At 70.1% G+C, this 56282-nt stretch carries 55 protein-coding genes and 2 tRNA genes (3 of these 57 only partly in view); 18 read left to right on the plus strand and 39 right to left on the minus strand.

Annotated features, from left to right (window positions below; all coding sequences use genetic code 11):
- Window positions 1–6, minus strand: the 5' portion of a protein-coding gene (locus tag ACZ7OH_RS02985) for an NmrA family NAD(P)-binding protein (RefSeq protein ID WP_470279312.1). It extends 813 nt beyond the left edge of the window; the window shows 6 of its 819 coding nt (coding positions 1–6); its start codon is at window positions 4–6; the stop codon falls past the left edge of the window.
- On the minus strand, window positions 1–424 hold the 5' portion of the coding sequence (locus tag ACZ7OH_RS02990) for a nuclear transport factor 2 family protein (RefSeq protein WP_470279313.1). 2 nt of this gene lie to the left of the window's left edge; only the first 424 of its 426 coding nucleotides appear in the window; it begins with the start codon at window positions 422–424; only part of the stop codon is in view: it crosses the left edge, with 1 base visible at window position 1. Before ACZ7OH_RS02990 ends, ACZ7OH_RS02985 begins: the two co-directional genes overlap by 8 nt.
- A 94-nt stretch (window positions 425–518) precedes the next feature.
- On the opposite strand from ACZ7OH_RS02990, the gene ACZ7OH_RS02995 reads away from it, so the two are divergent.
- Complete coding sequence (locus tag ACZ7OH_RS02995) at window positions 519–1112, plus strand: TetR/AcrR family transcriptional regulator (protein ID WP_470279314.1); 594 nt, start codon at window positions 519–521, stop codon at window positions 1110–1112.
- 1 nt (window position 1113) lies between these two features.
- Here ACZ7OH_RS02995 and murA read toward each other — a convergent pair whose 3' ends face one another.
- A complete protein-coding gene (gene murA / locus ACZ7OH_RS03000; protein ID WP_470279315.1) occupies window positions 1114–2388 on the minus strand; it encodes a UDP-N-acetylglucosamine 1-carboxyvinyltransferase in 1275 nt (424 codons plus the stop codon).
- Between the two features lie 61 nt (window positions 2389–2449).
- Between murA and ACZ7OH_RS03005 the strand changes: the two genes are divergently transcribed.
- Complete coding sequence (locus ACZ7OH_RS03005; protein WP_400894207.1) at window positions 2450–3025, plus strand: cob(I)yrinic acid a,c-diamide adenosyltransferase; 576 nt, start codon at window positions 2450–2452, stop codon at window positions 3023–3025.
- On the opposite strand, the gene aroA is transcribed toward ACZ7OH_RS03005, so the two are convergent.
- The 14 genes from aroA to ACZ7OH_RS03075 all read right to left on the minus strand — a co-directional run bounded on the left by aroA (window position 3022) and on the right by ACZ7OH_RS03075 (window position 15105).
- Window positions 3022–4260: a 3-phosphoshikimate 1-carboxyvinyltransferase gene (gene aroA / locus ACZ7OH_RS03010; RefSeq protein WP_470279316.1), complete on the minus strand. Its 1239-nt coding sequence runs from the start codon at window positions 4258–4260 to the stop codon at window positions 3022–3024. The two genes, ACZ7OH_RS03005 and aroA, sit on opposite strands and share 4 nt — an antisense overlap.
- 10 nt (window positions 4261–4270) lie before the next feature.
- Window positions 4271–4591 carry a putative quinol monooxygenase gene (locus ACZ7OH_RS03015; RefSeq protein WP_470279317.1) on the minus strand — a complete coding sequence of 107 codons (321 nt, stop codon included), beginning with the start codon at window positions 4589–4591 and terminating at the stop codon, window positions 4271–4273.
- 63 nt (window positions 4592–4654) lie between these two features.
- Window positions 4655–5089: a DUF2550 domain-containing protein gene (locus ACZ7OH_RS03020; protein WP_285476232.1), complete on the minus strand. Its 435-nt coding sequence runs from the start codon at window positions 5087–5089 to the stop codon at window positions 4655–4657.
- 25 nt (window positions 5090–5114) lie between these two features.
- On the minus strand, window positions 5115–5480 hold the full coding sequence (locus tag ACZ7OH_RS03025; RefSeq protein ID WP_086672637.1) for a F0F1 ATP synthase subunit epsilon: 366 nt from the start codon (window positions 5478–5480) through the stop codon (window positions 5115–5117).
- A gap of 114 nt (window positions 5481–5594) precedes the next feature.
- Window positions 5595–7022, minus strand: coding sequence for a F0F1 ATP synthase subunit beta (gene atpD, locus ACZ7OH_RS03030; protein WP_364452811.1), 1428 nt, complete (start codon window positions 7020–7022; stop codon window positions 5595–5597).
- Entirely contained in the window at window positions 7022–7969 is a 948-nt protein-coding gene (locus tag ACZ7OH_RS03035; protein WP_400894213.1) for a F0F1 ATP synthase subunit gamma, read from the minus strand. Before ACZ7OH_RS03035 ends, atpD begins: the two co-directional genes overlap by 1 nt.
- A gap of 11 nt (window positions 7970–7980) precedes the next feature.
- Window positions 7981–9621 (minus strand): F0F1 ATP synthase subunit alpha, encoded by a 1641-nt coding sequence (gene atpA / locus ACZ7OH_RS03040; protein WP_470279318.1) that lies wholly within the window; start codon window positions 9619–9621, stop codon window positions 7981–7983.
- Window positions 9622–9678: 57 nt separating this feature from the next.
- Complete coding sequence (locus tag ACZ7OH_RS03045) at window positions 9679–10503, minus strand: F0F1 ATP synthase subunit delta (protein WP_470279319.1); 825 nt, start codon at window positions 10501–10503, stop codon at window positions 9679–9681.
- 6 nt (window positions 10504–10509) lie between these two features.
- Window positions 10510–11055 (minus strand): F0F1 ATP synthase subunit B, encoded by a 546-nt coding sequence (locus ACZ7OH_RS03050; protein ID WP_470279578.1) that lies wholly within the window; start codon window positions 11053–11055, stop codon window positions 10510–10512.
- Window positions 11056–11098: 43 nt separating this feature from the next.
- A complete protein-coding gene (locus ACZ7OH_RS03055; RefSeq protein WP_329055699.1) occupies window positions 11099–11356 on the minus strand; it encodes an ATP synthase subunit c family protein in 258 nt (85 codons plus the stop codon).
- 55 nt (window positions 11357–11411) lie between these two features.
- Window positions 11412–12197, minus strand: a complete 786-nt coding sequence (gene atpB / locus ACZ7OH_RS03060) for a F0F1 ATP synthase subunit A (RefSeq protein ID WP_470279320.1) — start codon at window positions 12195–12197, stop codon at window positions 11412–11414.
- A 532-nt stretch (window positions 12198–12729) separates the two neighbouring features.
- Complete coding sequence (locus ACZ7OH_RS03065; RefSeq protein ID WP_086672652.1) at window positions 12730–13173, minus strand: hypothetical protein; 444 nt, start codon at window positions 13171–13173, stop codon at window positions 12730–12732.
- Between the two features lie 49 nt (window positions 13174–13222).
- Window positions 13223–14380, minus strand: a complete 1158-nt coding sequence (locus ACZ7OH_RS03070) for a glycosyltransferase family 4 protein (protein WP_400894220.1) — start codon at window positions 14378–14380, stop codon at window positions 13223–13225.
- 74 nt (window positions 14381–14454) lie between these two features.
- Window positions 14455–15105, minus strand: a complete 651-nt coding sequence (locus tag ACZ7OH_RS03075) for an L-threonylcarbamoyladenylate synthase (RefSeq protein WP_400894222.1) — start codon at window positions 15103–15105, stop codon at window positions 14455–14457.
- Between the two features lie 287 nt (window positions 15106–15392).
- Here ACZ7OH_RS03075 and ACZ7OH_RS03080 point away from each other — a divergent pair, with 287 nt between their 5' ends.
- The gene (locus ACZ7OH_RS03080) at window positions 15393–17366 is read left to right on the plus strand and encodes a M6 family metalloprotease domain-containing protein (protein WP_470279321.1); all 1974 of its coding nucleotides are present in this window, start codon (window positions 15393–15395) and stop codon (window positions 17364–17366) included.
- 445 nt (window positions 17367–17811) lie between these two features.
- Here the strand turns inward: ACZ7OH_RS03080 and ACZ7OH_RS03085 are convergent, their stop codons facing one another.
- Together ACZ7OH_RS03085 and prmC are read right to left on the minus strand one after the other, a co-directional pair.
- The gene (locus tag ACZ7OH_RS03085; RefSeq protein ID WP_470279322.1) at window positions 17812–18156 is read right to left on the minus strand and encodes a hypothetical protein; all 345 of its coding nucleotides are present in this window, start codon (window positions 18154–18156) and stop codon (window positions 17812–17814) included.
- A 4-nt stretch (window positions 18157–18160) separates the two neighbouring features.
- Entirely contained in the window at window positions 18161–19027 is an 867-nt protein-coding gene (prmC, locus tag ACZ7OH_RS03090; protein ID WP_470279323.1) for a peptide chain release factor N(5)-glutamine methyltransferase, read from the minus strand.
- 246 nt (window positions 19028–19273) lie between these two features.
- On the opposite strand from prmC, the gene ACZ7OH_RS03095 reads away from it, so the two are divergent.
- The 4 genes from ACZ7OH_RS03095 to ACZ7OH_RS03110 all read left to right on the plus strand — a co-directional run bounded on the left by ACZ7OH_RS03095 (window position 19274) and on the right by ACZ7OH_RS03110 (window position 22713).
- Window positions 19274–20275 carry a glycosyltransferase family 2 protein gene (locus tag ACZ7OH_RS03095; RefSeq protein WP_470279324.1) on the plus strand — a complete coding sequence of 334 codons (1002 nt, stop codon included), beginning with the start codon at window positions 19274–19276 and terminating at the stop codon, window positions 20273–20275.
- Window positions 20272–20703: a GtrA family protein gene (locus ACZ7OH_RS03100; RefSeq protein WP_470279325.1), complete on the plus strand. Its 432-nt coding sequence runs from the start codon at window positions 20272–20274 to the stop codon at window positions 20701–20703. Before ACZ7OH_RS03095 ends, ACZ7OH_RS03100 begins: the two co-directional genes overlap by 4 nt.
- A gap of 18 nt (window positions 20704–20721) precedes the next feature.
- A complete protein-coding gene (wsfD, locus tag ACZ7OH_RS03105; protein ID WP_470279326.1) occupies window positions 20722–22185 on the plus strand; it encodes a glycan biosynthesis hexose transferase WsfD in 1464 nt (487 codons plus the stop codon).
- Between the two features lie 90 nt (window positions 22186–22275).
- Entirely contained in the window at window positions 22276–22713 is a 438-nt protein-coding gene (locus tag ACZ7OH_RS03110; RefSeq protein WP_470279327.1) for a hypothetical protein, read from the plus strand.
- A 31-nt stretch (window positions 22714–22744) separates the two neighbouring features.
- Here the strand turns inward: ACZ7OH_RS03110 and prfA are convergent, their stop codons facing one another.
- The 8 genes from prfA to argS form a co-directional block, all read right to left on the minus strand.
- On the minus strand, window positions 22745–23815 hold the full coding sequence (gene prfA / locus ACZ7OH_RS03115) for a peptide chain release factor 1 (protein ID WP_470279328.1): 1071 nt from the start codon (window positions 23813–23815) through the stop codon (window positions 22745–22747).
- Between the two features lie 76 nt (window positions 23816–23891).
- Window positions 23892–24122, minus strand: a complete 231-nt coding sequence (gene rpmE / locus ACZ7OH_RS03120; RefSeq protein WP_086863515.1) for a 50S ribosomal protein L31 — start codon at window positions 24120–24122, stop codon at window positions 23892–23894.
- Between the two features lie 182 nt (window positions 24123–24304).
- A complete protein-coding gene (gene rho, locus ACZ7OH_RS03125) occupies window positions 24305–26260 on the minus strand; it encodes a transcription termination factor Rho (protein ID WP_470279329.1) in 1956 nt (651 codons plus the stop codon).
- 389 nt (window positions 26261–26649) lie between these two features.
- Entirely contained in the window at window positions 26650–27537 is an 888-nt protein-coding gene (gene thrB, locus ACZ7OH_RS03130; protein WP_400894239.1) for a homoserine kinase, read from the minus strand.
- The gene (gene thrC / locus ACZ7OH_RS03135) at window positions 27534–28595 is read right to left on the minus strand and encodes a threonine synthase (protein ID WP_470279330.1); all 1062 of its coding nucleotides are present in this window, start codon (window positions 28593–28595) and stop codon (window positions 27534–27536) included. Before thrC ends, thrB begins: the two co-directional genes overlap by 4 nt.
- 76 nt (window positions 28596–28671) lie before the next feature.
- A complete protein-coding gene (locus tag ACZ7OH_RS03140; RefSeq protein WP_400879579.1) occupies window positions 28672–29985 on the minus strand; it encodes a homoserine dehydrogenase in 1314 nt (437 codons plus the stop codon).
- A gap of 5 nt (window positions 29986–29990) precedes the next feature.
- Window positions 29991–31421 carry a diaminopimelate decarboxylase gene (gene lysA, locus ACZ7OH_RS03145; RefSeq protein WP_470279331.1) on the minus strand — a complete coding sequence of 477 codons (1431 nt, stop codon included), beginning with the start codon at window positions 31419–31421 and terminating at the stop codon, window positions 29991–29993.
- A gap of 3 nt (window positions 31422–31424) precedes the next feature.
- Entirely contained in the window at window positions 31425–33080 is a 1656-nt protein-coding gene (argS, locus tag ACZ7OH_RS03150) for an arginine--tRNA ligase (protein ID WP_470279332.1), read from the minus strand.
- A 196-nt stretch (window positions 33081–33276) separates the two neighbouring features.
- On the opposite strand from argS, the gene ACZ7OH_RS03155 reads away from it, so the two are divergent.
- Both ACZ7OH_RS03155 and ACZ7OH_RS03160 read left to right on the plus strand, forming a co-directional pair.
- Window positions 33277–34095, plus strand: a complete 819-nt coding sequence (locus ACZ7OH_RS03155) for a DUF3105 domain-containing protein (RefSeq protein WP_470279333.1) — start codon at window positions 33277–33279, stop codon at window positions 34093–34095.
- Complete coding sequence (locus tag ACZ7OH_RS03160) at window positions 34092–34817, plus strand: DUF305 domain-containing protein (RefSeq protein ID WP_470279334.1); 726 nt, start codon at window positions 34092–34094, stop codon at window positions 34815–34817. Before ACZ7OH_RS03155 ends, ACZ7OH_RS03160 begins: the two co-directional genes overlap by 4 nt.
- 225 nt (window positions 34818–35042) lie before the next feature.
- Here ACZ7OH_RS03160 and ACZ7OH_RS03165 read toward each other — a convergent pair.
- The 3 genes from ACZ7OH_RS03165 to ACZ7OH_RS03175 all read right to left on the minus strand — a co-directional run bounded on the left by ACZ7OH_RS03165 (window position 35043) and on the right by ACZ7OH_RS03175 (window position 36602).
- Window positions 35043–35122 (minus strand) — tRNA-Arg (locus tag ACZ7OH_RS03165).
- Window positions 35113–36033, minus strand: a complete 921-nt coding sequence (locus tag ACZ7OH_RS03170; RefSeq protein ID WP_470279335.1) for a cation diffusion facilitator family transporter — start codon at window positions 36031–36033, stop codon at window positions 35113–35115. The genes ACZ7OH_RS03165 and ACZ7OH_RS03170 overlap by 10 nt, the downstream gene beginning before the upstream one ends.
- A gap of 149 nt (window positions 36034–36182) precedes the next feature.
- A complete protein-coding gene (locus ACZ7OH_RS03175; protein ID WP_470279336.1) occupies window positions 36183–36602 on the minus strand; it encodes a MarR family winged helix-turn-helix transcriptional regulator in 420 nt (139 codons plus the stop codon).
- A 107-nt stretch (window positions 36603–36709) separates the two neighbouring features.
- On the opposite strand from ACZ7OH_RS03175, the gene ACZ7OH_RS03180 reads away from it, so the two are divergent.
- Entirely contained in the window at window positions 36710–37534 is an 825-nt protein-coding gene (locus tag ACZ7OH_RS03180) for an SDR family oxidoreductase (RefSeq protein WP_470279337.1), read from the plus strand.
- Here ACZ7OH_RS03180 and ACZ7OH_RS03185 read toward each other — a convergent pair.
- Window positions 37531–38631, minus strand: coding sequence for an epoxide hydrolase family protein (locus tag ACZ7OH_RS03185; protein ID WP_470279338.1), 1101 nt, complete (start codon window positions 38629–38631; stop codon window positions 37531–37533). The genes ACZ7OH_RS03180 and ACZ7OH_RS03185 overlap by 4 nt on opposite strands.
- 149 nt (window positions 38632–38780) lie before the next feature.
- Between ACZ7OH_RS03185 and ACZ7OH_RS03190 the strand changes: the two genes are divergently transcribed.
- From ACZ7OH_RS03190 to ACZ7OH_RS03200, 3 genes are all read left to right on the plus strand, one after another.
- A tRNA-Arg gene (locus ACZ7OH_RS03190) sits at window positions 38781–38853 on the plus strand.
- Between the two features lie 294 nt (window positions 38854–39147).
- Window positions 39148–39324 (plus strand): hypothetical protein, encoded by a 177-nt coding sequence (locus tag ACZ7OH_RS03195; protein WP_470279339.1) that lies wholly within the window; start codon window positions 39148–39150, stop codon window positions 39322–39324.
- Window positions 39325–39465: 141 nt separating this feature from the next.
- Window positions 39466–41142: an HEXXH motif domain-containing protein gene (locus tag ACZ7OH_RS03200; RefSeq protein WP_470279340.1), complete on the plus strand. Its 1677-nt coding sequence runs from the start codon at window positions 39466–39468 to the stop codon at window positions 41140–41142.
- A gap of 23 nt (window positions 41143–41165) precedes the next feature.
- Here ACZ7OH_RS03200 and fxsT read toward each other — a convergent pair whose 3' ends face one another.
- The 4 genes from fxsT to ACZ7OH_RS03220 all read right to left on the minus strand — a co-directional run bounded on the left by fxsT (window position 41166) and on the right by ACZ7OH_RS03220 (window position 49145).
- Window positions 41166–45563 carry an FxSxx-COOH system tetratricopeptide repeat protein gene (fxsT, locus tag ACZ7OH_RS03205; protein ID WP_470279341.1) on the minus strand — a complete coding sequence of 1466 codons (4398 nt, stop codon included), beginning with the start codon at window positions 45561–45563 and terminating at the stop codon, window positions 41166–41168.
- On the minus strand, window positions 45560–46375 hold the full coding sequence (locus tag ACZ7OH_RS03210) for an AAA family ATPase (protein WP_470279342.1): 816 nt from the start codon (window positions 46373–46375) through the stop codon (window positions 45560–45562). The genes fxsT and ACZ7OH_RS03210 overlap by 4 nt, the downstream gene beginning before the upstream one ends.
- A 218-nt stretch (window positions 46376–46593) precedes the next feature.
- Window positions 46594–48090 carry a VMAP-C domain-containing protein gene (locus ACZ7OH_RS03215; protein ID WP_470279343.1) on the minus strand — a complete coding sequence of 499 codons (1497 nt, stop codon included), beginning with the start codon at window positions 48088–48090 and terminating at the stop codon, window positions 46594–46596.
- 155 nt (window positions 48091–48245) lie between these two features.
- Window positions 48246–49145 (minus strand): AraC family transcriptional regulator, encoded by a 900-nt coding sequence (locus ACZ7OH_RS03220; RefSeq protein ID WP_470279344.1) that lies wholly within the window; start codon window positions 49143–49145, stop codon window positions 48246–48248.
- An 87-nt stretch (window positions 49146–49232) separates the two neighbouring features.
- Here ACZ7OH_RS03220 and ACZ7OH_RS03225 point away from each other — a divergent pair, with 87 nt between their 5' ends.
- Both ACZ7OH_RS03225 and ACZ7OH_RS03230 read left to right on the plus strand, forming a co-directional pair.
- Entirely contained in the window at window positions 49233–50132 is a 900-nt protein-coding gene (locus tag ACZ7OH_RS03225; RefSeq protein ID WP_470279345.1) for an MBL fold metallo-hydrolase, read from the plus strand.
- A gap of 62 nt (window positions 50133–50194) precedes the next feature.
- Window positions 50195–50470 carry a YggT family protein gene (locus ACZ7OH_RS03230; RefSeq protein WP_470279346.1) on the plus strand — a complete coding sequence of 92 codons (276 nt, stop codon included), beginning with the start codon at window positions 50195–50197 and terminating at the stop codon, window positions 50468–50470.
- Here ACZ7OH_RS03230 and ACZ7OH_RS03235 read toward each other — a convergent pair.
- Window positions 50467–51129, minus strand: coding sequence for a TetR/AcrR family transcriptional regulator (locus ACZ7OH_RS03235; RefSeq protein WP_470279347.1), 663 nt, complete (start codon window positions 51127–51129; stop codon window positions 50467–50469). The two genes, ACZ7OH_RS03230 and ACZ7OH_RS03235, sit on opposite strands and share 4 nt — an antisense overlap.
- A 114-nt stretch (window positions 51130–51243) precedes the next feature.
- Here ACZ7OH_RS03235 and ACZ7OH_RS03240 point away from each other — a divergent pair, with 114 nt between their 5' ends.
- The 3 genes from ACZ7OH_RS03240 to ACZ7OH_RS03250 all read left to right on the plus strand — a co-directional run bounded on the left by ACZ7OH_RS03240 (window position 51244) and on the right by ACZ7OH_RS03250 (window position 53732).
- Entirely contained in the window at window positions 51244–52434 is a 1191-nt protein-coding gene (locus ACZ7OH_RS03240) for an FAD-dependent monooxygenase (protein WP_470279348.1), read from the plus strand.
- Window positions 52435–52504: 70 nt separating this feature from the next.
- Window positions 52505–53491, plus strand: coding sequence for an MCE family protein (locus ACZ7OH_RS03245; protein WP_470279349.1), 987 nt, complete (start codon window positions 52505–52507; stop codon window positions 53489–53491).
- A gap of 22 nt (window positions 53492–53513) precedes the next feature.
- Window positions 53514–53732 (plus strand): YciI family protein, encoded by a 219-nt coding sequence (locus tag ACZ7OH_RS03250; RefSeq protein ID WP_470279350.1) that lies wholly within the window; start codon window positions 53514–53516, stop codon window positions 53730–53732.
- 118 nt (window positions 53733–53850) lie between these two features.
- Here ACZ7OH_RS03250 and ACZ7OH_RS03255 read toward each other — a convergent pair whose 3' ends face one another.
- The 3 genes from ACZ7OH_RS03255 to ACZ7OH_RS03265 all read right to left on the minus strand — a co-directional run.
- The gene (locus tag ACZ7OH_RS03255) at window positions 53851–54672 is read right to left on the minus strand and encodes a class I SAM-dependent methyltransferase (RefSeq protein WP_470279351.1); all 822 of its coding nucleotides are present in this window, start codon (window positions 54670–54672) and stop codon (window positions 53851–53853) included.
- Window positions 54673–54735: 63 nt separating this feature from the next.
- Window positions 54736–55473, minus strand: a complete 738-nt coding sequence (locus ACZ7OH_RS03260; protein ID WP_470279352.1) for a class I SAM-dependent methyltransferase — start codon at window positions 55471–55473, stop codon at window positions 54736–54738.
- Window positions 55473–56282 carry the 3' portion of a proteasome assembly chaperone family protein gene (locus ACZ7OH_RS03265; protein WP_470279353.1) on the minus strand. Its footprint extends 108 nt past the window's final position, so the window shows 810 of its 918 coding nt (coding positions 109–918); its start codon lies beyond the right edge, outside the window — the gene reads right to left on this strand; it ends in the stop codon at window positions 55473–55475. Before ACZ7OH_RS03265 ends, ACZ7OH_RS03260 begins: the two co-directional genes overlap by 1 nt.

The raw sequence follows: 56282 nt of genomic DNA on the forward strand, positions 1-56282 counted from the left end.
AGCCACCGAAGGCCGCCGTCAGCTCGTCGACGCCGCCGAGGACCTCGGCCGCGGCGAGCGGGCTCCAGTAGTCGCGGTAGTGCCGGATCTCGCCGTCCTCGACGGTGATCACGGCGATGTACGACAGTTCGTACGGCCTCCCGGTGGCCACCACGACGCCGCCGACGGTGAACTCGGCGACGACCACGGCCGGGTCGGTCGTCTCGTGCACGGTCTTCGCGACGACCTCGCGGATGTCGAGCAGGTTCGGGTAGTCGCGCAGGTACTCGGTGATCGCGTCGCGTCCTTCGACGCCCTTCGGGTAGCCCGGGCCGGCGAACGGAAACTCGAGGACCCCGTCCTCGGCCCAGAGCCCGGCGAACCCGGCCATGTCGTGCTTCAGCAGCAAGTCGATCCCGTGGTCGACAAGCTCACGCAGCTCCATCGGAGCCTCCTTCGACGTTTGGACGAGACGGTACCGTCCCGACGTAAGGATAGACAGGACGGTACCGTCTCGTCCACCCGTTAGACTGCGCCGCATGGCACGCACCCCGACCGGCGCCGCGGTCCTCCAGCCCGAGGTCACGCAGGCGATCACCGACGCGGTCCTGCACGAGCTCGCCGAGCAGGGCTACGGCCGGCTGTCCATGGAGGCCGTCGCGAAACGCGCCGGCGTCGGCAAGAGCGCGCTCTACCGGCGCTGGAAGTCGAAGGACGAGATGATCGCCGCGGTCGTCACGGAGTTCAGCGTGACCCGCGCGGCCGCGGCGGACACCGGCTCACTGCGCGGTGACCTGCGGGAGACGATGCAGGCGCTGATCGACTGGCTGACGCACCCACTGTTCTCCCGGATCCTGCCGGACCTGGTCGCGGAGGACGCGCGGAACCCCGATCGAAGCCGCAGCACGCGCGAGAACATCGGCGGCCTCCGGCGCGAGGTCGGTGAGGTGATGCTGCGCCGGGCGATCGCGCGCGGCGAGCTGCCCGAGGACCTCGACCTGGAGATGGGGCTCGACGTCCTCGCGGCGCCGATCTACTGGCGCCTGGTGGTCCGCCGGGCCCCGGCGGAGCCGGACTACGTCGACCGGCTGGTCGAGTACGCCCTGCGCGCGCTGGGCGCGCAGGGGGCGTGACTCACGTCCGGGCCGGCTCGCCGGTGACTCGCTTGATGTTCGCGCCCAGCCGGTTCAGGTTCTCCACGAAGTGCGGGTAGCCGCGGTCGATGTGGAAGACGTCCCAGACCTCGGTGACGCCGTCCGCGCACAGGCCGGCGAGCACCAGGCCGGCGCCCGCGCGGATGTCCGACGCCCAGACCGGCGCGCTGGACAGCCGGGAGACCCCGCGGACCACGGCGTGGTGGCCGTCCGTGCGCGCGTCACCGGAGAGGCGGATCATCTCCTCGATGAACCGGAAGCGCGCCTCGTAGACGTTCTCCGTGATCATCGACGTGCCTTCGGACACCGCCGACAGCGCCACCGCGAACGGCTGCAGATCGGTCGCGAAGCCGGGGTACGGCAGCGTCACCCAGTCGACCGCCTTCGGGCGCTCGGGCTGGACCACGCGGAAACCCTTGTCCCCGAACGTCTCGACGTCCGCGCCGGCCAGCTGCAGCTTGTTCAGCACCAGGTCGAGGTGGTGCGGGTTGACACCGCGGACGGTGATGTCGCCGCGGGTCATCGACGCGGCGAACGCCCAGGTCGCGCCGACGATCCGGTCGCCGATCACGCTGTGCTCGGTCGGGTGCAGCTGCTCCACGCCGTGCACGGTCAGCGTCGACGTGCCGGCGCCCTCGATCTTCGCGCCCATCTCGGTGAGCATCGTGCAGATGTCGACGATCTCGGGCTCGCGCGCGCAGTTGTCGATGACCGTGGTGCCCTCGGCCAGCACAGCCGCCATCAGGATGTTCTCGGTCGCGCCGACGCTCGGGAAGTCCAGCCAGATCTGCGCGCCGACCAGCGTCTCGGCCTTCGCGACGACGCAGCCGTGTTCGATGGTGCTCGTCGCGCCCAGCTTGCGCAGGCCGTTCTGGTGCATGTCCAGCGGGCGCGAGCCGATCGCGTCGCCGCCCGGCAGCGCGACGACGGCCTGCTTCAGCCGCCCGACCAGCGGGCCCAGCACGCAGACGGACGCGCGCAGCTTGCCCATCGCGGCCGAGTCCGCGCGGTGCGACAGCTCGGCCGGCGTCGTGATGGTGGCCGTGTCGCCCTCGATGACGACCTCGCAGCCGACGCTGCGCAGCACGTCGCCCATCAGCGGGACGTCCAGGATCTGCGGGCAGTTCGTGATGGTCGTGGTGCCCTCGGCCAGCAGGGCCGCGGCCATCAGCTTCAGCACGCTGTTCTTGGCGCCGACCACGTCGACCTCGCCGACCAGCCGGGCTCCGCCATGCACGTCGAAGTGCTCGCTCATGGCCGCCAATCATGCCCTCTCACCCGGATTCGGCCCGGGCGGGGGCCGCTATGGTGGGTTCATGGTCGTTCGCATCAACCGCGTCTACACGAAGGTCGGCGACAACGGCACGACCGCGCTCGGCGACGGGTCCCGCGTGCCGAAGACGTCCCCGCGCCTGGGCGCGTACGCGGACACCGACGAGACGAACTCGGTGCTGGGCCTGGCGATCGCGATGGGTGGTCTGGCGGACGAAGTCGCGGACGTGCTGCGTGCGGTGCAGAACGATCTCTTCGACGTCGGCGCGGACCTCTGCCTGCCGATTTCCGACGACCCGCCGTACCCGCCGCTGCGGATCACGGAGAAGTACGTCGAACGGCTCGAAGGCTGGTGCGACGAGTTCAACGAACGGCTGCCGAAGCTGACGTCGTTCATCCTGCCGGGCGGCACGCCGGGCGCGGCGTTCCTGCACCAGGCGCGCACGGTGTCCCGCCGGGCCGAGCGGTCCGCGTGGGAGCTGTACGAGGCCGAGCCGGAGACGACGAACCCGGTGGCGCTCAAGTACCTGAACCGGCTGTCGGACCTGCTGTTCATCCTCGCCCGGCTGGCCAACCCCGAAGGTGACGTGCTCTGGCAGCCGGGTGGGCAGCCCTCCTAGATCCCCCAGCTCTGCCGCAGCGACCCCAGCGCCTGGTGGAAGCCGGGGAAGGTCTTCTTCACGCAGTCCGGGTCGTCCAGCGTGATGCCGGGCGTCCGCAGGCCGGTGATGCTGAACGCCATCGCGATCCGGTGGTCGCGTCGGCACTTGACCAGGGCACCCGTCGGCGTGCCCGGCTGGATCTCGATCCAGTCCCGGCCCGTCTCGACCTGGATGCCCAGCGCGCGCAGGTTCTCCTCGCACGCGTCGAGCCGGTCGCACTCCTTGATGCGCGTGTTGTAGACGTCCTCGATGCGCACCGGCCCGGACGCGAAGGGCGCGATCGCCGCCAGCGTCGGGACCGTGTCGGAGATGTCGCGCATGTTCACCGTGACGCCGCGCAGGCCGTCCGACGGACCGGCGACCGTCACCGAGTCCTCGGCGAGGTCCACGTGCGCGCCCATCTGCTCCAGCACATCGGCGAACTTCACGTCACCCTGCAGGGCCGACGAGCCGAGGCCCGGGATGGTCACCGTGCGGCCCGTGACGGCCGCCGCGGCGAGGAAGTAGCTGGCCGTCGACGCGTCGGGCTCCACCGGGTACTCGCACGCCTGGTACGGCTGCGGCGGCACCACGAACGTCTTGCCCTCGCGACGGACGTCGACGCCGAACCGGCGCATCATCTCGAGGGTGATCTCGACGTAAGGCACCGACACCAGGTCGGTCACCGTGATCCGCAGGCCCTCCGCGGTCAGCGGCCCGAGCAGCAGCAACGCCGTCAGGAACTGCGACGACAGCCCCGCGTCGAGGGTCAGGTCACCGCCTTTGACGCCGTTCGCGCGGACCGTCACCGGGTGGTGCCCCGGTTCGCCGTGGAAGGTCAGGTCGACGCCGAGCTCCCGCAGCGCGTCGGTCAGCGGGCCGAGCGGGCGCCGGCGCATCTGGTCGGAAGCGTCGAAGTGGAACGTCCCGGTGCCGGCCGCGGCCAGCGCGGGCAGGAACCGGGCCGTCGTGGCGCCGTCGCGGCAGAAGACGTCCGCTTCGGCGACGCCGGGGCCGGACGGGCGGCCCTCGATGGTCCACGCGCCCGGCTGCCGGTCGACGCGGTAGCCGAGCTTGACCAGGCCCTCGGCGAAGCCCTCGGTGTCGTCCGAGTGCAGCGGGCGGCCGAGGGTCGTGGTGCCGTGCGCGGCGGCGGCCAGGAACAGGCCGCGGGCGGTGACGGACTTGGAACCGGGGATCTCGACGAGGGTCACGAACCCCAGTTTAGTGGGGCTGGATCTCCGCCATCGGGCCCCAGTCGGAGGCGTCCTGGACGTTGATGATCTGCGGGTGGTCGCTGATGTAGGCACCCAGGTTTTCGACCGCCCACTTGAAGTGGTCGGACCCGACGTGCGCGACGGCCGCGTCCTGGCCCTCGAAGCCTTCGACCAGCACGTAGGTGTTCTTGTCGTCGAGGCTGCGCGACCACTCGAAGAACTTGTTGCCGTCTTCGGCGCGGGTGTTCCGGGTGTAGTCGGCGACGATGTCCGGCCACGCTTCGGCGTGCTCGGGCTTGACCGGGAACTTGACCACGATGAAGATCATGCGCCCGACCCTAAGCCCTGGAGCAGGGGTGCCGCTGTCCCAGTTTGAGACAGGGGGACAGCGTCACGAGGCGCGCGGGAGGCGCCGCCCGGGCGGGGCGGATTCGAGCCAGGAGAGGAACCCGGTGAGCGCGCCCGGCCCCATGGCGATCTCGATCGCCTCCTGGGTCTCGGACTCGCAGCGCAGCACCGTCGAGCCCTCGGGCACGGCGTAGGCCTCGGTCCCGGACGGGTCGCGCCGGTCGGCGATCTGCATGCTTTCGCGCTGGAAGACGCGGTCGGGGCCGGTCCGCAGGCTCCACACCCGGTACCAGACGAACTCGTCGCCCTCGTAGCGGCCAAGACCCAGGTGCCAGCTGGACCGCGCGGCGTCCGGACGCCACCGCAGCGCGACGCTCACGCCCCCGCCGCGGCGCATCCGAATCCACCGCTGGCCGTACCAGGCGACCAGCACGGCGAGCACGATCAGGAGCCCCACTACGACCACGGTGATCTTCACGGCCCGGCTCCTGCCCGTCTCCCGCTCAGACCGACTTGCCTGCCGCGCGGAGCTGGGCCGAGGCCCTCGTCCGCTCGGTCTCGTCGTCGGCACTCAGGGCCGCCTTGGCCGCGTCGACGTCGATTTCGTCGGAAAGCTCGGCGCTCTCGGCGAGGATGCTCACGCCGGTGCCGGTCACGGAGAGGAATCCGCCGTGCACGGCCGCGCAGACCGTCTCGCCGTCGGTGGTCGTCACCTTGACCACGCCACCTTCGACCAGCTGCCCGAGCACGGGTTCGTGGCCGGCCATGATGCCGATCTCGCCTTCGGTGGTCTGCGCCACCACGAAAGTGGCGGTACCCGACCAGAGACGGCGCTCGACGGCCACCAGCTCCACGGACATCTCGGCCACGTAGCACTCCTTAACTCGGGGTGTTGCCACCGAGTGTAATAGGTATGTCTCGGGTTACGAGAACGGCGGGGGCACGAGTCCACAATGGACACTGCCCCCGCCGCGCTCAGGACGTCACTTCTTGGTGATTTCCTTGTACTTCTTCTCGAGGTCTTCGAGGCCACCGATACCCAGGAACGCCTGCTCCGGGTAGTGGTCGAAGTCACCCTTGGTGATGCGGTCGAACGACTCGATGGTCTCCGACAGCGGCACCGTCGAGCCCGGGATCTGCGTGAACGCCTCGGCGACCAGCATGTTCTGCGACAGGAACCGCTCGATGCGGCGCGCGCGCTGAACGGTCAGCTTGTCCTCTTCCGACAGCTCGTCCATACCGAGGATCGCGATGATGTCCTGCAGCTCCTTGTACTTCTGCAGGATCCGGATGACCTCGGAGGCGACGCGGTAGTGGTCCTCACCGACGATGGCCGGGTCGAGGATCGTCGACGTCGACGCCAGCGGGTCCACCGCCGGGAAGATGCCCTTCTGGAACACCGACCGGGAGAGCTCGGTGGTGGCGTCCAGGTGGGCGAACGTCGCGGCCGGGGCCGGGTCGGTGTAGTCGTCCGCGGGGACGTAGATCGCCTGCATCGAGGTGATCGACCGACCCCGGGTCGAGGTGATCCGCTCCTGCAGCTGCCCCATCTCGTCGGCCAGCGTCGGCTGGTAACCCACGGCCGAAGGCATGCGGCCCAGCAGGGTCGACACCTCGGAACCGGCCTGGGTGAACCGGAAGATGTTGTCGATGAACAGCAGCACGTCCTGGTTCTGGACGTCGCGGAAGTACTCCGCCATGGTCAGCGCCGACAGCGCGACGCGCATGCGCGTGCCCGGCGGCTCGTCCATCTGGCCGAACACGAGGGCGGTGTCGTTGATGACGCCGTCCTCGGACATTTCCAGGAAGAGGTCGTTGCCCTCACGGGTGCGCTCGCCGACCCCGGCGAACACCGACGTACCACCGAAGTTCCGGGCGACACGGGTGATCATCTCCTTGATGAGCACCGTCTTGCCGACGCCGGCCCCGCCGAACAGGCCGATCTTGCCACCCTGGACGTACGGGGTGAGCAGGTCGACGACCTTCAGGCCGGTCTCCAGCATCTCCGTCTTGCCCTCGAGCTGGTCGAAGGACGGCGGGTTGCGGTGGATGCCCCAGCGCTCGAGGTCGTCGCCGTAGCCGGGCTCGTCGAGGCACTCGCCGAGCGCGTTGTAGACGTGGCCCTTGACCTTGTCGCCCACCGGCACGGTGATCGGCTTGCCGGTGTCGGTGACCTCGGCGCCCCGGACCAGGCCGTCCTGCGGCTGGAGCGAAATGGTGCGGACGAGGTTGTCACCCAGGTGGGAGGCGACCTCGAGCGTCACGGTCTTGCGCAGCTGCTCGAACTCGATTTCGACCTTGAGCGCGTTGAACTGGTCGGGAACGGAACCGCGCGGGAACTCGACGTCGACGACCGGCCCGGTCACCGAGACGATGCGCCCCTTGGCGCGCGGGGCTTCAGTACTGGTCATCAATCATCACTTCCTGCTGCGGTGAGCGCGTTCGCGCCACCGACGATTTCGGAGATCTCCTGGGTGATCTGCGCCTGGCGGGCCTGGTTCATCTCCCGCGTCAGGTTGCCCACCAGCTCGTTCGCGTTGTCCGACGCGGCCTTCATCGCCGTCCGGCGCGCGGCCAGTTCGGACGCCGCGGACTCGAGCAGCGCCGCGTACAGCCGAGTGTTGATGTACTTCGGCAGCAGAGCGTCCAGCAGCGTGTCGGCACTCGGCTCGAACTCGTAGCTGGGGAGCAGCTCGCCCGGCTTCGGCTGCTGCTCTTCCTCGCCGTCGGTGTACTCGACCTCGAGCGGCGCGACGCGCTTGGCGACCGGCCGCTGGGTCAGCATCGACACGAACTCGGTGTAGACGATGTGGATCTCGTCGACACCCGTGATGCCGTCGCCGTTGCCGTGCGCGTCGTCCACACCGAGCATGAACGACTCGACCAAGGCCTCGCCGGCGGCGACCGCGTCGGCGTAGGCCGGCTGGTCGGAGAAGCCCGTCCAGCTGTTCACGACCTCGCGGTCGCGGAACCGGTAGTAGTTCAAGCCCTTGTTGCCGGTGACGTAGACCTCGGGCTCCTTGCCCTCCGAACGAAGGAGGGCGAGCAGCTCTTCGGTCGCGCGCAGCACGTTGGAGTTGTAGCCACCGCACTGGCCCTTGTCACTGGTCACGACCAGGACGGCGGCCCGCGTCGGGTTCGGGCGCTCGACCAGCATGGGGTGGTCGAGGTTGGCCGCCGCACCGGCCAGCGCCGAGAGCACCTTGGTGATCTCGTCCGCGTACGGCCGGGAAGCGGCGACCTTCGCCCGCGCCTTGGTGATGCGCGCGGTGGCGATGAGCTCCATCGCCTTGGTGATCTTGCCGATCGACTTGGTCGCCTTGATGCGCGACCGGAGTTCCCGGAGTTGTGCGGCCATGAGCTATCAGCTCACTTCTTCGGGGCGGGCTTGTTGACCTTGACGGTCTCGTGCCCGACCTTGTCGGCGTCCATCGCGTCGGCGTCCGCCTCGACCAGGGGCTTGCCCTCGGAGGTGGTGAACTCCTTCTTGAACTCGTTCACCGCTTCGACGACCGCTTCACGCGTCTCCTGCGGGAACTTGCCCGTCTCGCGGATGCTCTTGATCAGGTCGGCGTGCTTGCGGCGGGCCGAGTCGATGAACTCGTGGTTGAAGCGGCGCACGTCCTCGACCGGGACCGAGTCGTAGTGGCCGTTCGTGCCCAGGTACACCGTGAGGACCTGCTCCTCGACCGGGATCGGCGAGTACTGCGGCTGCTTGAGCACCTCGTACAGCCGGGCACCGCGCTCGAGCTGCGCCTTGGAGGCGTCGTCGAGGTCGGAGGCGAAGGCCGCGAAGGCCTCCAGCTCGCGGTACTGCGACAGGTCGATCCGGAGCGAGCCCGCGACGTCCTTCATCGCCTTGACCTGCGCGGCACCACCCACGCGGGAGACCGAGATACCCACGTCGATGGCCGGGCGCTGACCGGCGTTGAACAGGTCCGACTGGAAGAAGCACTGGCCGTCGGTGATCGAGATGACGTTCGTCGGGATGTAGGCCGACACGTCGTTGGCCTTCGTCTCGATGATCGGCAGCCCGGTCAGCGAGCCGGCACCCAGCTCGTCCGAGAGCTTGGCGCACCGCTCCAGCAGGCGGGAGTGCAAGTAGAAGACGTCGCCCGGGAAGGCTTCACGGCCCGGCGGGCGGCGCAGCAGCAGTGAGATCGCGCGGTAGGCGTCGGCCTGCTTGGTCAGGTCGTCGAACACGATGAGGACGTGCTTGCCCTCGTACATCCAGTGCTGGCCGATGGCCGAGCCGGTGTACGGCGCGATCCACTTGAAGCCGGCGGAGTCCGACGCGGGGGCCGCGACGATGGTGGTGTACTCCATCGCGCCCGAGTCCTCGAGGGACTTCTTGACCGCGGCGATCGTGGAGCCCTTCTGGCCGACCGCGACGTAGATGCAGCGGACCTGCTTCTTCGGGTCGCCGGTCTCCCAGTTGGCCTTCTGGTTGATGATCGTGTCCACGGCGACGGCGGTCTTGCCCGTCTTGCGGTCACCGATGATCAGCTGGCGCTGGCCGCGCCCGATCGGCGTCATCGCGTCGATGGCGGTGATGCCGGTCTGCAGCGGCTCCGACACCGGCTGGCGCTCGACGACCGAAGCGGCCTTCAGCTCCAGCGCGCGGCGGTCGGTGGTCTCGATCTCGCCGAGGCCGTCGATCGCCTGGCCCAGCGGGTTCACGACGCGGCCGAGGTAGCCGTCGCCGACCGGCACCGACAGGACCTGGCCGGTGCGCTTGACCTGCTGGCCCTCTTCGATGCTTTCGAAGTCACCGAGGATCGCGGCACCGATGGAGCGCGCGTCCAGGTTCAGCGCGACACCCAGGATGCCGCCGGGGAACTCGAGCAGCTCGTTGGCCATGGCCGAGGGCAGGCCCTCGACGTGGGCGATGCCGTCACCGGCGTCGATCACGATGCCAACTTCTTCCCGGCTCACGTCCGGGGCGTAACTCGAGACGTAGTTCTCGATCGCGCTACGGATCTCATCCGAGGAGATCGTCAGCTCGGCCATGTCTTTCCCGCTCTCGCTTCGTTCTTGCCAGTATGCAAAGTCTTGTGTGACCGGGGCCTATGCCCGGGCCAGCCGCCTGCGCAACGCCGCCAGCTGGCCCGCCGCGCTCCCGTCGATGACCTCGTCGCCGACGCGGACGACGAGCCCGCCGCCGAGCCGGGGGTCGACCTCGACGTGCAGCGCGATCTGCCGCCCGTAGATGTCGTTGAGCTTCGCACCCAGCTGGGCGGTCTGCTCGTCCGACAGCGCGCTCGCGCTGGTCACGTACGCGACCGAGCGCTGGCGGCGTTCCGCGGCCAGCTTGACCAGCTTGTCGAGCCCGACGCCGACGCCGCGGCCCTTGGCCCGGCGCACGACCTGCTCGACGAGGGTCTCGGTGACGACGTCCACCTTGTCGGCGAACAGCCCGCGCACCAGGGTGCGCTTGGCCTCGGCGGGACCGGCCAGGTCGGAGAGCGCGGCCTCCAGTTCCGGAGCGCGGGCCACGATCCGCGCGACCTGGAACAGCTGGGACTCGACGGTGTCGACGTTCCCGGTCTTCTCGGCCGCGGTCAGCAGCGCCGAGCGGCCGAGCTCCTCGAGCCCGTCGGTCAGCTCGCGGGGGCTGGACCAGCGGCTGCCGGCCACGGCGTCGAGCACCTTCAGGGTCGGCTCGGACAGCTTGCCGTCGAACAGCCGGCGCACCAGCCCGCGGCGCGCCTCCGGCGACGTCGAAGCGTCACTGACCGCCCGGCGCAGGCCGATCTCGGCGTCCAGCAGGTCGACGACCGAGAGCAGCTCGTCGCCGACCGTGGCCGCGTCGGCTCCCGCGTCGGCCAGAACCTCGCCGAGGCGTTCCTCGGCGAGGCCGAGCGCTTCACGGCTCGCAGCATGCAGCGTCATTACGGTCTACTTCCCCGCTCCACCAGCGGCACCGGCGGTTTCCAGCTCCGCGAGGAACCGGTCGACGGTGCCACGACGGCGCGCCTCGTCTTCGAGCGACTCACCGACGATGCGGCTGGCCAGCTCCACGGCGTTGCGGCCCATGTCGGCCCGCAGCTCGGCGATGATCTGCGCCTTCTGGGCCTGCAGCTGGGCCTGCCCCTGGGCGACGATGCGCTGGGACTCGGCCTCCGCCTCGGCCCGCAGCTCCGCCTTGATCTGCTCGGCTTCGAGCCGGGCGTCGTCGCGGATCTTCGCGGCCTCGGCCCGGGCCTCCTGCAGCTGAGCCTTGTACTTGGCCAGCGCCTCTTCGGCTTCGGCCTGGGCCTTCTCGGCCTTCTCGATGCCGCCCTCGATCTTCTGCGCACGCTCTTCGTACGCGGCCTCGAAGCGAGGGACGACGTACTTCTTGAGGATGAACAGCAGGATGAGGAAGGCGACGATGCCGAGGATCAGCTCCGAGATGTCGGGGATGATCGGGTTGTGCGCTTTTTCCCCTGCGGCGAGGATCATGGCACTGTTCAGCACGGCGTCTCCTTAAGCGATGAGCCGAAACTCAGGCGGCGGAGGCGATGAAGTAGATGACGATGCCGATCAGGGCGAGCACCTCGGTCAGAACGAAGGTCGAGAAGCCGATGCCCTGCAGCTTGCCCTGCGCCTCCGGCTGACGCGCGGTGCCGTTGATGACGGCGGCGAAGATCAGACCCACACCGATACCGGGGCCGATCGCGCCGAGGCCGTAACCGATGGCGGCGAGGCCCGGGTTGATGTTGACAGCCTGCGCGGCGGCCTCGGCCAGAACGATGTTGCTCACGTGCGTTTCCCTTCACTTCGGTCCACGCGCTCGCGTGGATCGGGGGCTTGTGTTCTCAGTGCTCCGACGCCAGCGCAGCGCCGATGTACCCAGCCGACAGCAGGGCGAAGATGTAGGCCTGCAGCACCTGGATGAAGGCCTCGAGGAACGTCATGCCGATGGCGAAGAGCCACGCCACCAGCGACACCGGCTTCAGCGCCCAGCTCGACGTCTCGGTCAGCAGGAAGGTGCCGCCGAGGGTGAACACCGCCAGGATCAGGTGACCCGCGAACATGGCGGCGAAAACACGGATGGCGAGCGTCAGCGGGTTGAGGAAGAACTTCTCCGCGAACTCGATCAGCGAGAAGAGCGGCAGCACCGCCTTGGGAACGCCCGGCGGGGCGAGTTCCTTCTTGAAGTAGCCGGCGAAACCGTGCCGCTTGAACCCGACGAAGTGGTAGACCGGGTACACGACGAGGACCGACAGGGCGACCGGGAAGCCGAAGCGCGCCATGGTCGGGAACTGCAGGACGGGGATGATCCCGTAGAGGTTGTTCACCAGCACGAAGGTGAACAATGCGAAAACGAGGGGGACGAACGGCTTGAAATCCTTCGAACCGATCTGCTCGCGCGCGATGTTGTTGCGGCTGAAGTCGTAGATCGACTCGGCGACGAACTGCCCCTTGCTCGGAACGACCTTGAGCTTGCGGGTCGCCAGCAGGAAGTACGTCGCGATGATGACCACCGAAAGCACGACGAGCAGCATCGGCTTGGTGACCGAGCCGAACAACGGCGGCAACTCGAAGCTTTCGGCGCCGGGCGGCGCGAATACCGCACCCTCGGCCAAAACCAGCGCGCCCACTGGGCTCCTTCCGGTTCTCCCGGCCGGCGTTCACTCCGCCGGGGGAATCGTCACGATCTGGACTTAACGTACCCGATACGTATCGGGACGTCGGAGGCGGCTACCCCACGGTCCGCAGAACACACCTTCACGTTCTGCACACGGGGTTGTCTCGCGTGAACACTGCCCTGCGGTCTACTTCGGACCAGCGGCGAAGAGGCGGAACTACACGGTCGCCACACTGCTGATCGCGGTTCGTCTGAGGTAGCGCGCGGCCGAGGCCGCCACCCTTGACGCGGACCATACCAGCAGGTCAATCAGTGCCGTACACGCGTACTCCATACCCACCGATCAGCCCAGGACCTAAGTCCCGGGTGGATCCGGGACCGAGGTCCGGGACCGGGCGGGACCGGTCCGGCAACGGTGCAGGCGGCAGGTCCCGGCGGCATTTCCGGCCGCGCACGAAAGCGCACTTTTGTGACGCCGGTCACACTCAGGCGGCCGCACGGCGATTTACGGTGAGTAACAGCGGACCGCGGCAAAACGGACGGTTTCAGGAGGGGATGATCGTCGGGATCTTGGTCTTGCGGAAGGCGGCGAACTCGGCCGCGGCGGCGACCAGGATGGCGACGATCATGGTGATGCCGAGCGACATCGGGTGCAGCGCGGTGACGCCCTTCAGCAGGGTCAGCGCGCCGAACAGCAGGACGACCTTCACGACGTACCCGCCGAGCGCGATGACCATGACGAACATCGGGTCCTGGCCGGCGCTGAAGCGCATCAGGCCCAGCGTCGACAGCGACGCGAGCATCGCCAGCACCGCGCCGACGAGCGAGCCGAGGAAGCCGGGCAGGCCGTTGAGGATGCTGAAGAGCACGATGCAGACGAGCACCGCGGGCGGGGTGACGAGCAGCGAAGCCTTCGTCATGGCACGGGCGGCCTGCAGCACCACCTTGGCGTGCGGGTTCTCCTGCGCTTCGGTTTCGGTCTCGCTCACGGCTGGCTCCCTGCTCGGTTCAGCCACCGAGTGTAGAGAACCCGGCCGGTCAGGTTCCGGGCTGGTTGCGCGAGCGCAACCGCGGCACGATCGAGACGACCACCGCGAACACCAGCCCGACCCCGATGATCCAGAGCGCCGCCGCGTCGTCGAACAGCGTCACCGACACCGCGCCGAACGCCAGGATCCCCGCCCACAAGTAGATGAGCAGGACCGCGCGGCGCTGGGAGTGCCCGATCTCCAGCAGCCGGTGGTGCAGGTGCATCTTGTCGGCCGCGAACGGGCTTTCGCCCCGCCGGGTGCGGCGGACGACCGCCATGATCAGGTCCAGCAGCGGCACGAACAGCACCGCCGCCACGACGACCAGCGGCGAGAGCAGCGCGATCGCGTCCTTGCCGCTGAACTGCGGGTAGGGCACGCGCCCGGACGCCGACGTCGTCGCGCCGGCCAGCATCAGGCCGATCATCATCGACCCCGAGTCGCCCATGAAGATCTTGGCGGGCTGGAAGTTGTACGGCAGGAACCCCAGACACGCGCCGGCGAGCGTCGCCGCGATCAGCGCCGGCGGGTACGTGCCGACGTCGCCGCCGGAGCTGTCGAGCAGGCCGAGGGAGAACGCGCACGTGGCCGCCGCGGCGATGAAGCCGAGGCCGCCGGCCAGCCCGTCGAGGCCGTCGACGAAGTTCATCGCGTTGACCATCACCACGACCATCACCACGGTGAGCAGCGCGCCCTGGTTCTTGTCGAGCACCAGCACCGAGCCGAACGAGCCGTCGTTGCCGCCCCACGGCACCCAGAACGACACCCACTGCACGCCGAAGATCACCAGGATCCCGGCGCACATGACCTGGCCGGCCAGCTTCGTCCAGGCGTCGAGCTCGAACCGGTCGTCGAGCGCGCCGATGAGCGAGATGACCCCGGCGGCCAGCAGCACGCCGACCGAGTCGAACGACGCGTCGAAGCCGTGCGACAACGCGGGCAGCTGGTGGGCCAGGCCCATCGCGCCGGCGACGCCGAGGAAGATCCCGATCCCGCCCATCCGCGGGATGGGGGCGACGTGGACGTCGCGCGCCCGCGGGTTCGCGATCGCGCCGACGCGGATCGCGATCCGGCGCACGACGCCGGTGAGCAGGTACGTCACGGCCGTCGCGGTCAGCGCGACGAGGATGTATTCCCGGATGGGGAGAAGACCGGATGTGGGCGGCACGGGTGCGTCACGCTCGCGGGGTCGGGGTCACCCGCGACACGCTATCGTGCCGCGGGATTCCGCTCGATCCGGCTTCAGGCCAACGTTTCCGCGGGTACACCGAGCACCTCCGCGATGGCTTCCTTGCCCACGGCGCCCTCGCGCAGCACCACCGGTTCGGTGCCGGTCAGGTCCACGATGCTCGACGCGACGGGCTCGCCGCTCGACCCGCCGTCGAGGTACACCGCGACCGAGTCGCCCAGCTGTTCCTGCGCTTCCTGCGCGGTGCTGGCCGGCGGGCGGCCGGAGACGTTCGCGCTCGAGACGGCCATCGGGCCGACGTCGCGCAGCAGCTCCAGCGCCACCGGGTGCAGCGGCATCCGCAGCATCACGGTGCCGCGGGCGTCGCCGAGGTTCCACTGCAGACTCGGCGCGTGCGGGAGCACGATGGACAGGTCCCCCGGCCAGAACGCTTCGATGAGCGCCCGCGCCTGCGGCGGCACGCCGAGCACCAGGCCGTCCACAGTGGACCAGGACCCGACGAGCACGCCGACCGGCATGTCCGGGCCGCGGTTCTTCGCGCGCAGCAGCGCCTGCACGGCGCCCGAGTCGAAGGCGTCGGCGCCGATGCCGTAGACCGTGTCGGTCGGCAGGACGACCAGCCTGCTCGACCGCACCGCGCCCGCGGCCGCCGCCAGTCCGTCGGCCCGGGACTCCCGCTTGCTGCAGTCGTAGACCACGCTCATGGTGGCCAAGAGTAGTCCGGCCGCCTCCGCGGCCGTTCGCCGCGTCACACCGGCCCGCGGGGGCGCCCCCGTCTTCCACGCTACCGGCGGGCACCGACAGTTCCGGGCGCTCGCGGCGCGTGCCGGCGGACTTGTCCACAGCGCCCGGCGCGGGCCGACAACCGGCCAGACTTTCGTCGTGGAGCAAGCGGGTAAACCTCGCCCCTAGGCAGAACCACGACACCGGGGCTCAATACGGTCGATCTTCGGGAACCACCACCCCGTGAGTCCCAGTGAAGGAGCCGCAGATGCGCCCCAGAACCCCGAAAGCGCTCGCTCTGCTCGCCGCGGTCACCGTCCTCACCGGGCTCGGCACCGGCACCGCCGCCGCCGAGCCGCTCACCCGTGGCTGGCCCGCCCCGATCGACGCCGCGCACTGGGAGAACCAGGACCACATGACCTGGTCCGACTACAAGAAGGTGCCCGGGACGAACTGGGCCGACCCGTCCCTGAAGCCGACCCAGCGCACGTTCAAGGGCGCCGTCGTCCTCGCCGACTACCCGGACCAGGACTTCGTCGTCACGAAGCCGGCGAACTCGACGATCTTCGGCAACCCCGGCCCCGCCGCCGCGAACATCTCGCGGACCGGCGTCGCGCGGTACTACCAGGACTTCCTCAACAAGCCCGAAGCGCTCAACAACGGGCACACGATCAACGAGTACTGGATGGAGGACTCCGGCGGCCGCTTCGGCGTGCAGCTGACCGCGTTCGGGCCGTACCGGATGCCCGGGAAGTCCTACGAGTACGGCATGGAGTTCCAGCCGGGCGCCTGCCCGCCCGGCGCGAACTGCAACCGCGACATCCGCAAGGACGCCGGTGACGCGTGGCGCGCCGACGTCGGCGACACCGCGAACCAGTTCGACTTCGTCTTCTACCTCTCCGCCGGCCAGGACGAGAGCTCGACCTGGCAGGAGTTCGGCGAGATGAAGTTCGGCACCAAGGAGAACGTGCCCGACGCGTTCGGCCCGCCGAACCACGACCTGCCCAACTACGCGGCGACGCGGTACGTGCCGTGGACGTCGTGGGCGTCCGCCGCCAGCATCTGGCCGAACGCCCAGGACGGCAGCTCGGTGCAGGCCGAGAGCTCGGGCCAGTCGACCTACGCCCACGAGTTCAGCCACATCCTGGGCATCGGCGACAACTACAACAACCCGTTCGGCGTGCCGCCGTCCCGCAGCTACAGCGGGCCGTGGGACATGCTGTCGCGCGGGACGTTCAACGGACCGGGCGGCCCGCACACGCGCTGGCGGATCCCGGCGACGCAGGGCAGCTCGATGGGCGCCCAGCACCAGCTGCGCAACAAGCTGAAGCTCGGCATCGTCGACCCGGCGGCCGTCCTGCAGCTGGACCGCAATGAGCTGGCGAAGACCGGCCCGGTGTCGGCGCGCATCACCGCGCGCGAGACCGAGGCCCAGCCCGGCGCGTTCACCGGGCTGAACATCAAGCTGACGGGCGGCGACAAGGCCCCGAAGTGCGACCGCGCGAAGGACCCGTTCTGCGACGGCGGCGGCTACGACAACTACACGGTCGAGGTCGTCGACCGGATGGGCGCGGACTCGTTCGCGCCGGACTCCGGCGTCATGATCACGAAGACGAAGAACAAGGACAACGCGCCCTTCGACTGGGTGATCGACGCGAACCCGCAGGACATCGGCATCACCGACTACACCAAACCCGACGGCACGCCGGTCAAGATCACCATCGGTGACTACCGCCAGCTCGACGACGCCCTGTTCAAGGCGGGCACCGAGGCGGCCAGCCCGTACGAGTACACCGACCAGGCCAACCGGCTGCGGTTCCTGATCACCGACGTGGCCCGGGACCGCCGCGGCATCCTGTCGTACACGGTCACGGTCGCTTCGCTGGACGGCTCGGGCACCCAGGCGCGCGGCACGGCGGTGACCCCGGCGCCGCCGGCGTTCGCCCGCGGTGGCCTCGCGACCTGCGACTTCGGCCTGCTCAACACGGGCTCGGCGCAGGGCGCGAAGGCACCGTACGACACCGACACGTACCGGCTGAGCGTCTCGACGGACGCGCGCGGCTGGGAGGTCCGCTTGCCGAACGAGCTGGCAACGGCGAAGTTCGGCGGCCACGCGAAGGTCCCGGCGTACGCGAAGCGCGGCGCGGGAGGTGACCTGGCGGCAAGGGTGAAGCTGACGGCGACCTCGGTGAGCGACCCGTCCAAGACGGCGACAGCGAGCTGCACGGCGTTCGGCTTCTAGCGACCGGTCCGGAGCGGCCCGCCCGGCGCGGGCCCCTCCGGGCGGCCTCGTTGTCCACAGGCCGGCCGAGCTGTGGACAAGCTTGCGCGGGAGCGGCCGTTTCCGGCTTTTCGTCGGAGGCGGCCGATACGCTGGAACCGGGGACGGCCCCCTGGGAGGGCGGGCCTCCGGTGCCCGGCTCGGCCGCGATCGCCCGCAGCGACACCCCGGGCTCGCGGACCCGGTCAGCGAGCCGAGCCCGCTCCTGCGGAGTCACACGACCGCGGTCGGCGTGACCGGTACCGCCGTGGCCTGGGCCGCCGACTTTTCGCGGTCCGGTGGCCGACTCTGGCCCCGCTTCCTTGGAGCCCATCCACCAGCGCAGCGAAAGCCGCCCGCTGGTCAAGGCTCTGCCGGACCGAACAGACCACGCTGGAAACCGCCGAGCAGCCTTCCGGGCAGCCCCTCAGTCCGCGTCCGACGCCGCTTCCGCTTCTTCGACCAGCTCCACCAGCTCCGCGATGAGCGCCCGGCCGCCCTCCATCTCCGGGAACCACTCCCACGCCACCGCCGGGAGCGACTCGCGGATCACCCTCATGATCTCGGCGCCCTGTTTCTCGGAGTAGCTGCTCAGGGCGAAGAACCCGTAGCCCCCGGCGACGAACTTCCGCAGGTCCGCGGCCAGCGCCGGGTCTTCGACGCGGTCGGCGACGAACTCCAGGACCCGGCGCAGCAGGCCGCGGCTGGGGTTCCAGTCGAGGAAGCCCAGGTCACGCTTCCCCGGCGGGTCGACGATGAAGATCCCCGACACGCGCTCAGCCCAGCCGTCGGGCCGTGACGAACCGGGCGCGACCGGTCAGGTCCGCGTGGTCCTCGACGCCCGTCAGCACCCGCCGGGCGCGCACCAGCGCCGGGACTGCCGAGCCGTGCGTGTCGTCGTGCTCGATCGCCAGCCCTCCTCCGGGCCGCAGCAGCCGGGCGCCCGCCGCGATCGCGTGGCGGATCACCGCCAGCCCGCTCTCCTCCGCGAACACCGCGCGGGGCGGGTCGTGCTCCGCGACCTCGGGCGGCACCGGCGTGCCCTCCGGGACGTACGGCGGGTTGCACAGCACCAGGTCGACCAAGCCGTCCAGCTCGGCGAACATCGTCGGGTCGCCGATGTCACCCGAGTACAGGCGGATCGGGGTGTTGCCCGCGTCCGCGTGGACGTCCGCGTTGTGCCGCGCCCAGGCCAGCGCCTGCGGGTCGACGTCCACCGCGTAGACCACCGCGTCCCGCCGCGCGTGCGCCACCGCCAAGGCCAGCGCGCCCGAGCCGGTGCACAGGTCGACCACCACCGGGAACTCGCGCCCCTGCAGGAACTTGACGCCCCACTCGAGCAGCAGCTCGGTCTCCGGCCGCGGCACGAACACCCCCGCGCCGACCGCGACCGTGATCTCCCCCAGCGCGGCCCAGCCCGTCAGGTACTGCAACGGGATCCGCTTCGCGCGCTGCTGGACGAGCTGGCCGATGGCCTCGATGACCGGCGGGTCGACGAGCGGCACCATCGGCAGCCGCCCCCGGTCGACGCCGAGCACGTGCGCCGCGATCACCTCGGCGTCGAACCGCGGGGACTCGACCCCCGCCCGTTCGAGGATCCGGGTGGCCTCGATGATGGCCAGGCGCAGCGGCTGCCGATTCACTCGTCGTCCTTCACCTCGTCAAGCCTGGCACACCAGGCGGAACTCCCCCGTCAGGACACGCGCCGGTCCCACGCCGTCCAGCGTATCGAGGCCCCCTCACGGGCATGACAAACAGCCGCGAAACACGGGTCACCACCACAATGGATCCGCACGGTGACGCTTCCGGTGCCGCCCCGCGCGGATATCCTGACCGGGGCGTAGCCGATCTCCACCGATGCCCGAGACGCCGACCCACCGGGAGCGCCAGTGCCGACCGAGCCGACCACGCGCCGCCGGGTCGCGTTCATCTTCCCCATCTACAACGAGGAAGCGAACATCGACCTGCTGCACCGCACGGTCGACGAGGTCACCGCGCCGCTGGCCGGGAAGTACGACTTCAGCTTCATCTACGTCGACGACGGCAGCCGCGACGCCTCTCTGGACCGGCTCACCGAGCTGAGGGCGCGCGACCCGCGCGTCACGGTCGTCGAGCTGTCCCGCAACTTCGGCCACCAGATGGCCGTCACCGCCGGGCTCGACCTGGTCGACGCCGACGCCGCGATCATCATGGACAGCGACCTGCAGGACCCGCCGCGGGTGGCCCTCGAGCTGCTCGAGAAGTGGGAAGAGGGCTACGAGGTCGTCTACGCGCAGCGCCGGTCGCGCCGGGATTCGCCGTTCAAGCGGCTCACCGCGAGCGCGTTCTACTGGTTCCTGCGGAAGATGGCCGCGGTCGACATCCCGAAGAACACCGGCGACTTCCGGCTGGTCGACCGCAAGGTCGTCGACGAGCTGCGCAAGTACCGCGAGCGCGACCGGTTCCTGCGCGGGCTGGTCAGCTACGTCGGGTTCCGGCAGACGGCGGTGCTGTTCGACCGCGACCAGCGCCACGCGGGCGTCACCGGCTACCCGCTGACGAAGATGCTGCGCTTCGCCGCCGACGGCATCCTCGGCTTCTCGACGACGCCGCTGCGGATGATCACGCGGATGGGCTACTTGATCTCGCTGCTGAGCTTCCTCGGCGTGCTCTACGTCATCGGCGTGAAGCTGTTCGCGCCGGAGACCGCGGTGCCCGGCTGGGCGTTCATCACCATCGCGATGTTCTTCCTCGGCGGGATTCAGATCATCATGCTCGGCGTGCTCGGCAGCTACATCGGCCGCACGTACTCGCAGGTGCAGAACCGGCCTTTGTATACAGTGGCGACAGTGCGTACAGGGGTTCCCGAGCCCGCCGAGGACAGCGAAGACCGCCGGAGTGCCGCCCGATGAAGCTCGTCACCGCCACGCAGGTGCGCTTCGGGATCGTCGGCATCGGCAACACGCTGGTCGACGCGCTGGGGTACGCGCTCCTGGCGACGGTCGGCGTCCCGACATTCGTCGCGAACTTCATTTCGACGACCGCCGGCATGCTGCTGTCGTTCACGCTGAACCGGAACTTCACGTTCCGCGCGAAGGACGGCGACATCCGGAAGCAGGCGCTGCTGTTCTTCGGCGTGACGGCGTTCGGGCTCTGGGTCGTGCAGTTCGGCGTCATCACGCTGGTCAGTCACCTGTTCCCGGGCGTCAACCTGCTCGTGCCGAAGGGCGCGGCGATCGTCGTCGGCCTCTTCTGGAACTACCTGCTCTACCACTACGTCGTGTTCCGGCACCGGCCCGTTTCGCCCGTTCCCGGTGCGGCGCCCGTGGACTCTGCGTGATCTCGTACGCTCTTCCGAGTGCGATTCCGTGAACTGCGCTTCGGCTTGGGCGTCTTCGTCCTTTCCCTGGGCGTCCTGCTGGTCCGGTTCCTCGTGCCGAGGCCGGTCGGGATGGCCGACAACGGCGACGGCTGGCGCCTGCTGTGCGACCTCGGCGGCCGGCACCCCGAGCTCAGCTCCGAGTTCTACGTGCACTTCAGCTACGGGCCGGGGTCGGCCTGCAAGAGCGACTACATCTCCAGCCAGGCGTGGCTCGACTGGTTCGCGAGCAAGCTCGGCAAGGTGCTCGGCTCGTCCGCGGAGCTCAACCTGCTGGTGCTCGGCGCGATCACGTGCGTGCTGGTCGCGGTGGGCGTCGCGGCGACGGTGCTCGGCCTGGACCTGAGCCGCCGCAACCGCGTCATCGCGGCGGTGCTCCTGCTGCTCGTGATGGCCGACTCGGCGTTCTTCGGCTACTTCGCGTCGGTGCTCAGCGAGGGCGCCGGCTTCGTCGGCATGCTGCTGATGGCCGGCGGCCTGCTGCTGATGGGCCGCACGGGCGCGCCGCGGTACTGGGGCGCGGCGCTGACCGTGGTCGGCGCGCTCATCGGCATCAACGCGAAGTCGCAGACGCTGCTGCTGATCCCGCTGTTCGTGCTGGCCCTGGCGCTGATCAAGCCGCTCGGCCGGCGCGGCCGGGCGCGGTGGCTGCTGCCGCTGGGCGTGCTGGTGGTCGTCGGCGCGGGGACGGCGGCGGTGCAGTCCCACGGCGACCCGGCCAACGCGGAGTACCGCGAAGCGAACATGTACCACGTCGTGTTCGACAGCATCGTCGACGGCAAGCACGACACGGACGCCGACCTGGCGGCGCTGGGCCTGCCGCCGAGCGCGAAGAAGTTCATCGGCACGGGCTGGTGGGCGGCACACCCGTGGACGGACGCGGACTACAACGGCTTCCGCGACAAGATCAGCCGCCGCAACGTGGTGAGCTACTACGCGGCCCACCCGCAGCGCACGCTGCAGATCCTCCAGCAGGGAGCGGTCGACACGCTGACGGCGCGCCCGTCCCGGCTGGGCAGCTTCGCGGAGTCGTCCGGGCTGCCGAAGATGGCGCAGGAGTACCGGGTGCCGGTGTTCTCCGGGCTGTCGAAGCTCGCGGCGCCGCTGGGGCTGTTCGTGCTGGTCCCGTTCTGGCTGCTGATCGGCTGGGCGGGCGTGCGCGCGTTCCGCCGGCACCGCCGCGAGTACGGGATCGTGGTGTTCTTCCTGCTGCTGTTCGCGGTCGGCCAGTTCGGGTTGTCCGCGCTGGGCGAGGGCGTCGAGGGCGTGAAGCACCAGCTGCTGACGCTGTTCCCGACGTTCCTGGCGTTCGCGTTCGCGGTGCTCAGCCTGTTCCCGAAGCCGGCGCAGGCCGAGCCCGAACCGGCGGAGGTCCCGGACGAGGAGCCGGCGACCGAGGTCTTCGAGGCCTTCCGCGAGCCGGAGAAGCCCGCCGTCCGCTAAACCGTTCCGGCTTCCCGCGCGTGAGGAGGGCGGTGGTCCGGGAGCAGCCCGGACTCCGCTTACCTGTGGGAGGCAAGTATGCGGTCATTCGTGCGGAAGTCAGCCGTCGTCGCCGGTGTGGTGGCAGCCGGGATCGTCGTGGCGCCCGCCGCGCAGGCGACCACCGCGGCCAAGCCGGTGGCGGTGTGCCCGGGCACGGAACTCCACAAGGACGGCTTGCCCAAGCCGCTGAAGAACCAGCTCGGCGACCAGGCCGGCACGCTGCGCCTGTGGTATTCCAGCGCGAACGGTGGCACCAACTGCGCGAAGGTCACCAGCGACGGGGCGCCCGCGCGGTCGATTTCGGTCAGCATGTGGACGAACGGGGGCACTCCGGTGACCGACTCCGGCCCGTACCACGAGTACGCGGGCGGAGTGGTGCTCACCGGCACCGCCGGCAAGTGCATCTACTTGTCCGGCAACCTCTCGCTGGGCAGCGGCTCGGTCAACCAGTTCCGCGCCTCGGCCGGCCCGGTCGCCTGCGGCTGATCCCCACCGGGCTGGGCCGCCGGGAGGTGGCTCAGCCCGCCGAGGCGGCCAGCCGCTCCTCGCGGTCCGCGGTCGCCAGCGCGTCCAGCACGCCGTCCAGGTCGCCGTCGAGGACCTGGTCCAGGTTGTACGCCTTGTAGTTCACCCGGTGGTCCGAAATGCGGTTCTCCGGGAAGTTGTACGTCCGGATCCGCTCGGAGCGGTCGACCGTGCGGACCTGGGACTTGCGGGCGTCCGACGCCTTCGCCGCCGCCTCTTCCTCCGCGACCGCCTGCAGCCGGGCCTGGAGCACCTGCAGGGCCCGCGCGCGGTTCTGGATCTGGGACTTCTCGTTCTGGCACGACACCACGATGCCCGTCGGCAGGTGGGTGATCCGGACCGCCGAGTCCGTCGTGTTGACGCTCTGGCCGCCCGGGCCCGACGACCGGAACACGTCGATGCGCAGGTCGTTCGGGTCGATCTCGACCTCGACCTCCTCCGGCTCCGGGTAGATCAGCACGCCGGAGGCCGACGTGTGGATGCGGCCCTGGGACTCCGTCGCCGGCACGCGCTGGACGCGGTGCACGCCGCCCTCGAACTTCAGCCGCGACCAGACGCCGTCGACGACCGCCGACTTCGTCTTGATCGACAGCGTGACGTCCTTGAAGCCGCCCAGGTCGGAGTCGACCGAGTCGAGGACCTCCGCCTTCCAGCCGTGGCGCTCGGCGTAGCGCAGGTACATCCGCAGCAGGTCGCCGGCGAACAGGGCCGACTCCTCGCCGCCCTCGCCGGACTTGATCTCCATCACGACGTCGGAGCCGTCGTACGGGTCGCGCGGCAGCAGCAGCTCGGTGAGCTTGGACTCGAGGTCGGGGATCCGCGCGCTCAGCTCCTCGGCCTCGGCGGCGAACTCCGCGTCCTCCGACGCCATCTCCCGTGCGGCCGCGAGGTCGTCGCGGGTCGTGTCGAGCTCGTGGACCGCCCGGACCACCGGCGTCAGCTCGGCGTAGCGGCGGCCGAGCTTGCGGGCGCGCGCCTGGTCGGCGTGCACCGCCGGGTCCGCCAGCTGCTGCTCCAGCTCCGCGTGTTCGGCGAGCAGCCCCTTGAGCGAGCTCGAATCCACCTCTGCCACCTCTCAGCCCGGTCCGACCAAAACAACGGCGCCCACCCGCGCGTGCGGGTGGGCGCCGTGGAAAAAGCTACTTGGCGTCGGCGTCCTTCTTCTGACGCTTGCCGTAGCGAGCCTCGAAGCGCGCGACCCGGCCACCGGTGTCCATGATCTTCTGCTTGCCCGTGTAGAACGGGTGGCAGTTCGAGCAGATCTCGACGTGGATGTTGCCGCTGGTCTTGGTGCTGCGCGTGGTGAAGCTGTTGCCGCAGTCGCAGTTCACTTCGGTGACTACGTACTCGGGGTGAATGCCGCTCTTCATGGTGTCCTCTCTCGTTGGCTCCGGGTCCCCAGTCGTTCCTCGGGGTGAACCGGTGCCGGACTTCAGCGGGTAATTCTGCCAGACGGGCTGACGATCACTGGAACGCACCCCGCTGACCTGGTATTCCGAACGCGCCGGAGGCCTCCCCGCGGCGAAGCGGGGAGGCCTGGCGATGAGCACGTTCAGTCGTCTTCGCCGCCACCGAGGGCGGTCTTCGACACCTGCATCAGGAACTCGGTGTTCGTCTTCGTCTTGCGCAGCCGCGAGATCAGCAGATCGATGGCCTGCTGCGAGTCGAGCGCGTGCAGCACCCGGCTCAGCTTCACGGTCACGGCCAGCTCGTCCGGGTTCAGCAGCAGCTCGTCCTTGCGGGTACCGGACGGGTTGACGTCGACGGCCGGGAACACCCGGCGCTCGGCGATCTTCCGGTCGAGCTTGAGCTCCGCGTTACCGGTGCCCTTGAACTCTTCGAAGATGACCGTGTCCATCGTCGAGCCGGTCTCGACCATCGCCGTGGCGAAGATGGTCAGCGAGCCGCCGTTCTCGATGTTGCGCGCCGCGCCGAGGAACCGCTTCGGCGGGTAGAGCGCGGTCGAGTCGACACCACCGGACAGGATCCGGCCGGACGCCGGAGCCGCCAGGTTGTAGGCCCGGCCCAGGCGGGTGATCGAGTCGAGCAGCACGACGACGTCGTGGCCCATCTCGACCAGGCGCTTGGCCCGCTCGATCGACAGCTCCGCGACCGAGGTGTGGTCGGCCGGCGGCCGGTCGAAGGTCGAGGCGATGACCTCGCCCTTCACCGAGCGCTGCATGTCGGTGACCTCTTCCGGACGCTCGTCGACCAGGACGACCATCAGGTGGCACTCGGGGTTGTTCGTGGAGATCGCGTTCGCGATGTCCTGCATGATCGTGGTCTTACCGGCCTTCGGCGGCGACACGATCAGGGCGCGCTGCCCCTTGCCGACCGGCATGATCAGGTCGATCACGCGGGTCGTGAGCTTGTGCGACTCGGTCTCGAGGCGCAGCCGCTCGTTCGGGTACAGCGGGGTCAGCTTGGTGAAGTCCGGCCGCCGCTTGGCCTCGTCCGGCTCCAGGCCGTTGATCGAGTCGACGCGCACCAGCGGGTTGAACTTCTGCCGCTGCTGCTCGCCGTCACGCGGCTGGCGCACGACACCGGTGATGGCGTCACCGCGGCGCAGGCCGTACTTGCGGACCAGCGAGAGCGACACGTACACGTCGTTCGGGCCGGCGAGGTAGCCGGACGTCCGCACGAACGCGTAGTTGTCGAGCACGTCCAGGATGCCCGCGACGGGCAGCAGGACGTCGTCCTCGCGGATCTCGGTGTCCGGCGAACCGCCGTCGCGCTGGCCGCCGCCACTGCCCCGGCGACGACGGTCGCGGAAGCGACGGCCGCGACGGCCGCCTTCCTCGTCGTCGTCCGGCTGCTGGTTGCGGTTGTCCTGGCCGCCGCGGTTGCCGCCGTCCTGCTGCTGGTTGCGCTGGCGGTTGCCGTCCTGGCGGTTGCCGTCCCGGCCGCCACCCTGGCGCTGCTGGTCGCGGTTGCCACCCTGCTGGCGGTCGCCACCGCTCTGCTGCCGGTCGCCGCCGCTCTGGCGCTCGCCCTGCTGGCGGTCGCCCTGCTGACGGTCACCGTCGGGCGAGCCGGCGGCGCGGTTCGAGCCACGGCGACGGCGGCCGCGGCCGCCCTCCTCGGGCTGGCCGTCCTGGCCGTCCTGCTTGTCCTGCTGCGGGCGCTCGGCCTGCGGCTGGGTGTCCGCGGGAGCCTCGGCGGCGGGCGCGGCGGCCTTCGGCTCCGGCTTGCGCTCGACCGGGGCGGCGGGCGCCTCGGCCTTGGGCTCGGCCTTCGGGGCCTTCGGCGGCTCGCCGACGCCGTCCAGCGGCAGCGTCTCCGCCGTCGCACGCGGCTTGCGGGACTTGCCCTGGCGCTCGCGGATCGCGGCGATCAAGTCGCCCTTGCGCATGCCCGTCGTCTCGCCGACGCCGAGCTCCCCAGCCAGCGAACGCAGTTCGGCGACGGTCTTACCGGTCAGCCCGCCGACCGTCCGCTTGGGAGCGGGGGCGGTGCCGTTCGTCTCGGCCGTGCCGCTCACGTCGCTCAAAAGATCGGTGTTGCTCACACATGTCCTTCCTGACCGATCCACGCCTCCAGGTGGATCAGCGGACTGCCGCTCGCTTCTGATCGCGAACCGGCGTATCTGCCCCCCGATACGCGAGATGAGCTCTTCGGCCGTGCGGAACACAGCTGGAGCGCCTCCACCACAGGGGTTTGCGTCCTCCAAACGGAGGACACGGAATTCGGCACCGCCGAAACCGGAAACCCGCCCAAGTCGTTCCGCGTTACCCCGCTTGCCAGGCGGTGCGGATTCGGCGGATCAACGAAGGATGCGATCCGGGAGGACCGGCATCGGGTGCGGAAACGCACGGTGATCGAACGCCCCCGAGGGTAGACCGCGGCGGTTCCGGGTGCAACAACCACCCCCCGCGTGGCGGGCGCGTGACCCGGCCTTCACCGGGCCGCAACCTGCACACCCGTGAGATCCACGGGCAGCTCGGAGACTACGAATCCCTCAACGTCGACCCCCGGCGGCAGTATTCCCGTGGTGGTCAGCGCGAGCACCGTGGGACCCGCGCCGGACACCGCGGCGGCCACGCCCCGGGCACGCAGCGTCGCCACCAGCTCGCCGCTGGCCGGGTACGCGGGCGCGCGGTAGTGCTGGTGCAGGCGGTCTTCGGTGGCCGCCAGCAGCAGCTCCGGCTTCGCCGTCAGCGCGTGCACGGCGAGCGCGGCGCGGCCGGCGTTGTGCGCGGCGTCGGCGTGCGGGACGGTCGCCGGCAGCAGGCCGCGCGTGGTCGCGGTGGCCGAGCGGACGGCCGGGACGGCCACGACCGGCCGGATCGCCGCGTGCGGCGCGAGGCGCTCGGCGTGGAATTCGCCACTTTCGCACCAGGCCAGGACGAACCCGCCGAACAGGCTGGCCGCGGCGTTGTCGGCGTGGCCCTCGAAGCCGGCGGCCAGTTGCAGCGCGCCGAAGGCGTCGAGCTCGCGGCCCGCGAGCGCGTACCCGGCGGCGACGCCGGACACCACCGCGGCGGCCGACGAGCCGAGGCCGCGCGCGTGCGGGATCGCGTTGTGGCAGCGCAGGTGCAGGCCCGGCGGCTCGGCACCGAGGTGCGCGCAGGTCTCGCGGATCGCGCGGACGACCAGGTGGGTCTCGTCGGTGGGGACGTCCTCGACCCCGCCCGCGCCCGCGTCGATCACCTCGACCTTGAGGCCGGCGTCGATCACCCGCACCTCGACGACGTCGTAGAGGCCCAGGGCCATGCCGAAGGCGTCGAAGCCCGGCCCGAGGTTCGCCGTCGACGCCGGGACGGTGACCGTGAACCCGCTGGTCACCGCAGGTCCAGCGCCGCCGCGACCGCCGAGGGGTCCACCGCGAGGGGCTCGACCTCGACGTTGCCCGCCAGGGCCGTCTGCGGGTCCTTCAGGCCGTGCCCGGTGACCGTGCAGACCACGCGGGACCCCTTCGGCAGCCGGCCGTCGGCGGCCGTGGCCAGCAGGCCGGCCACGCTGGTCGCCGACGCCGGCTCGACGAACACGCCCTCGCGCCCGGCCAGCAGCCGGTACGCCTCGAGGATCTTCTCGTCCGTCACGGCTTCGAAGAGGCCGTTCGACGCGTCCTTGGCCTTCACCGCGGCCGTCCACGAGGCCGGGCTGCCGATCCGGATCGCGGTCGCGACCGTCTCCGGGTCCGCCACCGGCTCGCCGTGCACGAGCGGTGCCGCACCGGCCGCCTGGAAGCCGAACATCCGCGGCGTGTTCTTCACCACACCGTCGGCCGCGTACTCCGAATACCCCGCCCAATAGGCGGTGATGTTGCCCGCGTTGCCGACCGGCAGGCAGTGGATGTCCGGTGCCGTGCCGAGCACGTCGCAGATCTCGAACGCGGCGGTCTTCTGGCCGGCGATGCGCACCGGGTTGACCGAGTTGACCAGGGTGACCGGGTAGTCGGCCGCGGTCTTGCGGGCCAGCTCGAGGCAGTCGTCGAAGTTGCCGTCGACCTGCAGGATCCGCGCGCCGTGCAGCACGGCCTGGGCGAGCTTGCCCATCGCGATCTTGCCCTGCGGCACCAGCACGGCGCAGGTGAGGCCGGCGCGCGCGGCGTAGGCGGCGGCCGAGGCGGAGGTGTTGCCGGTCGACGCGCAGATCACCGCCTTCAGCCCGCTGGCGAGCGCGTGCGTGATGGCCACGGTCATCCCGCGGTCCTTGAACGAGCCGGTCGGGTTGGCGCCTTCGACCTTGAGGTGCACCTCGCAGCCGGTCAGCTCCGACAGGTAGCGCGCGCGCAGCAGCGGCGTGTTGCCTTCGCCAAGCGTGACGACCTGCGCGCCGTCGGGGACGGGAACGCGGTCGCGGTAAGCCTCGATGAGTCCGGGCCAAGGGTGCCTGATCATGCGATCGCCTCGCTTCGCGAGACAGTGTTTGATTCCTTTTGGCGCATGATGTCCATGGTTCGCTCGCAAGCGTCGCTCACTGGTCTTCGCCTTCCACCCGCATCACGCTGACAACTTCGTGGACGACGTCGAGCTTCGCGATTTCGTCCACAGTGGACTGCAGGGCGGCGTCCGGCGCCTGGTGCGTCACGACGACCAGGCTCGCGCGGTCGCCGACGTCGCTCTGCCGCACGGCGGCGATGCTCACCCCGTGCCCGGCGAACGCCTGCGCCACCTGGGCGAGCACGCCGGCGCGGTCGGCGACGGAAAGGCTTACGTGGTAACGGGTCGGCGTCTGGCCCATCGGCCGCACCGGCAGCGCCGCGTGCGCGGACTCGCGCGGCCCGCGCCCGCCCGCCACCAGGTTGCGGGCCACCGCGACGAGGTCGCCGAGCACCGCGCTCGCGGTCGGCGCGCCACCCGCGCCCTGGCCGTAGAACATCAGCTCGCCGGCCGCGTCGGCCTCGACGTAGACGGCGTTGAACGCGCCGCCGACGCCCGCCAGCTGGTGGCTGCGCGGGATCATCACCGGGTGCACGCGGGCGGAAACCGACTCGACGCCGTCGTCGTCGGTGACGCGCTCGCAGATGGCCAGGAGCTTGACCGTGCGGCCCAGCATCCGCGCCGCGCCGAGGTCGGCGGCGGTGACGTCGGCGATGCCTTCGCGGTGGACGTCCGAGGCGGTCACGCGGGTGTGGAAGGCCAGCGACGCGAGGATCGCGGCCTTCGACGCGGCGTCGTAGCCGTCGACGTCGGCGGTCGGGTCGGCCTCGGCGTACCCGAGCCGGCTGGCCTCGTCGAGCGTCTCGGCGTAGCCGGCGCCGGTGGAGTCCATCGCCGAGAGGATGTAGTTCGTGGTGCCGTTGACGATGCCCATCACGCGCGTGATGCGGTCGCCCGCGAGGGATTCGCGCAACGGGCGCAGCAGCGGGATGGCGCCGGCGACGGCGGCCTCGAAGTAGAGGTCGGCGCCCGCGGCGTCGGCCGCCTCGAACAGGTCGGCGGAGTGCTCGGCCAGCAGGGCCTTGTTCGCCGTGACGACGGACTTCCCGGCCTTCAGCGCGGCGAGCAGCCAGCCGCGCACCGGCTCGATGCCGCCGACCAGCTCGACCACGACGTCGACGTCGTCGCTGGTCACGAGCTTTTCCGCGTCGGCGGTCAGCAGCTCCGGCGGCAGCTCGGGGTGCTTGTCCGGGCGGCGGACGGCGATGCCGGCCAGCTCGACCGGCGTGCCCGCCCGCGCGGCCAGCTCACCGGCCTGCTCGGTGAGCAGCCGGGCGACCTCGCCGCCGACGGTCCCGCAGCCGAGCAGGGCGACGCGCACGGCCCGGCGTTCCTCTGGGGCAGCCACTGTGTTCAGACCTCCAGGCGCAGCATGTCGTCGGTCGTCTCGCGCCGCAGCAGCAGCCGGGGGCTGCCGTTGCGCACGGCGACCACGGCCGGGCGGGGCTGCCGGTTGTACGTGCTCGCCATCGAGTAGCAGTAGGCACCGGTCGCCGCCACGGCCAGCAGGTCGCCGGGAGCCAGCGTGTCGGGCAGCCAGCAGTCTCGTACGACGATGTCGCCGGACTCACAGTGTTTTCCCACCACCCGGGACAGTACGGCCTGCACCGGCCGGCCGGCGTCTTCCGCGGAGCGGGAAACCAGCCGGACGTCGTACACGGCGTCGTACAGCGCGGTCCGGATGTTGTCGCTCATCCCGCCGTCGACGCTGACGTAGCGGCGGACCGCGTCGTCGCCGAGCGAGACGTCCTTGATCGTGCCGACTTCGTAGAGCGTGACCGTGCCGGGGCCGGCGATCGCGCGGCCCGGCTCGCCCGCGATGCGCGGCACCGGCAGGCCCGCGTACGCGCACTCCTTGCGGACGATCTCGCGGATCTGCGTGATCATCTGCGCCGGCGGCGGCGGGTTGTCCTTTTCGGTGTAGGCGATGCCGAAGCCGCCGCCGAGGTCGACCAGGCTCAGCTGGTCGAGCAGCTCGGGGCCGTGCTCCTTGGCCAGGTCGGCGAGCAGCCCGACGACGCGGCGGGCGGCGACCTCGAAGCCGTCGGCGTCGAAGATCTGCGAGCCGATGTGGCTGTGCAGGCCGACGAGCTTCAGCGACCGCGCGTTGAGCACCCGGCGCACCGCCTCGGCGGCGTCGCCGGAAGCCAGGGAGAAGCCGAACTTCTGGTCCTCGTGGGCGGTCGCGATGAACTCGTGGGTGTGCGCCTCGACGCCGACGGTGACCCGGATGAGCACCGCCTGCACGACGTCGTGGCGCGCGGCGATGTCGGCCAGCCGGGCGATCTCGAAGTAGGAGTCGAGCACGATCGTGCCGACGCCGGCGACGATCGCCGCCTCGAGCTCCGCGGGCGACTTGTTGTTGCCGTGGAAGGTGATCCGCTCGGCCGGGAAGTTCGCGCGCTGCGCCACGGCGAGCTCGCCGCCGCTGCAGACGTCCAGGCTCAACCCCTGCTCGGCCACCCAGCGGGCGATCTCGATGGAGAGGAACGCCTTCGACGCGTAGTGCACCAGCGACGGGTCGTCGAACGCCTCGGCGTAGTCCGCGCAGCGGGACTTGAAGTCGGCCTCGTCGACGACGAACAGGGGCGTGCCGTGCTTCTCGGCGAGCTCGCGGACGTCGACACCGGCGATCCGCACGACGCCGTCGGCGGCGCGGAAGGTGTTGCGGGGCCACACCTTCGCGGGGAGCTTGTCGAGCTCCTCGGCCCCCGACGGCTGGAGCCCGGAAGTGTCGGCGTGGGTGTAGACGTCGGCGTGCCTGGGGCCCGCGGGGTGCGCCATTTCTTACATCCGTTCCGGAGCGGAGACACCGAGCAGCGCGAGGCCGTTCGCCAGCACCTGGCGGGCGGCTTCGCAGAGCGCGAGCCGGGCGTACGTCAGAGGGGTCGCCTCTTCGTCGCCCATGGGCAGCACGCGGCCCACGGTGTAGAACTTGTGGTAAGCGCCCGCGAGTTCTTCGAGGTAGCGCGCGATCCGGTGCGGCTCCCGCATTTCGGCGGCGCGGCGCACGGTTTCCGGGAACTCGCCGATGGTGCGGATCAGGTCGCCCTCGGCGGGCAGCGTCAACAGTCCGAAGTCGACGTCCGAAGTGGACTTCAAGCCGAGATCGGCGGCATTGCGCTGCAGTGACGCCAGCCGCGCGTGCGCGTACTGGACGTAGTAGACGGGATTGTCGTTGGAGTGCTTGCGAAGCAGGTCCAAGTCGACGTCCAAAGTGGAGTCGACAGAGTACCGGATCAGCTCGTAGCGGGCCGGGTCGACGCCGACGGCCTCGACGAGGTCCTCCATGGTGATCACGGTGCCGGCGCGCTTGGACATCCGCACCGGCTTGCCGTCGCTGACCAGGTTGACCATCTGGCCGATCAGCACCTCGACCGTCGCCGGGTCGTCGCCGAACGCGGCGGCCGCGGCCTTCAAGCGGGCGATGTAGCCGTGGTGGTCCGCGCCGAGCATGTAGATGCAGAGGTCGAAGCCGCGGTTGCGCTTGTCCTTGAAGTACGCCAGGTCGCCGGCGATGTAGGCCGGGTTGCCGTCCTGCTTGATGACGACGCGGTCCTTGTCGTCGCCGTACTCCGACGACTTGAGCCACCAGGCGCCTTCGTTGAAGTACAGGTTCCCGGAGTCCTTCAGCTGCTGGACGGCGGCGTCGACCGCGCCGGACTCGTGCAGCGAGTTCTCGTGGAAGTAGACGTCGAAGTCGGTGCCGAACTCGTGCAGGCTCTGCTTGATCTCGGTGAACATCAGCTCGATGCCGATCCGGCGGAACGTCTCGTGGCGCTGCTCTTCGGGCAGCGACAGCGCGCTCGGCTCGGCCTTGATGACCTCGGCGGCGATGTCGTTGATGTAGCCGCCCGCGTAGCCGTCCTCCGGCGCGGGCTCGCCCTTCGCGGCGGCGATCAGGGACCGGACGAACCGGTCGATCTGCGCGCCGGCGTCGTTGAAGTAGTACTCGCGGGTGACCTCGCCGCCCTGCGCGCCCAGGACGCGGCCCAGCGCGTCGCCGACCGCGGCCCAGCGGGTGCCGCCCAGGTGGATCGGGCCGGTCGGGTTCGCCGAGACGAACTCGAGGTTGATCTTCGTGCCGGCCAGCGCGTCGCCGCGGCCGTACGCGGCGCCGGCGTCGAGCACCTGGCGCACGATGTCGCCCTGCGCGGCCGCGGCGAGCCGGAAGTTGAGGAAGCCGGGTCCCGCGACCTCGGCCGAGGCGACGCCATCGTCCGCCGAGACCGCTTCGGCGAGCGCCTCGGCGAACTCGCGCGGCTTCAGCCCGGCCTTCTTGGCCACCTGGAGGGCGATGTTCGTCGCGTAGTCGCCGTGGTCGGGGTTGCGCGGGCGTTCGATGGTCACCTGCTCCGGCAGCACGGCGTCGTCGATGCCGCGTGCGGTCAGTACCTGCACGGCGGAGCTGCGGACCAGGTCGGCGAGAGCGGCGGGAGTCACTCCGCGAATTCTAGGTGTGCCCTGGTGGGACGCTCGCATCGGTCTCGGGGACATCACGATGGGCGAGCATGTGAGGCGTTAACGGTGATCAGACGGGTGGTCTCTACACTGGCCGGGGCGGGAATCCGTCCGCAGCCACCAGAGGGAGAACGCGGGAGCCATGGCGAACGGGACAACTCGGAAAAAGGGGTCGGCGGTGAAGGCGGCCCGCGGTTCCGTCGTGAGCAAGAAGGGCACGCCCTGGGGCACGATCATCGCCGTCGTGGCGATCGTCGCCCTGCTCGGCGCCGTGATCACGTACTACATGGTGAAGTCCGCGCCGAAGCGCGAGCAGGCCGACCGCGAGGCCGCCGCCGCTTCGTTCGCGCCGAGCGCGCAGGACCCCGACCCCTCGAAGCGCATCCCGGGCGTGGTGACGGCCACCTACACCGGCAGCGTGCACGTCCTCCCGACCGAGCGCGTGGCCTACGACCACTCCCCGCCGTTCGGCGGCCCGCACGACCAGACCTGGGCCACCTGCACCGGAATCGTGTACCCGACCGCGGTCCGCACCGAGAACATGGTGCACGCGCTCGAGCACGGCGCCGTCTGGATCGCCTACAACCCGCAGCAGGTCACCGGCGACGCGCTCAACCTGCTGAGCGTCCGCGCCAAGGACAAGCCGTTCACGATGCTGTCGCCCTACCCCGGCCTCGACAAGCCGATCTCGCTGCAGTCGTGGGGCCACCAGCTGAAGCTGGACGACGCCAACGACGCGCGGATCGACGAGTTCATCGCCGCGCTGCGGAGCAACCCGAACGGCGTGTACCCCGAGGTCGGCGCGTCCTGCGACGCGGTCCCGGGCCAGTTCGACCCGGACAACCCGCCGCCGTTCAACGCGTCGAAGCCGGGCCCGGACGCGAAGCCGATGGACTACAAGGGCAGTACGGCCGCGCAGGGTGAGCAGGGCATGCCGTCCGCGCCGGCCAACTCCGCTCCGGCTTCGGCCCCGGCATCGCCGACGCCGACCAAGTGACCGCCGAAGCCGACCTCGACACCGAAGAGGTCACCGAGCAGCCGACCTGGTCGCGCTGGGTGATCATCGGCGGGACGCTGCTGGCGGTCCTGCTGATCGGCGCGGCGGCGGGGATGTTCCTGACCCGCGCCGTCGACGATCCGGGAGCCCCGGCCACCCCGGCCGCCGGTTCGGTCGAGGTCGGCTTCGCGCAGGACATGTCGACGCACCACCTCCAGGCGGTGACGATGGCGGGCATCGCCCGCGACCGCACGACCGACCCGGAGATCAAGCAGCTGTCGTTCGACATCGAGCGCACGCAGCTCGAGCAGGTCGGCCGCATGAAGGGCTGGCTCATGCTGTGGGACCAGCCCGAGCAGGCGATCGGCGCGCCGATGAAGTGGATGACGGAACCGATGGCGGGCCACGGTGACATGCCTGGCATGTCGATGGCCCCGTCCTCGGTCAACCCGGCGGGCGGCGCGCTGATGCCGGGCATGGCGACGGACAAGGAGCTGAGCAAGCTGCGCTCGCTGTCCGGTCGCGAGTTCGACGTCTACTTCCTGCAGCTGATGCTCCGCCACCACGAGGGCGGGACGTCGATGGCCCAGTACGCGTCGTCGCATTCGACGCTGCCGGCGTTGAAGGCGCTGGTGACCAGCATCCTGACGTCGCAGGGCGCGGAGATGGACCAGATCAAGCTGATGCTCGCGGGCCGGGGCGCCCAGCCGCTGCCGGCTTGATCACGCCCGGATGCAGCACTTCCGTTCCAGATCGGGCTGAGCTGCAGCCGCTGAACGCCTAGCCGACATTCACGGCGCGGCTGCTACCAGGGCCGTAGCCAGGCAACGTCGTCCGAGTGCGCAAGGCCGCACGGCGACGTTCACGCGCCGACGCCGTGCGGGGGCCGTTCGCCGGACGACCGTACGACCTTCGCCAAGCCGCGGTCGATCGCCGTGCAGCCGGAAGGCCCTCGGCAGAATTCGAATCAACGACACCTGCCTCCGGAGGGCAGTGCTCAGCCGGGCGAGCCTGTAGCTACCAGGACAGTTCCTGGCAGCGGCGCGCGCACTGCGGCGCCTCCACCTGCAGCGTCGCGTGCTCGATCGCGTACCGCGAAGACAGCAGGTTCTGCGCCTCCGTCAGCACCTCGGACTGCTTCGCGGGCGGCGCCAGCGTCAGGTGCGCCGAAGCCACCTCCATGCCCGAAGTCAGCGTCCAGACGTGCAGGTCGTGCACGTCCGCGACCCCCGGCAGCGCGGCCAGTTCGGCGTTGATCGCGCCGACGTCGACGCCCTGGGGCGCGTGCTGGAACAGGATGCGCAGCGCCCGGCGGGCCAGCGTCCACGTGCGCGGCAGCACGAAGAGCCCGATCGCGACACCGATGATCGGGTCGGCGTAGCGCCAGCCTGTCAGCAGCGTCACCGCGCCGCTGACCAGCACGCCGACCGAGCCGATCAGGTCGGCCAGCACCTCGAGGTACGCGCCGCGGACGTTGAGGCTCTCCTTCGCACCGGACCGCAGGACGGCGAAGGAGACGATGTTGGCGGCGAGGCCGGCCGTCGCGGCCAGCAGGACGGGCAGGCCGGGCACGGCGGGCGGGTCGCCGATCCGGCCGACGGCCTCGACGAGGACGTACCCCGCGACGCCGAACAGCAGCACCGCGTTGGCCAGCGCGGCCAGCACCTCCGCGCGGTAGAGCCCGAAGGTGCGGCTGACCGTGGGGCCGGTGCGCCGCGCGAGGACGATGGCGGTCAGCGCCATGCCGACGCCGAGGACGTCGGTGAACATGTGCGCGGCGTCGGAGATCAGGGCCAGCGAGCCGGTCGTGAAGCCGACGACGAACTCGAGCACCATGAAGCCGGCGCCGACGCAGAGGGCGATGGTCAGGCTCCGCACGTACCGGCCCGAGGCGCTCGCCGGCGCGCTCGTGTGCCCGTGTCCGTGGCCGTGTCCCATTCCGCCTCCGTCCTTCGCTCCGGGGGCAAACATATAGTCGGATGCGCATATGTGCAACAGAGGGCACCCTAAGTTCACCCACTCGAAAGCTACTACCCGGACCGGCGCCCACCAATCCACCAGGCGGGGTTCCCACCCGGTGGACTTCGTCACGCTTCGGCGCCGACCATCCGCCGCAGCAGGTCGCGCAGTTCGACGCGGTCGTCCGGACCGAGCGCGGCCAGCGGGTCGGCCGCGAACCCCAGCGCCCGCTGGAAGTCGCGGGCCAGCACGGCGCCCGCGGGCGTGGCCACGATGTTCTTGATCCGCCGGTCGCGCTGGTCCGCCCGCCGCTCGACGAGCCCGCGCGCTTCGAGCCGGTCGATGATCCCCGTGACGTTCGAGCGCTCCGAGTTCAGCTTCTCGGCGATCCGGTGCATCGGCAGCGGCTCCCCGAGCGCGGCGAGCACCTTGGCCTGCACCGTTGTCAGTCCCTGCGCGGCCGCCGCGGACTCGTAGGAGTCGACGAACCGGTCGACGATCCGCGCGAGCAGGGCGACGACGTCGTCGGTGATCGGATCAGCGCTCATCCGGTGAGTGTAAGCCGATAGTTGACTGCATGAACCATCCATGCCTATAGTCGTTTTAGTTCACTTCATTAACCATCATTCGCCTGAATCACATCGAGGTCCTCCAGATGAGCAACGACCGCGTCGCCCTGATCACCGGCACGTCCACCGGAATCGGCCTCGCCACCGCCGTCCGGGCCGCCCGCGCGGGCTTCCGCACCGTCGCCACCCTGCGCGACCCCGCCCGCGCGGACCGCCTGCGCGAAGCCGGCGCCGACCTGGACATCCGCCCCCTGGACGTGACCGATCCCGCGTCCGTCCGCGCGGCGGTCGAGGGCGTCCTCGCCGACTACGGCCGGCTCGACGTGCTGGTCAACAACGCCGGCGCGGGCCACGTCGGCACGCTCGAGCAGGAGCCGGTCTCCGCGGTGCGCGAGACGATGGAGGTCAACTTCTTCGGCGTCGCCGAGACGACGAAGGCCGCGCTGCCGGCGTTGCGCGCGAGCGGCGGCCGCGTGCTCACGGTGACCAGCATCGGCGGCGCGGTCGGCCAGCCGTTCAACGAGGCCTACTGCGCGGCGAAGTTCGCGGTCGAGGGCCTGATGGAGTCCCTCGCGCCGGTCGCCGCGGCCCAGGGCGTCACGGTGTGCGTCATCGAGCCGGGCGCGGTAGCGACGGAGTTCGTGAACAACATCGGCGTCGACGAGCGCCTCTTCGCCGAAGCCGGCCCCTACGCGGAGTCGCTGCAGAAGTACATCTCGAACGTCACGCAGTCGTTCGAGGGCGCCCAGACGGCCGACGAGGTCGCCGAGGTCATCGTGGCCGCGATGACGGCCGAGGCGCCCGCGTTCCGCATCCAGACGTCGAAGCAGGCGGAGGAGTTCGTCGGGCTCAAGTTCGCCGACCTCGATGGTTCGGCCGTCCAGCGCCTGACGACCGGCTGGCTCGCCTAGCGCACCAGCCGGAAGAAGCCGCGGACCTGCTCGACGAACAGCTGGGGCTGCTCGAGCGCGGCGAAGTGCCCGCCGACGGGCAGCTCCTCGAACCACCGCAGGTCGGTGTAGCGCTGCTCGACCTGCCGCCGCGACGGCCGCACGATCTCCCGCGGGAACACCGAAACCCCGGCCGGCACGTCCACAGTGGACAGGTCCCGGTCGTTGTTCTCCCAGTACATCCGCGCCGACGACGCCGCCGTGGCGGTGAACCAGTAGACGGAGATGTCGTCGAGGATCTTCTGCCGGTCGACGGCGTCCTCCGGGTGCCCCTTGTTGTCGGTCCAGGCCCAGAACTTTTCGACGATCCAGGCGGCCTGCCCGGCGGGCGAGTCGGTGAGGCCGTAGCCGAGCGTCTGCGGCCGCGTGCCCTGCTGCGCGGAGTAGCCGCTACCGGTCCGCCGGAACTCCTCGAGATCGGCGAGCGCCCGGCGCTCGGCCGGAGTCGGATCGTCCAGGGTCATGCGCACGGGCGCGAAGTTGACGTGCACGCCGGCCACCCGCCCGGACCGCGCGAGGGCGTTCGTGATGGCGGCACCCCAGTCGCCGCCCTGAGCGCCGTAGCGGTCATAGCCGAGCTCCTGCATGAGCAGGTCGAAGAGCTCGGCGACCCGCGCGATCTTCAGGGCGGGCTTGTCGCTCCACCCGAACCCGGGCAGCGACGGAGCGACGACGTGGAAGGCATCGCGCGGGTCACCCCCGTACCGCACGGGGTCGCTGAGCGGCCCGAAGACGTCGAGGAACTCGGTGACGGACCCGGGCCAGCCATGGGTCAGCACGAGCGGCAAGGCATCAGGCTCCGGCGACCGCAGGTGCACGAAGTGCAGGCCGACACCGTCGACATCGGCCCGGAACTGCGGGAAGGCGTTGAGCCGCGAGGCGAACCCGAAGTCGTACTCCTCACCCCAGTCCCGGCAGAGCTCCTGCACGTAGGAGAGCGGAACTCCCTGCGACCAGTCCCCCACGGTCTCGGCCTCGGGCCACCGAGTCCGCCGAAGCCGCTCCCGCAGATCAGCGACATCGGCCTCATCGAGAGACACCTGGAACGGCTTGACCATCTCAGCTCCTTCAGGTGGGCTTCCCACGCTAGCGACGCACCGGCAAGCCGATCAACTTCAGGCCGCTGACCAGGGAGTTCGCCAGTCGGCCCACCTGCGCGCGAGGGGGCGTCGCGATGCGCTAAGCTTTCCGAGTCGCCCAGCGATGGGCCCTCGTAGCTCAGGGGATAGAGCACTGCCCTCCGGAGGCAGGTGTCGCAGGTTCGAATCCTGCCGAGGGCACCCGAGATGCCCGAGCTGTGTCCGCGGAACGCGCGGACCATATCTCGGGCGCTTTTGTCTCTGGGGGCCGTGCCCCCAGGCCCCCGCCGGGGGCACGCCCCCGGACCCCTCCTGCGGCCGGTTTCGAGGTCGTCCGTGGTCGAATCTTCCAATCGCCTTTCCACTGCGCCAGTTGGGGTAATGCACGGCAGGCTTGTGACTGCTGGTGTCTGGACCCGACGGTCGATGGTTTCCGTCCTGCCTGTCCGTCAGGCATAATGGAACAACACGGTCGCGATAGGGAGGCTGGTCGGCGTGAGGTCAACCGATTCGGACGTACGCACGGAATTGCTCGATCTCACCAAGGTTTCCCTCCGGGAACTGCGCACGATTCGCACGCCGTCGCTCGACTCGGCGATCAGAAAAGTATTCGACAGCTCGAAACACGTCGACGTCGACGAGATTCAAGGGCAAACGACGATCAAGCTCTGATCCGCACCTGGAACCTCCGCGATTCACCCGGGGTGCACCGGTGAAAAGGAGACGAACCGGATGCCGGTCGAGCTACCACGGCACCAGCTGCCGTGGCCGTTCTTCACCCAACTCTCCGCCGGACCGGTGGGAGAACCCGTCATGCGGCAGCTGCGAGCCGGGCAGCTCAGCCGGCGGAAGCTGCAACTGCGCGCCCTGATCGAACTGATGGAGGCCGCCGGCACGCCGGCCCCGACGTGGTCCGTCCTCGTCGCCGCCGATCGCAGGAACCCCAGCGTCGTCGACGAGCTGCTGCTGCACCCCTCGGCCGGCGTCTGGCTCGTCCGATCGCTCCGGAAGATGTCGGGCACACCCGTCGACAGCACCCCGCTGCGGACAGACCTGGACTACCTCGCTTCGCTCACCGGAGCCGCGGCCATCCGGTGCCGAATCCCCTGCGCGGTCGAGGTTCCCGTCGTGCACGGCATGACCACACTCCCGACCGTCGGCCAGCTGGAACTCCCCTCGGCGTTCCCCGCGGGCAAGGCGATCCTCGAGACCACCGCGGACGGGTCGGGCACCCTGCGCGCACTCACCGGACGCGCTACCGTCGAGTTCACCCCACCGCTGCCGAGCCCGGGCTTCGTCCCCGCCAACCGGCACACGGTCGAGTGCGACGGAATCCGGCTCTCGGTGGAGATCGACGACCGCGGACCGTACCGGACCTTCTCCGCCCCGGTCGCACCCCAGCCCCTGAGCCAGCCGGAATACGCCGAATGGACCAAACTCCTCGACGAGGCGTGGCGAATCCTCACCTCGCGCCATCCCGGGTTCGCCGCCGAACTGGCCGGGGGAATGTCCACTTTGATTCCCCTCGAAAGCGAGGGGGCCTTCACCGGTGCCTCTTCGTCCATCGCCTTCGGCGCGATCGCGATGACCCGGAAATTCTCCGCCGTCGATTTGGCCGAAGCCCTCGTCCACGAACTCCAACATTCGAAGATGAACGCGCTGCTCGACCTGGTCGAGCTCGTCGACCCGAATTTCGGCGAGCTCCTGTATGCGCCCTGGCGCGACGATCCACGACCCCCGAGCGGTCTTCTGCACGGGATTCTCGCGTTCTTGACCGCCGTCGAGTTCTGGCGAACCCAGCTCGGCCAGGACGAAGCCGACGGACGGCACGCCTGGTTCAGCTACGCCTACCGAAGGCAGCAGGTGCGGCGAACGGCTGATGTGCTGCTGGCTTCCGGTGCCCTGACCGACCTCGGCCGGCGGTTCGTGGAGTCGTTGTCCGACCGGCTCGCCGCGGCCGAAGGCATCGACGTTCCGGCCGAGTTCGCCGAAGCGGTCACCCTGGTGGCGAACGAACAGGAAGCCACCTGGCGACTTCGTCACCTCCGCGCGGACGAAGACCGGGTGGCCGCGACGACCGATGCCTGGCTCGCCGGCACCGAGGCGCCGCGATCCCCTGCCCGATCCCCCGAGATCGTGCCGTGGCGCAGGTCGGTACCCCGGTCTCCCCGCATGGACCTGCTCAGGCTGCGCTGCCTGGGACAGCAGGCCCGCCGCCGGAACGTCTCCGCGGCGGACCTGGCCTACGTGAAGGGCGACCTGCGCACCGCGCAGGCCTCCTACGTCGCGACGATCCTGGCGACGCCCCAGGACGACCAAGCCTGGCTCGGACTGGGCCTCACCTTGGCGGCGGCCGGTCAGCGGAACGCGTTGCTGACCGCACCCCAGCTGGTGCTCGGGGTCCGGGATCGGCTCCTCGCCCGCGAAGACCCGTGCGACCGCCCGGTCCAGCTGGTGAACTGGCTGGGCGGCACCGTGCCCGCCGGCTGATCGGCGGGCACGGCAGCGCCGGCTCAGAGCTGCATGGTGTCCGTGTCGCAGTTCGCCCGCTCGGACTTGACCGCCGCGGCGACCGCCGGGTGCCGCTCGCCGAGGGCGTTGCGCAGCCGCTCCAAGGTGTTGCCGTGCAGGATCGTGGCCTCGTCGTCACGCCCCATGGCACGCAAGTCGATCGACAGGTTCACCGCGATCGCCAGTGTCGCGGGGTGGTCCGTGCCGAGCACGCGGGCCGACCGCTCCAGGTTGGCGACGTCGAGGTCGTGAGCTTCCTGGATCCGGCCCAACGCCGCCAGGTCGCTAGCCAGGTTGGTGACACACACCATCGTGGACGGGTGGTCGGCGCCGAAGACCTGCCGCAGCGACTCGGCTGTCTGCTTGTCGAGCTCGTAGGCCTTTTCCAAGCTGCCGATCAGCCGCTTGGTGATGCCGAGGTTGATCGCCGACACCAGCGTGAACGGGTGCTCCGCGCCGTGGGTTTCGACGAACAGCCGGTGGCTCGACTCCCCGAGGTCGAGCGCCGCGGCCAGGTCGCCCTGGTGCCGCAGGTCGGCGGCCATGCACATCTGCGACGTGATGGTGTCCAGGTGCCGGTCACCGTGGCGCCGCCGGTAGCGCTCCACGCATTCCTTCGACAGGCTGTACGCGCCTTCGTGATCGCCCGCCTTGCGCCGGGCGACGGCGAGGTTGCGCATGGCCCCGATCGTCCGCGGGTGGTCGGCGCCGACGACCTCCCGTTGCCGGTCGAGCGTCTGTTCCTGCAGCTCGCACGCCTCGACGTACTGGCCGCATTCACGCAGGTCCATCGCGAACGCGTTCAGCGTCAGGAACGTGTCGACGTGTTCCTCGCCGAGCACGATCTTCTTGCGCCGCCAGACGTCTTCGTCCAGCTCCCGCGCTTCGAAAAACTTGCCGACCAGGCGCAACGTGCCGGCGAGGTTGTTGCCCGCGGCCAGCGTCGCCGGGTCGTCTTCCCCGAGGACGCGCTTGGACCGCACGAGGATGTCCTCGCCCATCTCCAGTTCGCGGTCGAACCGACCCAGCGACCGCATGTCCTGGCGCACCGTGTTGGCGACGCTGAGGAAGAGCTCGTTCTCCTCCCCCATCGTCTCCTTCACCAGTTCATACGTGCGGCTGTTGAGCTTCCGCGCCTCTTCCATGCGGCCGAGCCGCCACAGCGAGACCCCTTGCAGCCGAGCCATCGCCAGGGTGTCGGGATCGGTCTCGCCGAACATGGCCTGCCACTTTTCGAGTGCCTCCCGCGACGTCTCCCGGGCACCCTCGTAGTCGCCGTAGCTGACCAGGTAGCGGACCAGGTTGACCATCATCCGGCGCACCCACGCGTCGGATTGGCACTCCACCATCCGCGACACCATGGCGTGCGGGAGCAGCTCGGAATAGGTCTTCCAGTTCGCCGAGTTCTCCGGGTCGTTGGGGTCGCCGTGCACCAGCAGCACGTGCACCGCGTGCCGCATCGCGTCGCGCTCGGCCTCGGCCAGCTGGTTCTTCAGCACCGTCTGCACCAACCGGTGCAGCTGAAGGGTGTTGCTCCGGTGATCCAGCCTCGCCAGGCTGTACCGGCTGATCTCCCGGATCGCCAGGTTGAGCTTGATCGGCTGGCTGAGCGCCTCGCCGAGCGCGTCGGGGACCGGCGCGTTCCGCACCGCCGTGAAGAGGTTGCGCGAAATCGGCTCGGGTCCGAAGAAGGCGCACACCTGGAGCAGCTGCAGGGCGGCCGGGTGCGAGGCCCGGAGCTTCGCCAGCGGGACGTTCCAGGCAGCGGCCACCGAACGCTGGTAGTCGGGGGATTCGAACTCCGTCGTCAGCTCGGCGAGGTTCTGGTCCAGCAGCTGCAGGTACTCGGCCACCGGCATCCCGGTCTGCGCCCGCCACGCCGCCGCCTGCTCGACGGCCAAGGGCAGATCGCCCAGCGCTTCCGCCAGCACATCCGCGTCTTCATCGGTGATTTCGCCACCGGCTTTGCGGAGCAGCTCTTTGCTTTCTTGCCGGGTGAAGAGGTCGACCTCGACCGTGCGCGCCACGCCGGACCATTGCGAGTTCCGTGAAGTGACGACGATATGCCCGGTGTCACCGGAAATGGCCGGGAAGAACGGGCTCACCACGTCCGGCCGGTCGGCGTTGTCGAACACCAGCAACCAGCGTGAATACGGTTCGCCTCGCCGCAGTGCTTCGAGTACACCCGGAACCGCCGCGTCCGCCGTACCCGGTACCTGCAAGCCGAGGCGTTTGGCCAGTTCGACGAGGCTGCTCGAGATCTGCGACGGCTGTTCGGCCGGTATCCACCAGATCACGTCGTATTCGTTGGCGTGCCGGTAGATGTACTCGACCACGGTCTGCGACTTGCCGACACCACCCATGCCGTGCAGGGCCTCGGGGAGGACCGCGGTCGCCCCGCCCGCCTGGACCAGCCGGTTCCGGAGCTGGTCCAGGAGCTCGTCGCGACCTACGAAGTCGGGGTTCCGGAGCGGGACAGTACCCCAGATCTGCGGCCGCATCCGGGCCGACGTCGGCGAACTCGGACCCGTGGCGGTCGATGCGGGTGTGGTCACGGCGTCGTCTCCTCCGGAAGGGATGGTGGCACCCGCGGGCTCCACGGTGTCGATCGTGGTCAAGTTCGGATCCTCGCTCTGAATTGATACAGAACCGGTGTTACGCCTCACATTAGGGGATCCGGCAAGGGTGCCGCCCACCAGCTCACCGTTCCGAGGAGCGAGCTCCGCCCGCAGTTTCTTGGCCCGTCGGGCGTACCTTCCGGACAAAGCGCGGAAAACCGCCTCTTGAACGCGCAGGTACGGGACGTTCTCCGGAGACGCTTCGAGCTCGGATGTCGCGTCGGGATCGTCGATGGCGTCCCGGTAGTTCCGCAGCGCCGCGATCCGGGAGCCCGCATATTGCCCCAGAACCCGGGCGACGCGGACCGTCGTATCGCGCCTTTCACCCGAAAGGAGTTCGGCCCGGACCCCGTCCCGGAACTCGAACGTCACCTCGGACGGATCGGCCGAGCCGTTGTTCCGGGAAACCCGCTGGAGCAGATCTCCGAGGAGCACCTCGGCCAGAGCCGGCAGCCCCGAGCCCGGCAGCAGCACCCTTTGCACCAGCCTCATCAGCGGCAGGTTCAGCGGCGCCGCGGCGAGCAGGCCGGCGAGCTGGAACGCCTGTGCGGACGCGTAAGTGCGGAAGCGGAGCACCCGGGAGCGCGGCGAGAGCTCTTCCGACGGCTCGGCCGGTGGGCCTGCGGCCAACCTCTTGCGGTGGTCTCGGTGCGCGAGGACCGCCGTCGTCTCGATCGTGGTCGCCGTCGAGACCAGCTTGGCCCAGTCGCCCAGCCACGCCTGGGACAGGTTCAGGACCGGCACGGCCACCGCGCCCTTGGCAGCGGCCGGCGACTCGCCGGGGACCGGCTCGTGGGGCCGCACCCGCAGCCGCCGGTTCGGCACCCCGGGAGCGGTCGCGGACAAGCGGAGCCGGCTCGGCGAAAGGCCGCCCCAAGTCCACAGCCGTTGGGGCAGCACGTGCGCGACCGCCACCGGCATCTGCTCGGACCAACGGGCCAGCATCTCGTGCGCCACACCGTCGTGCCAGGTGGAGCCGATCGCGTCCGTCAGGACCAGGACGAGCCGGCGTCCGGTGGGATCGGCGAGGTCCCGGGCGCGGTACCGCGCTCCGCCCGGCCCTTCCGCACGCAGCACCGGTTCTCCCGGCGACGGCTCCGAACTGTCCATCAGGTGCACCCGTACGTCGCGGAACGCTCCCTGCCTGCGGGTCAGGTTCCGGAACTCGGTGACCGTGTTCTGCCAGAGCTCCATCGAGGGAGCGGTGTCCACCACGAGCGACAGCTCGAACTTGTGCCACAGGTCGGGTTGCCACACCGGCAGCCACATCCCGTCGTCGGCGGCTCGGATCGCGGTGGCCTCCTCGTCCAGGACCGTCGCCCACGGCGAGGGCGACGCACGCATGAGCGGCCGCAGGGCCCGCGCGACCCCCGTGGCGTCCGGCAGCGCGGGAGAAATCGACGTGAGCAGCGGCGCGGCTCCCTGACCGTCGTCGGCGATCACGCCGGTGGCGCGGAGGAACCCGGGTTCACCGGGCTCGAAAACCTGCCGGCCGAACGGCGTCTGCTGATCGGCCTCGGCGGATTCCGGTTCCGGGCGCGGCGGGACCTCTTCCGCTTCCGCGGCCGGCGGCGGGACGCTTTCCGGGTCGGGCGGCTGCGGTTTCGCGGTGTCGGCCGGGCCTGGCGGCTCCGGCTCGGCCGGCGCGCCGGGCTCTTCGGCCAGCCATTCCGGACCGAGCTTCCTGGCCAGCCAGAGGGCGTCGCGAACTTCCCGCCACGTCAGATCGCCGCTTCCCAGCGATGGCCGCCCGTCCGGCCGCGGTGTCTCGTCGGCGGTCATTCCGCCTCCAGGGACGACAACGGGTGCCAGATCGCCTCGCGGAGTTCCCTCCACTCGTCGTCGGTCTGGTACGCCCCGGACGTCGCGAGCTCGGCCGCGAGGTGGACGGCGTTCAGCAGCTGGTCGGAGGCCAAGCCGCCGACCCGCCCGCTGTGCTCGAGGAACTGGCGGATGAGCCCGCGGATGTCCACACCGTCGGTTTCCCCGAACTGGGCCGCCACCATCTGCCCGAGCTGCTCGAAAGTCGGTGGCCGCATTTCCAGCCGCAAGCACCTTCGCAGGAATGCGGGAGGAAATTCTCGTTCACCATTGCTCGTGATGATGACAATGGGAAAAGCACGCGGCCGGACCCGGCCGTCCTTGACGACGGCGGAACCGCCGCGGTCATTGGTGAGCACCGTGACTTCCGGTTGCTGCTTGGCGAGCCGGACGAGCTCGTCGATTTCGTACTCGCCGTCCTCGAACACGTTGAGCAGGTCGTTCGGCAGGTCGATGTCGCTTTTGTCGAGTTCGTCGATGAGCAGCACGCGCGGTTTCTCGAAAGGCAGCAATGCGGTTCCGAGCGGACCGAGACGGATGTAGTCGCCGATGTCCGACCGTTCTTTGAGGTGCGCGCCCGCCGCTTGCACACGACCGATGGCGTCGTAGAGGTAGAGCCCGTCCTTGAGCTTCGTCCGGCTGGAAACCGGCCACTTCAAAACCGGGCCGAGCCCGAGCTCGGTCGCCACCAAATAGGCCAGGCTCGATTTTCCCGTTCCCGGACGGCCGGTGACCAGCAGCGGACGACGCAGGTAAATCGCGGCGTTGACCATAGCCACTTCGCGCGGGTCGGGCACCCGGGGCTGGGAGCGCAACCGGCCGATCCGGCGGCTGGCGTCACCGTCGTCGTCCTCCGGGTAGCGGGCCGAGCCTTCGCCGTTGAACTGCCGCCAAGGCGGCGGGCTCGGCAACGCGTCGGGGACGTCATCAGGAAGCCCCGTGCCCCGGTAGACCCGCCAGTCCTTGGCGTGGTCAGGCGATGCGGTGTCCGTCATGCGCTCGGCACCGCCTCGGGGGCTCCCGGGCGCTGCGGCAGGACGATCCGCTCCGGATCGTCGTACAACAGCGCGAGCCGGCTACCGACGTGCGTTCCTTCCGGCCCTTCGGCGAAGGCGGACAGCCTGATGAGCCGCAGGCGCTCCAGCAGGTGGTGCGAGCCCTCGGCGTGCAGTAGTTCTTTCACGGTGTGGGAAAATTCCTCCGAACGGCAGTTTTCGCGGTGCCAGACCATGATGGGGAAGCCGGCGCGCAGGCCGACGGTTATCTCGTCGCTTTCCGCGGTGAACGCGTGCGGAGGCGCGCTCAGGACGAAGGCCACGAGCTCCGGCCGGGCCTCGAAGCGGGAGGTCAGCTCCCGCAGGTTCCGCACCTCACCGCCGATGCTCCAGAACCCCGAATCCAGCGCGATGGGACCACCGTCGCCGGCCTGGGCCTTCAGTTCCTTCCATCGGACGAACCAAGCGCGGTGCCACTTCCGCAGCTTCATCCGCTCCAGACTGCGTACCCCGAGGGGGAAATGGCAGCCGAGGGGTTCCGGCACCGCGGTTTCCGCTTCCCACTGCCACTGGTCGACGTCCAGGTGGAGCAGATCGCGGCTGAGCACGAAGTCGAGTCGGATGTCGGGGTCGTAGGGAGCCCATTCGCCTTCGACCTGCTCGGCCAGTACCGCGACTTTGTACTTGATCTCTTCGAAGCCGCCGATGTAGTCCTGACCGCGTTCCGGGAACCACCCGTCGGAAACGTCGAGCTGGCGCCAGTGGGACAACCGGTAACGGTCACCGGTCGGCCCCTCGGGTTGCAACAGGAAGACGAGGTAAGCCTCGGACCGGGACGCGTGCGATTCGGCCGGTCGGGCGATGCCCTTGATCCGATCGCGGAAGGCACTCATTTCGGCGGTCAGATTCATGCGCTCGGTCTTCTCTTCGACCCATTCGCGGATCTCCGCCGCCAAGTCGAACCTCAGCCGAGCGGCGACGCGCTCGACGAGGAGCAGGCTCTTGGGCAGTCCGTCCGTGCCGGAGTTCAGGGTGTCGAGCAGCAAAAAGGCGTCCTCGAGCGAAGATTCGGGCGGCAGCGGCGGCGCGCCGTCCCCGCCGACCAGGGCGTATATCTCGGCGACGTCGGGTACCGCCACCCCGGACAGCAGGCGGAACAGCTGCCGCCGTTCTTCCGCCGACCAGGCCTCCAGCGACGTCATGTCGAGGATGATCCTGCGGACCGAGGACATCGCGATGGTTCCCGGCTCGACCTTCTCCAGCACGCTCAACAGGGCGCCGAGCCCGTCCGGCCGCTGCCGGCAGGCTTCGACGATGGCGAACAAATGCAGGTTCGTCTGCGGGTATTCGGTAACCGGCAACGAATACCCGAGTTCGTCGGAAAGTATATTGAGCACGAGCCGCCTGCTGTTGAGATCGACCAGGCACGATACCCGGTGCAAAGCTTCGACGAGTGACCACAGGACGCCGCCGTCCGGTGTCTCACCCGCCATGGCAAGCCCCTCCGCCTCACTATGGGGACAGACCGCCCATCGTAGCGACGTCAGGTCACGAAGGGACCCCGCCCTTTCGGGGTATCCCCCTAGAATCTTTTTTTCGGCAAGTCAGAAGCAGCGGAAAGATCATTTCCGCGACGCGCGCGCCACTGTCAAGTCCGCCATTTGAGCGAATCGGCACCGTCGGCGGTGCGGTAACTGCCCGGCGCGAGGCCGAACTGGCGTTTGAACGCGTGCGAGAACGCGAAAGGTGAGCTGTACCCCACCTTCACCGCTATCGACGGCAGCGGTAGCTCCGTGTCCTGCAACAACCGCGCCGCGGTGGTCAAGCGCCACCACGTCAAGTAGCCCATTGGTGGGTAGCCCGTCAGTGTTGTGAAACGGCGGGTCAGCGTGGCCCGGGACAGACCCACCCGGTTCGCCAGGTCCTCGGTTCGCCACGGCGCTTCCGGGTTCGCGTGCAGGGCCTCCAACGCCGCCGCGATCGGGGGGTCGCTCAGTGCCTCGGGCCAGCCCTTTCCCGGGTTTTGGTCCAGCCACGCTCGCAACAGGTAGACCAGCAACAAGTCCAGCAGGCCCGCCAGCACCGTCGCCGCGCCCGGGCGGTTCGTGGCCACCTCGGCGCCCAGCAGGTCCAGCGCCGCCCGGAGTTGGGGGTGGCTGCCGATGCGGGCCGGGATGTGGACCACTTCCGGCAGCGTTGCCAGGACCGGGTGGCGGCGTGCCCGCGACAGGCGGTACTTGCCGCACAAGAACTCCGTGCGGCCGGCCGGGTCGGCCACCGCCGCTTCGAACGGCACCGCGCCGGACCCGTCCGGGCGGGAGGACAGGGTGTGCGCGCTGCCGTGCGGGACCAGGACCGCGTCGCCCGGTCCCAGCTGTACCGGCGGGCCTTCCGGAGGGATCAGCCAGCCGCTTCCGCGCAGCAACACGTGGAAGCCCGCGCCCTCGTACGGTGCGAAGCGGTAGCACCACTCGTCGCCGGCGCGCAGGCGGTTCGACGTCGGGCGGCCGACGCGCACCGCCGCGATCGCGTCGCTCAACAGGTCCACCCCTGCGACCATACCGTGAGCCGATCGCGTATCAGAGCGAGCAAATTGAGCATTGGAAGGCTCAACCGGCTGAGGAACAGTGGAGGTATGCACATCGGAGACGTCGAAGTCGTGAAGGTGGTCGAATGGCAGGGCGAGATCGCTCCCGCCCGGACCATCGTGCCCAGCCCGGCCGCCCTCTGGCGGGACAACGCCGGCTGGCTCGCGCCCGACCACTGGAACGCCGAGACCGACAACTACCGCGGCGCGGTCCAGACCTGGGTGCTGCGCAGCGAAGGACGGGTCATCCTCGTCGACACCGGCGTCGGCAACGACCGGGACCGCCCGCAGATCCCGCTCTTCGACCACCTGACGACGCCCTTCCTCGACCGGCTCGCCGACGCCGGCGTCCGCCCCGAGGACGTCGACGTCGTCGTCAACACCCACATCCACTACGACCACGTCGGCTGGAACACCTTGCGGCGCAACGGCGAATGGGTGCCCACGTTCCCCAACGCCAGCTACGTGATACCCCGCGCCGACCAGGTGTACTTCGATCCGCGCAACGCCCACCGTCGGCCCGCCCCGCGGACCGAGCACGAACAACTGCGCCGCGAAGGCAGCCTGCTCGTCTACGCCGACAGCGTCGCCCCTGTGCTCGGCAAAGCCGTGCTGTGGGAGGGAAACCACCGCATCGACCGCAACCTCACGCTCGAACCCGCGCCCGGACACACTCCCGGTTCATCGGTGCTGCGGCTGGTCTCCGGAAACCACAAAGCGGTGTTCGTCGGCGACCTGCTGCACAGCCCGGTCCAGATCCTCGAACCGGAGCACAGCAGCTGCTTCTGCGAGGACCCGGAACAAGCCGCCACGACCCGGCGCGGTGTGCTCGAACGCGCTGCGGACAACGGCGAACTCGTCGTTCCCGCCCACTTCGCCGGTCCCGGCGCCGTCGAAGTCCGCCGCGACGGCAGCCGGTTCGCCGCCGATCCTGTCGAAAGCCTGTGAATCGGACACAACTGGCACTCCCCGCCGCACCCGCGCGTTCTCAAGGAGACGGAGGAGGAACCATGGGTGCACTCGGGACGCTGCTCGGCTTCGCGCTGACCGTCTACATGCTCGTGCTCATCGCGCGGATGGTGCTCGACTGGGTCGGGATGGTCGCCGACAGCCCGCCGTGGGCGCGGCGGGCTCGGGGCCTGGCCTACGCGGCCACCGAGCCGGTCATCGGGCCCGTGCGGCGGGTCGTGCGGCCGGTGCGGATCGGCGGGATCTCGCTCGACCTCGCCTTCACGCTCGTCTTCATCGGCGTTGTCGTGCTGCGGGGCATCGTCTTCGCGCTCTAAAGGCTGCCGCGGAAGCCCGCCGAAAGGCGGTCGATGCTGCGCTCCAGCTCGGTGCGGACGCCGCGCAGGTCGACGCCGTCCGGGTCGATCAGCGCCTGCATCGAAATGCCGCGCAGCTGGGCCAGCATGGCCGAGGCGTACGCGTCGGCGTCGCGGACGCCGGTGATCGAGCCGTCCGCGACGCCGCTGGCCAGCGTCTGCGCGATCGCGAAGCGGAACCGGCGGTCGGCCTCGGTCAGCGCGCCGCGCAGCGCCGAGTACTCCGCCGCCGCGTCGCCCCAGAGCGCCAGGAAGGCGTGGTTGAGCGTCGGCATCGTGCGGATCAGCTCGAAGATGATGTCCAGCAGCGCGCGCAGCATGTCCATCGGCGTCGCGTTGGCCGCGCCGGTCCGCGCCGCGACGGCCTCGCTGTAGGCGGTGGTGAACTCCTCGACGGCGTACTCGACCAGCCGCTTGCCGAGCCCGTCCTTGTCGCCGAAGTGCTGGAAGATGACGGACCGCGCGTAGCCGGACCGGGCGCAGACGGCCCCGAGCTTCAGCCTGCCGAAACCCTCGTCGGCGACGAGGTGCGCGGCGGCGTTCAGGATGCGCGCCTCGACGGCGGCATCTTCGCCGTCCTGCGGGATCCGGTCTTCGGCTGAACGGTCCACGCGCGCCATGCTAGCCACTCGAACCGGACACCACCGGCCGGACGGTCAGCGGATCGTGCGCGGACCGTCAGCGCGTCCGCGCAGTCTCGGAGTCACCAAGCACCGACCCGAGAGGAACCTCCGATGACCGCCAAGACCGTGCTCGTGTCCGGGGCCAGCATCGCGGGCCCGTCCGCGGCCTACTGGCTGCACCGCTACGGCTACCGCGTGACCGTCGTCGAGACCGCGCCCGCGCTGCGGCCCGGCGGCCAGGCCGTCGACTTCCGCGGTGAGCAGGTGAAGCTGCTGCGCGCCATGGGCGTCCTCGACGACATCCGGCGCCTCGAGACCGCGATGGGCGACCAGACGCTGCTCGGCCCCGACGCCCGGCCCCTGCTGACCGTGCCCGGCGCCGCCTGGAGCGGGGAGGTCGAGATCCTGCGCGGCGACCTCGCCCGCGTCCTCTACGACCACACGAAGGACTACACCGAATACGTCTTCGGCGACCGCGTCACGAGCCTCACCGAGACCGCCGGCGGCGTCGACGTCACCTTCCGCCGGGGCGCGCCGCGCAAGTTCGACCTCGTCGTCGGCGCCGACGGCGTGCACTCCGGGGTGCGGGCCGCCGCGTTCGGGCCCGAAGCTGACTTCCGGCACGACCTCGGCTTCGGCATCGCCGGCTTCACCGCGCCCAACCACCTCGGCCTCGACCACACCAGCGTGATGTACAACGAGCCGGGGCGCGGCCTGACCGTGGGCAGCCACCGGCTGCCGGACAAGCTGCACGTCAACCTGGTCTTCGCCGCCGACGGCGTCGAGTTCCGCCGCCGCACCCCCGATGAGCAGCGCGCCCTCGTCTCGCAGCTGTTCGCGGACACCGGCTGGGAGACGCCCGCGCTGCTGCGGGCGTTGCCCGCGGCGGACGACCTGTACGTCGACTCGATCAGCCAGATCCACCTCGACCTCTGGTCGAAGGGCCGCGTCGTGCTGCTCGGCGACGCCGCGTGGTGCGCCGGCCCCGGCGGGTCCGGCACCGGGCTCGCCATGATGGGCGCACAAGTGCTGGCCGGCGAGCTCGCGGCGGCCGGTGGCGACCACCTTACGGCGTACGCCAAATACGAGGAGCGCCTCCGCAAGCCGGCCACCGTCGGGCAGAAGAACGGCAAGGGCTCGGGCAACTTCCTCGCCCCGCGCACCGCCGCGAAGATCCGCGGCCGCAACCGCGCCTACCGGATGCTGAGCACGCGGCTGTTCGGCAAGGTGTTCACCTGGATGACCGATCGCGCGGCCAACGCGCTGGAATACTGTGAGTACCCCGCACTGACGTCCGCGTGATCCCGTCGATCTTCGTCTCATCGGGGGACTCGGCTGGCGGCCCGGCGTGGTGTGGGTCACTCTTCACGCCATGTCGATACGCCGGGCCGCCGACGTCCCGGTCAGGACGGCGATCGCCGGCCTGACCGTGCTGGGCCTGGGTGTGCTGACAGCGCTCAACGCGCGTTCCCTGCCGGTCATCGGGGACGGCACGACCTACTCCGCCGAGTTCAGCGAAGCGGCCGGGCTGTTCCAGGGCAACGACGTCCGCATCGCCGGCGTCGAGGTCGGCCGGGTCTCGGACGTGAAGCTGCGCGGCGACCGCGTGCTGATCTCGTTCCGGGTCAAGGGCGCGTGGCTCGGCGACGCGACCGGCGCGGCGATCCGGCTGAAGACCGTCCTCGGCCAGAAGTACCTCGCGCTCGACCCGCAGGGCGAGGCAACTCTCGACCCCGGCAAACCCATCCCGCGTTCGCGCACGACCGTGCCTTACGACGTACTAACCGCCTTCGGCAAACTGTCGTCCACTGTGGACCGCATCGACACCGGCCAGCTGGCGAAGAGCTTCGACACGCTGTCGACGACGTTGGCGGACACGCCGCAGAGCGTGCGCGCCGCGCTCGCCGGGCTGTCCCGGCTGTCGGACACGCTCGCCACGCGCGACCACCAGCTCGCCTCCCTGCTGAGCAACACGCGAGTTGTCTCCCAGACGCTCGTCGACCGCGACGCCGCCGTGCAGCGGCTCCTGAACGACGGCAACCAGCTGCTGTCCGAAGTCAGCGACCGCGAGCAGGCGATCACTTCCCTGCTCGACGGCTCGCGGCGGCTCGCTACCGAGCTGTCGGGGCTGATCGAGGACAACGACGGCCGGCTGGACCCGCTGCTCACCCAGCTCGGCCAGCTGACGTCGATGCTGCAGCGCAACCAGGACGCGCTCGCCGCCGGCATCCGCGGGTTCGCGCCGCTGGTCCGGCTCGGCACCAACCTCGCCGGCAACGGCCGGTTCATCGACGGCTACCTGTGCGGGCTGATCCTGCCCTCGTTCGGGCCGCTCAACGAGGAGGGCTGCCACGGCTGAGCCCGCGTGGCATGCTGGCGCCGTGCGATACCTGCTCCTGCTCCGCGGTGACGAGTCCACGGCCGCGGCGGCCGGCCCGGAGATGGCGCGGCGCTGCCACGAATGGGCCGCCGAAGCCGAACGCCGGGGCGTCCGGCAGGCCGGCACGGGCCTGCGCCCGCCCGCCGAGGCCAAGACGATCCGGGTGCGCGACGGCGAAGTCCTGCTGACCGACGGCCCGTTCGCCGAAACCAAGGAGTAGGTCGGCGGCTACAACATCCTCGAGTGCGCGGACCGCTCGACGGCCGTCGAAGTCGCCTCACGGCACCCGTGGGCCGAGGTCGGCACGCTGGAGCTGCGCGAAATCCCCGACGGGCCGCCTACGGCTTCGTGATCTTCACCGTCACCTGGTTGTCGCTGTAGGTGTAGGCGACGTACTCGAACTCGACGCCGGTGCGCTCGACGTACTCCGTCCAGGCGCGGTACTCGTGCCGCTTCCAGCCAGGGAAGTTGAAGAACTCGTCGAAGTGCACGATGCTGCCCGCGCGCAGCCGCGGCCCGCACAGGTCGAGCACGGTCTTGGCGGAGCTGTAGAGGTCGCCGTCGACGTGCAGGAAGTCGACGTGTCCTTCGTGGTTCTCGAGGAAGCCCGGCAGGCTGTCGGCGAACAGGCCGACGACCAGCTCGGCGCCGGGGACGTCCGGCAGGTCGTCGCGGGCGAAGGCGCCGGCGGGCATGCCGTTGAGCCACGCTTCGGGCAGCCCGTCGAAGGAGTCGAAGCCGTAGACCTCCCGGCCACCGCGCGCGCCGGCGATCGTCCGCAGCGTGTTGCCGGACGCGACGCCGAACTCCAGCGCCATTCCGCCTTGTGGTGCCAGGGAAAGCGCGTACTCGAGCGTTTCCTTCGGCTTGCCGAAATGGCGGGCGCCGACGAGGTCTTCGCGCGCGAAGACGTTGCTCTCGAGGGCGGCGTCCTGGTCGCCGGCGTAGACGATGTCCCGGCGGCTGCGGATCTCGAACTCCACCACCCGATCGAGGACCCGGTCACCCTGGCGGATGATCTCCGCGCGCAGCTCGGCGGCCATCCGGTTCAGCTGATCGGTGTACGGGTCGTGCACTTTCGCGGCAGCCTGGTTCAGCAGCCTACCCAGAGTGCGCCGCAGGGTTTTGGTTACGGGTGAACGGTTTTTCGTGTCGTTCATCCCGGGACGGTACCTGACGGCCCGACGCGCTGCCCGGGCCCCCTCGACCGTCCACTGTGTACGTCAGGCCACGATGAGCCGGAAGCCCGCGTCCCACTCCGTCCGGTCCAGCAGGTCCGCGTGCTCCTCGTGCCAGCGCCCGGACGCCAGATCCGCGCGCAGCCGGGCGATCCCCCGCTCGACGGCCGCCGGCGAAGTCTGCGCGAGGGCCGAACACGCGCGCCGCACCGCCGGGTCGAGGTACGCCTCCGGCCGCCGCCAGTGCGCCGGGAAGACGCCGTCCGTGAAGTCCCACGGCACCGGCAGCTCCAGCACCGAAGCCGCGCCGAGGTACTCCGCGATCTCCGGCGCCGACGGGCGCGAAAGCTCCAGCGCGGCGACCTCCGGCACGTACTCCCGGACGAGCCAGAAGTCGTTGTGCCGCGCGGTGTCGTAAGCCAGGACGACCTGCCGCTGCGAGACGCGGCGCAGCTCGTCGAGACCGCGACGCCAGTCACCCCAGTGGTGCACGGTCAGCACCGCCAGCGCGGCCTCGAACGCCGATGGTGGGAACGGCAGCGCCTCCGCGACCGCGCGCACGACCGGTGCGGCGCCCGACGGACGCTGCCGGATCATCTCCGCCGACGGCTCGACCGCGACGACCCGCCGGTCCGGCGGCTCGTAGGAGCCCGTCCCGGACCCGACGTCGAGCACCGAAGCCGCGTCACCCAGCGCGTCGAGCACCGGCGCGAGCCAGCGCGGGTCGGTCCGCCTCCCCAGCGCGTAGCCGACGCCGATCTCGTCGTAGCGCGCCGGCTCCATCAGCGGTCGGGGCCGTCGCCGCCGTTCTGCTCCGCGAGGAACCGCTCGAACTGCGAGCCGAGCTCCTCCGCGGTCGGCATGTGCTCGACCGATTCCGCCAGGAGCGAACCGCGCTCCGAAGCCTCGATGAACGTGTCGTACTGCCGCTCGAGCGCGCGGACGACGTCGGCGATCTCGTCGGACTCCGCGACCTGGCGGTTGATCTCGGCGTCGGCGAGCTCGGCCGCGGCGCGCAGCTCGCCCTCGGCCAGGCTCAGGCCGGTCGCGCGGCTCAGCGCGTCGAGCACGATCAGCGACGCCGCCGGGTACGTCGACTGCGCGAGGTAGTGCGGCACGTGCGCGGCGAAGCCCAGCGCGTCGTGGCCCCACTCGCCGAGCCGGTACTCCAGCAGCGCGGCCAGGCTGCCCGGCACCTGCAGCCGGTTGGGCAGCGGCTGGTGTTCGCCGACCAGGTCCTTGCGCGTGGCGTGCGCGGTGACGCCGAGCGGGCGGGTGTGCGGCGCGCCCATCGGAATGCCGTGGAAACCGGCGGTGAGCCGGACGCCCCAGCGTTCGACGAGGTTGCGCACCGCGAGGCAGAACCGCTCCCAGTCGTGGTCGGGCTCCGGGCCCGACAGCATTAGGAACGGCGTCCCGTCCGCGTCGTGCAGCAGGTGGACGACCAGTTCCGGAGCGTCGTAGTCCTCCCAGTGGTCTACGGCGTAAGTCATCGTCGGCCGACGCGAGCGGTAGTCGATGAGCCGGTCGACGTCGAAGCGCGCGACCACGCGGTGCTCACCGCCGAGCAGGTGCTCGGCCAGCAGACGGCC

The sequence above is a fragment of the Amycolatopsis sp. NPDC114478 genome, assembly GCF_055633805.1.

Excerpts from the sequence above, each read along its gene's own strand:
- ACZ7OH_RS03035 (WP_400894213.1), bottom strand. The coding sequence starts at position 7,969 with ATGGCCGCACAACTCCGGGAACTCCGGTCGCGCATCAAGGCGACCAAG.
- ACZ7OH_RS02995 (WP_470279314.1), top strand. The coding sequence starts at position 519 with ATGGCACGCACCCCGACCGGCGCCGCGGTCCTCCAGCCCGAGGTCACG.
- ACZ7OH_RS03100 (WP_470279325.1), top strand. The coding sequence starts at position 20,272 with ATGAAGCTCGTCACCGCCACGCAGGTGCGCTTCGGGATCGTCGGCATC.
- lysA (WP_470279331.1), bottom strand. The coding sequence starts at position 31,421 with ATGGCGCACCCCGCGGGCCCCAGGCACGCCGACGTCTACACCCACGCC.
- fxsT (WP_470279341.1), bottom strand. The coding sequence starts at position 45,563 with ATGACCGCCGACGAGACACCGCGGCCGGACGGGCGGCCATCGCTGGGA.
- ACZ7OH_RS03200 (WP_470279340.1), top strand. The coding sequence starts at position 39,466 with ATGCGGCAGCTGCGAGCCGGGCAGCTCAGCCGGCGGAAGCTGCAACTG.
- ACZ7OH_RS03235 (WP_470279347.1), bottom strand. The coding sequence starts at position 51,129 with ATGGCGCGCGTGGACCGTTCAGCCGAAGACCGGATCCCGCAGGACGGC.
- ACZ7OH_RS03080 (WP_470279321.1), top strand. The coding sequence starts at position 15,393 with ATGCGCCCCAGAACCCCGAAAGCGCTCGCTCTGCTCGCCGCGGTCACC.
- ACZ7OH_RS03180 (WP_470279337.1), top strand. The coding sequence starts at position 36,710 with ATGAGCAACGACCGCGTCGCCCTGATCACCGGCACGTCCACCGGAATC.
- ACZ7OH_RS03260 (WP_470279352.1), bottom strand. The coding sequence starts at position 55,473 with ATGGAGCCGGCGCGCTACGACGAGATCGGCGTCGGCTACGCGCTGGGG.
- ACZ7OH_RS03210 (WP_470279342.1), bottom strand. The coding sequence starts at position 46,375 with ATGGTCAACGCCGCGATTTACCTGCGTCGTCCGCTGCTGGTCACCGGC.
- ACZ7OH_RS03005 (WP_400894207.1), top strand. The coding sequence starts at position 2,450 with ATGGTCGTTCGCATCAACCGCGTCTACACGAAGGTCGGCGACAACGGC.
- ACZ7OH_RS03255 (WP_470279351.1), bottom strand. The coding sequence starts at position 54,672 with ATGAACGACACGAAAAACCGTTCACCCGTAACCAAAACCCTGCGGCGC.
- ACZ7OH_RS03170 (WP_470279335.1), bottom strand. The coding sequence starts at position 36,033 with ATGGGACACGGCCACGGACACGGGCACACGAGCGCGCCGGCGAGCGCC.
- ACZ7OH_RS03045 (WP_470279319.1), bottom strand. The coding sequence starts at position 10,503 with ATGACGCTGCATGCTGCGAGCCGTGAAGCGCTCGGCCTCGCCGAGGAA.
- thrC (WP_470279330.1), bottom strand. The coding sequence starts at position 28,595 with ATGATCAGGCACCCTTGGCCCGGACTCATCGAGGCTTACCGCGACCGC.
- ACZ7OH_RS03245 (WP_470279349.1), top strand. The coding sequence starts at position 52,505 with ATGTCGATACGCCGGGCCGCCGACGTCCCGGTCAGGACGGCGATCGCC.
- ACZ7OH_RS03230 (WP_470279346.1), top strand. The coding sequence starts at position 50,195 with ATGGGTGCACTCGGGACGCTGCTCGGCTTCGCGCTGACCGTCTACATG.
- ACZ7OH_RS03185 (WP_470279338.1), bottom strand. The coding sequence starts at position 38,631 with ATGGTCAAGCCGTTCCAGGTGTCTCTCGATGAGGCCGATGTCGCTGAT.
- ACZ7OH_RS03225 (WP_470279345.1), top strand. The coding sequence starts at position 49,233 with ATGCACATCGGAGACGTCGAAGTCGTGAAGGTGGTCGAATGGCAGGGC.
- atpD (WP_364452811.1), bottom strand. The coding sequence starts at position 7,022 with ATGACCAGTACTGAAGCCCCGCGCGCCAAGGGGCGCATCGTCTCGGTG.
- ACZ7OH_RS03075 (WP_400894222.1), bottom strand. The coding sequence starts at position 15,105 with ATGAGCGTGGTCTACGACTGCAGCAAGCGGGAGTCCCGGGCCGACGGA.
- ACZ7OH_RS03215 (WP_470279343.1), bottom strand. The coding sequence starts at position 48,090 with ATGGCGGGTGAGACACCGGACGGCGGCGTCCTGTGGTCACTCGTCGAA.
- rpmE (WP_086863515.1), bottom strand. The coding sequence starts at position 24,122 with ATGAAGAGCGGCATTCACCCCGAGTACGTAGTCACCGAAGTGAACTGC.
- ACZ7OH_RS03175 (WP_470279336.1), bottom strand. The coding sequence starts at position 36,602 with ATGAGCGCTGATCCGATCACCGACGACGTCGTCGCCCTGCTCGCGCGG.
- atpA (WP_470279318.1), bottom strand. The coding sequence starts at position 9,621 with ATGGCCGAGCTGACGATCTCCTCGGATGAGATCCGTAGCGCGATCGAG.
- murA (WP_470279315.1), bottom strand. The coding sequence starts at position 2,388 with ATGAGCGAGCACTTCGACGTGCATGGCGGAGCCCGGCTGGTCGGCGAG.
- ACZ7OH_RS03050 (WP_470279578.1), bottom strand. The coding sequence starts at position 11,055 with ATGATCCTCGCCGCAGGGGAAAAAGCGCACAACCCGATCATCCCCGAC.
- ACZ7OH_RS03015 (WP_470279317.1), bottom strand. The coding sequence starts at position 4,591 with ATGATCTTCATCGTGGTCAAGTTCCCGGTCAAGCCCGAGCACGCCGAA.
- ACZ7OH_RS03240 (WP_470279348.1), top strand. The coding sequence starts at position 51,244 with ATGACCGCCAAGACCGTGCTCGTGTCCGGGGCCAGCATCGCGGGCCCG.